Below are 57,671 nucleotides of genomic sequence, written 5' to 3'. Positions count from 1 at the left end.
CGCGCTCGTGGCAAAACGCCAGCCGTTCGCGGAAAAACGTGAGTACTTCCTCGACCACATTTTCATAACGGGGTCCACGCTGCATGATTTCCGGTGAACCCTGCATATGCATGAGTACCACGGGCAGGTCCTGCGCCGCGGCCACGCGCGGCATATCCGCATCATCCCGCATGGCGCTGATATCGTTGATCACGTCAGCACCCGCTTCGAGAGCGGCCTCGGCGACAGCGGCTTTTCTTGTATCCACCGAAATCGGCACGGAACTGTGGCTGCGTACTGCCTCCACGACGGGCAGGACGCGGGCAAGTTCCTCATCCAGCGGCACCTCGCGGGCTCCGGGACGCGTGGACTCCCCGCCGATATCCACAATATCGGCGCCCTCCTCAACCATACGCAGCGCATGCTCCACTGCGGCGGTGCCGGCATGTTGTCCCCCGTCTGAAAAAGAATCCGGCGTCACATTGAGAATTCCCATCACATGACAGCGCAGCGAGAGATCAAGCGTGGTCTCGCGCAGGCGGAGTGCAGTGGGATAATCCGGGACAGGAGACATGGAGTGAACCGGGAAGATGGGGAAATGGCTTCTCAGGAGCGCAGCCGGTAATAATACTGCATCATACGATGGAAGCGAGAAATATGCAACGAAAACGGCAGGGAGGCGACGGGAAACCGGGGATGAAAAAAAGCTCCTCCCTCCGCGAACCGCGAAGGGAGGAGCAACAGGGTGAAACGCAGGGACGCTTATTTCGAGAGCGTCATGCGCTTGGTCTGCACGAAGTCACCGGCGGTCATGCGATAGACGTATGTTCCGGACGTGAGATCCGAAGCATCGAAGTCCACCGTGTACTGTCCGGCAGGCTTGACCTCGTCGACAAGAACGGCAACTTCAGCACCGAGATTGTTGAACACCGCGACGCGCACATGGCTCTCTTCCGCGACGTTGTAGACAATCGAAGTACTGGGGTTGAAGGGATTCGGATAGTTCTGCTCGAGGCCGAACTCGCCCGGGATCACCTTGTTGTCCTTGCTGAAGACGAGATAGGAATGCGCGAGGGCGATATTGCCGTCGACATTCTTGTCGCTCAGGTTCATCACCGTGACCGCGTTGGCGGCAGGATCGGAAACCGAGGCCGTGCCCATGATGGGATCTTCCCACATGCCCATGGCGACCGGCTGACGGACACCGTGGAGCTGATTCGGATCCACGATCATGGAAGCTTCCTGCGGTGCATACGGGAAGGTGATGTCTGCAGTCCAGCCCGTGTTCGTGTACTCAACCTGCCAGTAACGGCGGATATAGAGCAGACGAGCCAGGTTCTGCGGCAGCTGATTCGGGAAGGCCCGGATCGTGAGGGAGTTGATGGTGCCGCCCGTCACGTTGACCGTGGCAATTTCGCCGCCGTTGCCGTCGACGAACTTGTAGGGACTTCCACCCGGCGTCAATCCGCTGATCGTGGCTTCGATCATCTTCGGACCGCTCTTCGTGCCTGCCGTCGTCACGCGCAGGATCACAGGAACCTCGAACACTTCGTTCGTGGCGGTGAGTCCGTTTGCGGGGGGCGGGAAGTCGTCGTTGAAGAGCACGCCGTAGAAGCGCAGCATACCGTTGTGCACACCCGGTGCGAGACCGGAAGGATCAATGGTCATGGTGAAGGTCTGGAACTGACGCGGACGCGGCGGGGTGAAGTTGTAGCCCTGCAGGGTCGGGTCGGCCGGAGCCTTCGTGATCGTGATCCAGGGATCGGAGCTCTCAACATCCCAGAGGAAGTCGCCGTTCGTACCGAAGATATCGGTCGTCGTACTGACTTCGTAGGTCTTGTTGATCTTGCCCGGCTGCTTGTAAATCGCCGTCACCGTGATGGGAATCTGCGAATCGTCGATGAAGGTCGAGATGTCGGAACCCGGGAAACCGTAACCGATTTTCGGCGGCGGCGAGGGATTCTCATCCAGCTTGATCCAGTCAATGGCGACTTCGCCACCGGTGAGATGAACACCGATGAAGTAGTTGCCCGTGGTGGGTGGCGTATTGAAATACGGAGGGAAACCGCCGGTGAGAGCGGCAAACGATGTCGCTGCTCCGACGTTGACATTCGAGAACGTGGCAAACACGGTCATCGTGGACGGATCCTGCGTCGTGCCCCATGCGAGTTCGAAGGAGGCGTTGTTCGCCATCAGCACCGAACCCTGCACACGGTAACTGGAAGCCTGCTCGAGTACGGCCGACGGCGGGAAGATCCAGTCATTCGTGCCGCCTGCGTGATACAGGGCGACGGGACCAAACATGTTCGTGGTTTCCCATGCGTTGCCACCGTCAAGGTCGCTGGTTGCCCAGCCCATGTCCTCAACGTAACTGGGACCGATGTACGGGGGCATCCAGACTTCAAAGTCCTCTGCGCCCATGACCTTGTCATCAAAGACCATCTGCGATGCAGCCATCATGCCGTCGGTGCTGTTGTCGCCATCCTCGGGATGGAAGACGCGCACGAAGACGTTCGGACTCGGACCTGCTGCCATGGTGTTGATTCCCTGCTTGAACTCGATCGCGGCGAGGGAATCGACCCACATCAGGTTGAAGCCTTCGGCGACACCATCAGTGGAATCCTGAGGCATCGAACCGACTTTGTACACCGCCTTGACATACGGCGCTTTGGTGCCGTCGATGTCACGAATGGTGGCGAGCACCTTGTTCTCGTCCGGTGCCTGACGCCGTGCCCAGTAGCCATCGGCATAGCCGAGCACAGCCGCATAGGTTTCGAGATCGAACGTACACGCTCCAATCCCGACAAACTTGTAACTCGAAGATGGTGTCGCACCCTTGAGACCGTCCGCGTAAATTTCATTGCCGTTCTTGTCGTAGAACTTGAATGAACACTCTTCCGGCCAGCTCTGCGAGTTGTAGAATTGCACATGAATGGAATCGCCATTCTCGACATTGAACGTATAATTGACAGGACCTGCGCCCGAGGCGATGGTGATGCCGGCATGCTTCTTGACACCATTGATATAGATGTCGATGGAGTTTCCGTTCCAGCCGTCACCGAAATCGTCCCACATCGTAACCTTGTACTGGCAGCCCGGAGGCGGCGAGCAGTCTGCGGCGGTCACGGTGTAATTCGCCAGGGAAGGACCCGAAGCACCGGTGCTTGCTGTGTACACGCCCTGGTTATTCGAGTTGAGAATGGTGTAATAATTCTCCGACGGCCAGATACCAATGGTATAGGTTGTCGTGATCACATCACCAATGGAGACGGGGAAAGTGAAATGCGCGGGACCTGAGCCCGACGAGAGAGTGATATCGTTCAAGACAACAGTGTTGTTGACGAGGACATCAAGAGAGGCAACATCCCAGCCATCACCGTACGTGTCGTACAGGTCGATGGAAAAGGTACAGGTCTGAGACTGTACCGGAACTGCGAAGAACAGCAGCACCGCTGTCAGCGCCACGGCTTTCGTCAGCCAGGATAGGGCCTTACGGTAGACATTGGACATAAACTACCTCCAATTAGATGGTGAAAAATCACTTAGCAAATGCGTGCAGAATATTCGAAAGGAAATGCGTGCCCGTGATCATGCGAGGGAAAAACATACGACGGACGGAGCAGGTCGTCATATTATCCATTGGTTTCGTTTGGAAGGAGGACAATTTCCGTTATCTGGACTGCGATAAGGGTGGTCTTTCTTGAACATAGTAACAACGGGTTCAAAAGTCAATTGATATGAATGGAAGCGCTTTTTTCGTATTCTGCGTCATACGACACACATTTGCTGCAATCCTGACCAGAGATCGAGGATATCCCATGCGCACCCCCTCCATTCCTTCCCTGCCAATCCTGCTGCTGCTCTTCTTTTTCCTGCCCCGGAGCACGGCCCTTGCCCAGTGCGATTCCGTGACCGCGGTGAAAAAGAGTCCCACCGGATGTACCAACTGGTTCGTACAGAACCGCAACGTGGATCGCAAGACCATTACCCGCATTCGCTTTGAACTCCTGACTTCGGGAATGAGCTGGGCAGGCACGGCACTGGTGGACAGCTGGACCGTCGCACTGCCAGCCCCCAATATCCTGGAACTTGACGCGGGAAGTGGAGGACTCCGAACAGGCGTGGATATGTATGTCAACCTGGTATGCCTCTCCCGCGTCTGCGCAAATGACAGGGATTATCAGGTCAAGTGGACGACCTTCGACGGTGCCACGCAGATTTGCAGCGGAACGGAAACACTTGCGTGCCAGGCTATGGAACGCGAAGACTCCCTTGCGGCGACCCTCCACCCCGTCGACTGGCGCTGCCACCGGCTTACGCTGCACAATTTCAACAGCCTCAATCTGGCCATTGATGAACTCTCTCTTACATCCCTGACACCAGGGGCCAACCCGAATATCACCCCTCCCGCGGGATGGGCAGTGCAGTCCAACGCCGGTACGACGACGCTCACCGCCGATCCGGACCCACTGAACCCAAACGACAGTCTTCCGGGAATCCAGCTCTGTTTCACACAGACTCCACCCAATACAGACACCGTCAGCCTGCTGTGGAGTACAGGCAACAACGGCATTGGACTGTCTTCCGACACTCTGCGCATCCGCCTCGGCAGGCAGCCTCGCTGCGACTCCATGGTGTTGACATTCGACCCGAATAAAACGAATCCCGCCTGCAAGGCGCTGACGTTCTTCAATCTGCATGAGCCGCAGTCAGACGTCACATCCATCCTCGTGCAGGTGGTCAGCGATGGCGCAGTGTTCTCCACTGGTGCCTCCGGACCATGGAACCTCACACAGGAAACCGCCAAGTTCCTGCGTTTCGTTGCACCGGGAACGGGCATTGGCAATGGGGACTCGGTCGGGACGTTCACGTTCTGTGTTACCAACGCCAGCGGCGTTGACAGCGTGCTCTTCCGTGTAACGAGTGAGACGGCAGGAAAGCAGATCTGTTCGGTGGAACAACGCGCGTTCGTTCCGTCCATTGACGGACTCTGTGATCTCTTCCTCGCACGACGCACGGGGGGACAAAACTACGTTCTCGGATTTTTCAATCGCCGCCTGCCCGCCCTTCCCGTGAACGGATTCTCGCTGGAAATCCTCAACAGCAGTCCGACACTCTCGACAGTCTCTCCCCCCTCGGGATGGACCCTGCAGAACAGCACATCAGCTTCGGCCGCGTTCCGGGGTACCACGGTCTTCCCGGGTGGGACGGCCGACGGCTTTGAAGTGGCCTTCGATGGTGCGCAGCAGGACACGGTGCTTCTCCAGGTCTGTACGAGTTTTGACGGGAATGAAGCCTGCTGCGATACCCTGGTCCTTCCAATCACCAGCGGGGAGAGCCGCTGCGACTCGCTGCTGCTGACGGAAGCCCCCGTCCCCGGAAGCTGCCAGTGGAAAGCAGGGTTTGTAAATCTGCACCTCCCTGCATCGCTGACGACACAGTTCAGGCTGCAGGCACTGACACCTTCCACCCGATTCAATGCGCAGAACGTGCCTGCCGGCTGGGTCGTAAGCTCCGACGGCAGCAGCGGTGTACTCACCGTGCAGCGGGATACGGCGACGACGGAAGGACTCGCGTTCGACCTCACAGTGGAATCCTCCTCTGAAACCGTGCTGTTTGAATGGTGCACCGAAGACGCGAGCGGTCCCATCTGCTGCGGCTTCGACAGTCTTTTTTGTGCAGCAGAAGAAAAATGTGGCGAAATGAACGTTCAGGAAGGATCTCACGCGCTGCAGCGGCGGCTGTCTTTCCACAACATTATTTCACCTGAAGCCGTGGTCGAGCAACTGCGCATTTCAGTGCTGACCGCGGGAACAGGATTCGACGCTGTAAACATTCCCAAAAGCTGGACGATGGATATCAGCGCGACAAAGGATACTGTCATCATTACGCCCGACGCGCCTATCCTGACGGACAACATTTCGGCATCCTTCGATCTCACGTTGTCCGAAGCTCCCGGCTGCGACAGTATTCGCTGGCAATGGGAAGCGATGGCTGGCGACGCCATGCTCTGCGGCTCCATGCTGCCGGCTCTTCCCTGTCCGAGTGCTGCCTGCGATACGGTTACGTTCTCCACGGATGCCGCACGTCCCTGCTGCTTCGATATTCGCGTGCAGAACAGCGGAAGCGGGGAGATCGACGGCTTCACACTGTCTGTGCTTACTCCTGGTGCCTCGGCTTTCGCGAGTACCATCGTTTCTCCCGATGATTGGACGCTGAGCGGAGATACGACGTACATGCAGTGGAGTACGACAGGAAGTCCGATCCTTGAAGCCGGCTCGCTCGACGGATTCACCGTGTGTTTCAACAACGGCTGGATTGGAAATGAGGATTTCCTTGTACTCTGGCAGACGCTCACGGGACGCACCGTGCGATGCTCCGACACACTGACCATCGCCTGCGATCGCACGCTCACCGTCGAACATCTCGATGCCGCCATTCCGGCGCAGGCCACGCTTCAGCAGAATTATCCGAATCCGTTTGCGGACGGTACGAGCATCGTTTTCGCCCTTCCTCATCAGCAGAGGGTGACGCTGCAGGTCTACGATACGCATGGACGACGCGTGGCTTCCCTCTGCAGCGGCAGCTATGCGGCAGGCAGCTACCGCGTCCACTTCGATGCCGGGACGCTCCCTGCTGGCATGTACCTCGTCCGCCTCACCGCCGGAAACGTTGTGCGCACACAGCGCATGAGCCTCATTCGCTGACGGGCTTCGGCCAATTAACTACTGTGCAGCCTGAGAATATGCAGTTTCTGCATATTCTCAGGCTGTTTTTTATGCACCTTTCGCATATTTCCGCTGAATTCAAGCAATCAGGCTCATTGCGCGAGTCCACTCGACTTCATCGAGTGAACGCGGGAGCTCCGATTTCATCGGAGCGCTGGAGCCACCCCGATTCCATCGGGGCGGCGCGTGACATCCTCCAGGTTTTCTCAATTTCGATTGCTTGATATTTCCATCGTTCGATTTTTCTATCCTTCCATTCAACGCAAAACGGGCAGCGCCAGTATATGGCACTGCCCGCTTGCCTGCTCCGCCAGGGGCGGATGCGTCGGGGTTTATTTGCTGAGCGTCATCATGCGGGTTTGCGTGAAGTCGCCTGCAGTCATGCGATACAGGTACGTGCCGCTCGGAAGGTCGACGGCATCGAACTGTGCTTCATAGCGTCCGGCGGCCTGCGTGCGATCAACCAGCACGGCCACTTCGGCACCGAGACTGTTGTAGACGGCGATGCGCACGTGACTTTGCTCGGGGACGTTATACACGATGGATGTTGACGGGTTGAAGGGGTTCGGATAGTTCTGCGCGAGGCCGAACTGTGTCGGAACTTCCTCGGAGCCGCGACCGAAAATCATGTACGGATGCGCAAGCGCGATATTTCCGCCGATGTTCATGTCATTGAGGTTCATCACGGTCACCGAACTGTTCAGCACGTCAGAGTACGAGGTTGTACCCATGATCGGGTCTTCCCATGCACCCAGCGGAACTGCCTGGCGCACGCCGCGAAGCTGACCCGGATCAAAGATCATCGAGGCTTCGGTTGCGGCGTACGGGAAGTCGATATCCGCGGTCCAGCCCGTACCCGTATGCGTGATCTGCCAGTAGCGTTTCACATACAGCATGCGCGCGAGGTTCTGCGGCAGCTGATTCGGGTAGCAGGTGATTGTCATCTTGTCGATCTGTCCCGCCGTCACACGCACGGTTGCGATCGGTGTGCCCGAGTTCGGATCGATGAAGGTGTAGGGACTGCCCGGGACGGTCATCGGACCGAAGGTGGCTGTCGCCGAAGCGGGACCACCCTTGCCGCCGGTGCTGACGATGTTCAGTTCAACAGGGACGACGAGCGGTTCGTTCGTGGCAAGCAGGCCGCTGTTGGGGGGCGGGAAGTCGTCGTTGAACAGGATGCCGTAGAAGGTCAGGTACCCGATGTGCTTGCCCGGCGCGAGTCCTGCGGGATTGATTGTCATCGTGAAGGTCTGGAACTGACGGGGACGCGGGGGCGTGAAGTTGTAGCCCTGCAGCGTCGGGTCAGGAGTTTCCTTGGTGATCGAGATCCAGGAATCTGCGGATTCGACATCCCAGAGGAAGTCGCCGTTCTGTCCGTAAATGTTGATCGTGTTCGCGACCTGGAAAGTCCTGTTCACGGGATTCGGACTCTTGTAATTGACTGTCACCACGATGGGCGGGGTCGTCGTGTTGATCAAACTGGAAACGGGATCTCCCGGTGCTCCGTAGCCGATTTTCGGCGGCGGCGAGGGATTGTCGTCCAGCTTGATGTTATCCATCGACCACTCTGCATTGATCGTGCTGGTCACGATATGGATACCGATGTAGTACATTCCCGCTCCACCGATCGGCGTATTGAAATACGGTTCGCCTGCTTCACCGGAGGCGATCCAGAGCTGCTTCGCAGTGTAGTTCCCTATGCCGATGTTCGAGAAAGTCGCGAACGTGGTCATGGAAGAAGCGCTCGGGGACATACCGTACGCGATCTCCACGGAGACGGGCGTCGCGGCGTTGTTCGCAAAGTCAAAGCCAACGCGATAGCTCGATGCTTCGAGCAGGGTGGCCGCGGGAGTAAAGATCCATTCGTCGACGGTGCTTGCACCGCTGTTCATGACAATGGCTTCGCCCTGGATTTCAGGAGTCGTTCCGCCATTGACATCGTAAACAGTCCAGGGCATGTCGAGGTAACCATCTGCGTACGTGAAGTTCGCATTGTCCTCGAAATTCTGGAAGTTCTCGAATCCATGGACCTTGTAGTTGAAGACTTCATGGGTATCGGAACCCTGGTCGTTCACTGGACGCTGCTCGGTCGAAAGGAATGCACGCGCATACAGCGTTGCACTGGGCACGGGGGCGAGTCCAGTCAGCTCGTACTTGAACTCGACGACAGCCTTTCCATTGGCATCCCAGGTGGGATTGAAGGATTCGACGAGCATCGCATCACCGATTCCGTTCATCGGGGCATCGGAGATACCGATGTCGAAGCTGCCCGGATCGGCGATCAGACCGGCGTTCTCGACAAGCACCTTGATCTTGTGCGTTGCGGGGTCCTCGAGACGGGCCCACTTGTCCGTCGCATAATCGACGAGCACCTTGCGTACGGCGATGTCATACTCCGCCGGCGGCTCGGGATATTCATCCGCACCGATACAAGGTGTACTGACATGACGGGGTTCGCCATCGTAGTCGGTGGTAACCGTCGGCCACGGCGTTCCTGCGAGATAACCCACATTACTGCGGCTGTGCAGATCGTTCTGCGCGACGAAGTAGGGATTTCCTTCCACCGTATTCTGATGCTGCGCAGGCACTGCGGACTGCAGGGCGGAGAGGGACGTATAATAGGTACCATCCCAGCGCCACTGCTCAGTTCCGGTTCCTTCATGGTAGAAGGCGTTGTAGTCGAACAGAGCCTGGCTCTCGTAATAATAGTTATAGATGGCATAGAAGGTGCCATCACCCTGATACGAGATATAGTTGTTGGCAACCTTGACGTCGTAATTGCTCGACTGCCCGTATTCATACAGTCCATAACAGGTACTGCTGTTGTTGATCAGGTTCATCGAGTTATACACGATATCGGCGTATGCCGCATAGCTGACATAGAGTCCGTACATGGTCGATGTTCCAACGCCGACACCCATGTTGTTGTAGACCATACCGCGATTGGCAGTGCTATTGTACGCATTGTTGATGCGGTAGACGCGCAGGGGATTGTAATGCGCCTCGGCATAGTTGTTGGCGACAATGGGACCATCGTTCGGATAGTACACGTAGATACCATATCCGCTTGACGTCGTGTACGTTCCGCTCGAGCGCTGGACCACCGTGTTATCAATCACACGCACACCCACGGAATAGTACAGGTACATACCGTAGTAATAGAAATCCTGCACGGTATTGCCAATAAACTGATTCCCGATGCACTGTGTCAGGTTGGTCGAAGATCCTGAACCGTTCCAGCGGATGCCGTAGTACCCGCTGTTGATGGTGTTGTCCTTGATCAGGTTGTAATCACCCCAGTCGCCATATGCGCTGTAGCTGCTCGTGCTGCTTGCGCAGATACCGACGTGATACGAATTCGTTGTCGTGGAGGGTAGGTTGATCACGCAGTCGGTGATCTCATTGTAATCCGCTTCCGCCGTAAAGAGGAAACCGTATCCGTAGGAGGAGTTCGTCGAATTGACGGTCAGGTTGCGGAAACGAATGTAGTCTGCACCGTTGAGCGTCACGACAGCGTCATACTGTCCGGCACTGTAGGTGATGATCCGCGATGCTGCATTGCCCGTACCGCCATCGAAGGTGATCGTGCTTGTCGCACTTGCACCAAGAATCTCCGGGACGGAAATCTGCTCGTTGTACGTTGCTGCGGCCACCTCGAAGGTGATGTTTCCACCCGCACCGTAGACCTGCAGATCCGCGATGGCGGCGCCAAAGCTCGTGTAATTGCGGGAGCCGCTGCCAGCGGGATTGATGGTGTAGATGCCGTTCATCGGGGCGATGATGCGGCGGTTGCCGGCGGGATTCGTCACGGTCGGCGTATAGGCCGAACCGCCGACGGTGACCGACGTGCATTGTCCGTCGACGTAGTTGTTTGTCGGTGCGGAAGCTGCGATGTCGTAGGCCAGCCAGAAATAATTCGTGCCGGGACCTTCCAGCGTCTGGCTGCCTGAGATCGTGAAGCTGCCGCTGGGATTGTTGTACGTACCGAACAGCGTCGTCGCATCGAAGGTGTTCGTGCGCCCGGTGTAGTAAATCTTTGCGGCGCTGATGTCCGCAGCTGTCGTCGATCCGGCGGTGCTCAGCGTGAAGGATGTCGCGTTGATCGGAGTGAGCGATCCGTTGACATCCACTTCGATGCCGATAATTTCCTGATCCGCGAATCCGGCCGGAGCATCGTCGGTATTGTTCTGCGTGCAGGTGGAGGAAGCGTAACTCATGTTCGACAGCACGAATTCGTCCGCACCGATGCAGGGCGTGGTCAGCGAACGCGTGTCCCCGTCGAAATCGTCCGTATAACCGGATACCGGCGTAGCGTTCAGGTATGCGGTCATGGACGTACTGTGGAGATCGGTGTTCGAGAAGTAGTTCGGATCACCGATGGTGGAATGCTGATTGTATGCAGGCCATGCAGACTTTGCGGCGGCGAGGGAGACGTACGAAGTGCCATCCCAGCGGAAATAATCCGTTCCACTGCCAACGCGGTAGAACACGTTGTAGTCACACACGGAGAATGATTCGTAGTAGTAGTTGTAGAACCAGTAAAGCGTGCCCGTTCCCTCGTAGCTGGCCATGTTGTTCTGCCAGCGCACATCGTAATTTGAACTTTCCCCGTACTGATACATCATGTATCCGGTATTGGAACCGGTGCCGTCGCCACCTGCGAGCAGGCGGGCACTGTTGTACATCACGTCGGTGTAACGCGGGTAGCTGCAATAGATGCCGTACAGCGTACTCGTCTCACCGTCCGCGATCGCCATGTTGTTGTACACGCGCGCGCGGTTTGCTGTCGAGGCGTAATAGTAGTTCGGACGGTACATGTACAGTCCGCAGGTGTTCGCGCGACCGTAGTTGTAGGCGATTTCCGGACCATTGTTGGGATAGTAGATATAGTATGCGTAGCCGGAGGAACTGGCACCAGCGTCACGCTGCACACTGCTGTTGTTCTTGACCACCAGGCTGCCGCCTGCGTAGTAGATGCGGATGCCGTAATAATAGTATTCCGTGACGGTGTTCCCGATGAACTGGTTTCCCTGCACGGTGCTGTAGTCCGAGGATCCGGATCCGTACCAGTAAATACCGGCGTATCCACCGGAAATCTGGTTGTCCTTGATCAGGTTGTAACTGCCGTGATCACCCGAAGATCCTGTCGAGGAGGTTGTGCTCGCGCGGATACCGACATGCTGACTGTTCGAGGAAGTCAGCGGCGTCTGGATGATACAGTCCGTAATCTCGTTGTGGTCCGCCGAGTTGGTGAACAGCACACAGGTCCCGTACGAGGCGCCCGTGGAGATAATGGAAATGTTCCTGATGCGGATATAGTCCGCCCCGTTCAGGGTAATGAGGTTCGTGTAGGAGGAGGAGGCACTGTAGGTCAGCACACGGCTGGCCGCGTTGCCCGTTCCACCGTCGAAGGTAATCGTATTGGTCGCACTCGCCCCGGAAATCGAGGGAATGGTGATCGTCTCGTTGAACGTACCCGCGAGTACATTGAAGGTCACCGGACCGGACACACCCGAGCCGGTCAGCGCACTGACCGCAGCGGAGAATGAAGAATAGTTTCCACTCGGACCGATGGTATAACTGCCACTCAGCTGCGCGCTGCTAACCGATGTTAATAGGAGAAAAACGAGGACAAAGAGTGAAGCGAGCTTGAGCCTGCCCCCCTGCCCTGACTGGCAGTCCGGGGAGGAATCGCTTCCTGTTGGATGGAACAGTGGTGAGTGTTTTTGCATGGAGTACCTCGTGGTTGTGTATAGGTAATGAACCCGGTGTTATCGTGACTTGCGCGACTGTGTATCACTGACTGGCGCGCGTGCATGGTTTTGTATATCACAAAGGGACCACAATTCCCTGGAAAGGGTTCTATATGTGGGAAGAGTATCTGGGGAGGGAACACCTCATTCAGAGAGACTACTACGGTGAGTGAATAAAGTTCACTCTCTTGGAGGCTAAATGCAAGAGCTTTTTGTGTTTTTTTTCACGCGATTCTTTTTTTCCCACCTCAGCCCTCAATATAAGTGAGGGGCGGTGCCGTTGGCACCGCCCCTCTGTCGTGTCCAGGATAGCGTAGTACAGGTGAACGCCTTACTTGGACAATGTCATACTCCGCGTCTGCGTGAAGTCACCGGCCGTCATCCGGTAGATGTAGGTGCCACTCGAGAGCTTCGAGGCATCGAACGATGCTTCGTAGCGTCCCGCTGCGACCGTTTCATCGACCAGAACCGCCACTTCCATACCAAGGCTGTTGTACACGGCAATGCGCACGTGACTTGCCTCGGGCACGTTGTAGGCGATGGAGGTGGAGGGATTGAACGGGTTCGGGTAGTTCTGCAGGAGACCGAAGCTCTGCGGCACCGTGCCGTCACCCGAACGCTCGAACATGAAGTATGGATGCGCGAGCGCGATGTTGCCGATGATGTTGTTTTCGTCGAGACCCATCACCGTCACCTCGTTGTGCAGAGGATCGGAGGACGAGGTCGTGCCGGCAATCGGCATTTCCCAGGCGCCCATGGTCTGCTCCTGGCGTACGCCGCGCAGCTGGTTGCGATCGAAAATCATCGAGGCTTCATGATCCGCATACGGGAAGGTGAAGTCAGCCATCCAGCCGCTGCCTGCCGCTTCGAAGACCCAGTAGCGCTTCACATACAGCATGCGCGCAAGGTTCTGCGGGAGCTGATTCGGATAGCAGTGAATGGTCAGGGCGTCGATCTGACCCGCGGTCACGCTCAGCGTACCGACGGGGTCGTTGGTCTGATTGTCGACGAACTTGTAGGGACTGCCGGCCACGGTGAAGGGACCGGGAAGGGTCGCGGTGAAACTGGACTTGCCCGAACCCTGTCCGCTGCCATCGACGATGCGCAGTTCGACGGGAACGACCAACGGCTGATTCGTCGCCACCAGGCCCTTGTTGGGCGGCGGGAAGTCTTCATTGAACAGGATCGCGTAGAACGTGATCGAGCCCATGTGCACGCCCGGAGCGAGTCCCGAAGGATCCACCGTCAGCGTGAAGGTCTGGAACTGACGCGGACGCGGCGGCGTGAAGTTGTAGCCCATCAGCGTCGGATCCGGCGACTCCTTCGTGATGCTGATCCACTTGTCGGCAGTTTCCACATCCCAGAGCATGTCGCCGTTTTCGCCATAAATATTCGTCGTCGTGGCAACCTGGAAGGTCTTGTTGATCTTGCCCGGCTGCTTGTACGTCGCGGTCACGACGATGGGATCACTGTCATCATTGACGAAATCCTCGATCGGCGAACCCGGCAGCGCGTACCCGATTTTGGGCGGCGGCGAGGGATTGTCGTCGAGTTTGATGTTGTCCATCGACCACTCGTAGCCGCTGGCCGCGGTCACGACATGAATACCGATGTACGTCATGCCACCACCGTTGGCCGGCGTGTTGAAGTACGGGTCTCCAGCCTCACCGGCGGCGAGCCAGAGGTCCTTCGCCGTGAAGGTGCCGTTGCCGACGTTCGAGAACGTGGCGAACGTGGTCATGCTGCCCGGATTCGGTGCGCTGCCGTAGGCGACTTCAATGCTGACAGGCACGTTTTGCATGTTGTCGAACACGAAGCCGATACGGTAACTGGCGGCGGGGTTCAGTTCGGCGGCGGGAGTGATGATCCACTCGTCTGCTTCATTCGATCCGCCATTCATGTAGATGGCTGCACTGCCGCCCACACCGACACCGGCTGCGGTCATCGGCATGTCGCCGCCATTGTTGTCGATGATGGTCCAGTCCAGATCGAGCACGCCGTTCATGTACGAGAAGTATGGCACGTCGAAGTCGTTGAAATCTTCAAAGCCGTGGACTTTCTCGATAAACACTTCCTGCGTCGTCATGCCTTCATCGTTGATGGACACCTGATCGTTGCCCCAGAAGGCGTGGCCGTAGAGGGTGAAGGACGGACTCGGAGCCAGGCCTGTGAGTTCCTGGCTGAACTCGACCACACCGAGACTGCCCATCCAGTTCGGATTGAAGGACTCGGAGAAGTCCGCATCTCCGATGTTGTTCATCGGCATGGTGCCGTAGCCCACGTCGATGGTTGTCGGATTGTCCTTGAGTCCGACGTTCTCAACGAGCATGGTGACCGGATGCGAAGCCATTCCTTCAATGCGCGCCCATTTGTTGGATGCATAGTTGAGGATCACCTTCTGCACGGCGATGTCGTACTCCGGCGGAGGTGCGGGATATTCGTCCGCACCAATGCACGGCGTCAGCGGATCACGTGCCTCACCGTCATAGTCAGTGGTAATGCCCGGGAACGGTGTTCCCGCCTGATACCCGACATGGGAGTAAGAGTGCAGATCCGTGTCACTATAGTAATAGGGCTCACCCACGACACTGTTGTTGTGGTGATTCGGCCATGCGGAGTTCATCGCGTTGAAGCTGGAGTACGTCGTACCGTCCCAGCGCCAGTATTCGGTACCGCTGCCGTCATGCCAGAACGCGTTGTAGTCGAACTGTGCCTGGCTCTCATAATAGTAATTGTAAATCATGTACACCGTACCGTTGCCGGTGTAGGAGATGAAGTTGTTGACGATGTGTACATCGTAGCTGGTTGAGGACTGCCCGTACTCGTAGAGTGCGTAGCAGGTTCCTGTCGTATTTTTGAGATTCACCGAGTTGTACGCGATATCCGCATACTCGGCATAGCTGACATACAGACCGTACAGCGTGGATGTACCGATACCGACGAGCATGTTGTTGTACACTTTACCGCGGTTGGCGGTGCTTGTCGTACTGTTGTTGATGCGATACACACGCATGGGATTGTAATGCGCCTCGGCATAGTTATTGGCAACGATTGGACCGTTGCAGGGATAATAGACGTAGATGCCATAACCGCTGGAGGTGGTATGCGTACCACTGTCACGCTGCTTGACATAATTGTCCGTAACAACGATTTCGGTCGAGTAGTACAGGTACATTCCGTAGTAATAGAAATCCTGCACGGTGTTGCCGATGAACTTGTTGTTCCGGCTGTACGTGGTGGAACTGGAATTATATCCGTTCCAGCGAATCCCGTAGTACCCGCTGTTGATGGTATTGTCCTTGATCAGGTTGTAATCACCCCAGTCGCCGTAGGAGCTGTAGCTGCTCGTCGACGTTGCGCAGATACCGATGTGATACGAACTCGTCGTATTCGAGGGCAGATTGATCACGCAGTCGCTGATCTCGTTATGATCGGCGGAACTGGTGAAGCGGAAGCCATATCCGTTGGATGAATTCGTGGAGTTCACGGTCAGGTTGCGGAACTGGACATAATCAACACCGTCCATTTCGACGACCGCCCTGTACTGACCAACGCTGGCGGTGATGATGCGGGATGCGGCATTTCCTGTGCCACCGTCAAAAGTGATGGTGTTCACCGAGCTTGCACCTGCAATCGGGGAAAGGATCAGCTGCTCATTGTACGTCGCTGCAGCGACGGAGAAATGCACGGGCCCCTGCACACCAAGAAGATCCAGAGCCGCGATGGCATCACCGAAGGACGGGAAGTTCGTGTTTCCACTGCCGGAAGGATTGATGGTGTAGTTTCCAGACAGCGGCGCCATGAACATGCGGGATCCTGCAGGCGCCGTCACACTCGGGGTGTATGTCGTCGAATTAATCTGGAAATTCACGCATTCCGCGTCGATGTAATTTCCGGTCGGCGCGGATGCGCTTGCATCATACACCAGCCAGAAATAATTATCGCCTCCGGAAGCGGAAATGTTCCCGCTGAACGAGAAGGTCGACGGTGCTGCCGGAGGTGCGGAGACCGTACTGCCAACCTGATTGGAGGCAGAAAAGTTGGGGTCGTTCCCGGTGTAAAAGAGTTTGGCATTGACAATATCGCCGACATTCGTCGTACCGTTTGTATTGAAGGTGAACTGGTATGGCGTGGGACTTGCACAGTCACCGCTCATTGTCACCTTCAGACGCAGCATCTCCAGGTTGGTGGCGCCAGGGGAGGCAGGGCCAAGATTTGGCTGCTCCGATGTGGACGAGGTGTAACTGAGATTTGAGCCCTGATACACCTGGATGTAATCCACTGCCATGTCGCTCGTGAAGCTCTGGTCATCGGTTCCCTTGAAGCGAATGCTGACACTGCTGTTGTTGGCATAGCCTGTCAGACAGATCACGGCCTGCATGTAGGGAGAAGTCTGGGAGGCCTGCTGGTTGCCGGTCCTCGACCAGACTGTCGTCCAGCCACTTCCACCATTCACCTGCACCTCGAGCGTTCCCATATACTGCCCGTACATGTGATACCAGAAAGAAAAGACAGGGAGTGACAGCGAGCTGAAGTTGAAATTGGCCGTCAGATAATCATAGGCTCCGTTGCCTGAAGAACTTGTTTCCGTGTAATAATAGTAGTTTCCGTTATGTCCGGTCGTCGGACCGGTGTTCGAAGAAGATGTTCCACCGCTGTCACGCGTCCACATGCTGTATGTGCCGCCACCGGTGGACCATACTCCCGAACCGCTCTCAAAGCTCTCCGTGTAAGGGAAGCTGCTCACCTGAGCCTGGCTCGCCGTCGGAAGGCCGATAAGCAGTGCCGTAAGCAGCATCATTGGGAGGAAAGCCAGTGCTTTCCTCTTCCAGATGCTGGAAGGAGTAAAGGTAGTCATACGTTCACCTGTATTTACTGAAAAGGAAACAGGAATGAGGTCTTCTTATCCTGCATGTCCACACGACATGAAAACAGACCGATAATTGTTGTTTTCCGCTGAAAATCAGCTCCTGGTCACGAATGAATTCGGGACATGGAATTGTGTCGCTGAATTGGCCTGTTTAAGTTGGAAGATAGGGAGCAGATTCCCCATCCGCAAGAAAATAGTGCTTTTTTTTCACTGTGCGTGAATTTCACTTATCAGAAGATTGTGAACTCCCTGCTGCGCTCACATTTCAAGCACATGAGTGTATAAAGCATAAATATGCGTATTCGCTTACGACATCAGCGTGGATGTGTGAATAATGGCAACAGCCATAAACAGGCCGGCAGGTGAAGTGAGGCCTAGAGCTGAGAAAGGAGGGATTCAGCCTGGCGTGCTTCCATGGAGGAAGGAGCGTTGGTGATACATGCCTCGAGGTATTGCCTGGCTTTCTCCCTGTTTTGCAACTGCATCTGCAGGCGTGCGGCGACGAGATACCAGGAGGGATACTGTGTCGGTTCGCGTTTGAGAGCCCGGGCATAGAGTCTGTCAGCTTCGCCGGTGAGATCGTACCGGGCGGCATACCCGCCCGCGGTCATGAGCAGGAAAGCATCGTCTGTATCCTCGCTGACGGCGCTGTCAAGAATCTGGCGGATTTCTTCCTGTGACAGCGATTGCTGCAGGGGCAGAAGGAGCTGTTTTTCAGGCCAGGAAGCGAAACGGGACTCAAATGAAGGACGGACCGCTCGTACGAGGTCCTGATGTCCGGTCTGCCAGGCAGAGAGCAGAGCTCGCATGCTGAATTCCCGGAAAAAGCGCCTGTCCACCGTGGCATGTTCCCGCTGGGATTCTGCCTTCGCATCGCCAAGCAGCGTTTCGAGCAGCCAGCGCATTTCCTGCTGCTGCTTCCCCGCATCACGCAGCTGAAGCGCGGCGCTCAGGTATTCAGCATAGCTGACATCTCGGCGATACCCGGTCTCAATCAGTTTTCGCATCGCATGGAAGTACGGCTGCTGCTCCCCTCCTGATTTGTAGAACTTGCGCAGGTTTTCCCAGGCCGTAAAGCTGTTCATCGGGAGCACCACGCCTTCATCCATCTCGGCAAGCTGCGCGAAGCGCCGGGCGGAGGCATCGTCGTTGACGTTGACCGCAGTCCACAGCACGAGCTGGGAGAGCATTGCGGCTGCCAGCATGGGAAGCAGAGCCGGGAGCTGCAGTGCGCCGTGGGAATGCAGGGATTTCAGAAGCACAGTCGCGAGCAGGAAGCATCCGAGAACAGCCAGTGCAGCGACATCCCAGTCCCTCGCCAATCCGAGGAAGGTGTTGCCGAACAGGAGCAGGGTGAGTCCACCCGAGGCAGCCGTGAGTCCGAGAAGAACGGACGGCAGTGTCAGGATGCGTCTCCGCATGGCGAGGACGAACAGCACAGGAAGTACCGCGAGCACGGGACCAAGGGTGAGGAAAAGGACATTGATGATATCGATCCAGCGCGCGCCTGCTGTGAAAACGTAGCGTTGCCAGCCGGTGGAAAATCCCTCAACCATGCGTTCGTACGGAGAAAAGGCGACCAGGTATGCGCTGTCGCTGTTTCCGGGGAGAAGAAACACGGCAAGCAGAGCTGCCAGGGGTGGGAGGATAATCAGGATCATCGCTGCTCTGCGCAGGGGGAAGCTACCGGACTCCCCTCTCACCTTCCAGTGCAGGAGGAGCAGGTACGAGGGCAGCCATACAATGCTTGAGGCACCGAAGAGGATGGCCAGCAGCAGAAACATGCCCGGGAACCAGACAGGAACGTCCCCACGCAGGCATTCCCAGGCGCTCACGAGGTAGGCAATACTCAAGCCATACACGATCGCGTAGAGTTCGATGTACCCGAGGAATACGAGGCTGCCCGCGGGAGCGAGAAACAGCAGCGCCGTCATGAGAACGGTCTTCCCCTGCTCCCGGCGCATGGCGAGCAGCAGCGACCCTGTCGCGATCACCGCACCGGCTACACCGGCGAGGATGAAGGGCAGCCGAATATCTTCTGGCTGCAGTCGAACAGCCAGCGTGTCGAGCAGCAGTCCCGTCAGCCAGGCGCTCGGTTTGATCATGCTGTTCGCATAATCCGGCAGTGTCATGCTGCGCAGCAGCTCGGCGGGATACCAGGTTCCGTCACCGAGAAATGCATATCCCACATTGATTTCATAAGCCAGCCATCCCGCGAACAGCGTTAATCCCGCAGCCAGAAGCAGACGGATCGCTGGAGTCCCCTTCCCTCGCTCTTTCGCTTCATCCGCATGCGCGGAGGACGATGAGGCTCCAACAAAACGAGCGGAGATGGATGGCAGGGCGAAGAGCAGCGGCAGCCAGGCGACGAGTGCCATCCACGTCCCATCGTACATACTGTAAAAATCGATTCCCCAGAGCCGCTGTCCGCCTGTGTCAATCATCCCCGCGATGCCGCGAACGACAACGAACGCTGCCAGCGCGTACAGGACCATCCGGCTCTCACGGGAAAGGATCGGCCTGGTGACTTTTTTCGGCTGCGACGGTTTTTTTGCCATGTGAGACCTGTGCGCTGTCGTGGACGGAAGAGTGCAGTTACCGGAGGGAAAACTATCCGGCGGCGTTTTGCAATATAGATGATGTCGGCAGGTGAGACAATGACAGCCGGAATGGCAGGCACGCGCCGGCGCTCACGTTCGGCAGCGGAGGAATCCGGCAGCAGACGTGTATGGCGGCGACACTTCAGGGAGTGATGATCAGCGGGACAATGGTGTGGGAAGTCCCCGCAGCAGCGATGATGGAATAGTATCCCGCTTCCAGTTTCGGCAGACGTAACCGCTGCAGGTCTGACGTGCCGTCAAGCACGGTCTGCCAGCGCAGTCGTCCAAGGACGTCAGTCACATGGATGGTGACAGGCCTCTGCTCCGTCCCGCTGATGCGAAGCGAGAGTGCTGTTCCGGTAGACAGGGGCTGTGGAAATAGCTGAAGTGCGAAGGCATCAGCGGCTGCGACGGAGGACGCGCTCGTTACACGGGTGAAAGTATCTTCGATCAGATCCCACAATTCCGGCCTGTCTCCGTCATACCCGAGCGCCCATATCCCCGCGCCGGCAAGATTTCTGGAGAGAAGCAGGTCATACTTGTCACCGAGGCTCTGCACATCGTCGTACCACAGTTGTCTCCAGTTTGCGGTCTCATACGCGAACCAGGGGTTTTGATACGTGCTGCTCCACTGCCGCTGCTGAACGCCGGACATCAGCTGCACGCGCGCATAGGTGCGTGAAACGCCGCGCGCCGTCGTGGCTGCACCCTCGGCATTGCTGACCACGGCCCAGTCGTACCCGTAATAAGGCACCCCCAGAAGGAACTGTTCAGGCGGCACACCTTTCGTCAAGTACTCATCCACCGAACGCGTCACGTTGAGATTGCTGCCCAGCAGCGGGGCGACCGGACCGGCGTTGTTCGAGCCCGACCAGAAATAGTCATATCCCATGAGGAAGAACTGATCCACGTACTCCCGCAGCGCAGCGACATCCCAGCTGTCATTCCAATCCACCGCCGGAATCGCGGCACTGATCTCGGCGTCCGGCAGTTCAGCCGCCAGCGCGGCATCCAGCTGCATGAAGAACGCCGTAAGATTGTCGCGCTGATCGGAGGGAACGGATTCGAAATCAATGCTGACACCGGCCGCGTTGCGGATGCGCAGCATCGCAAGGATCTGCTTCACCAGCGTATCCACCGCTTCGGCAGATGAGAGCAGACTGCGGTTCCCCCCGGCTCCGAAATTCGTGACCGCGAGCTGCACGCGCACGCCGGCAGCCTGGGCCCGGTCGACTACCGGAGCGAATTCCCACCCGTGGGTGTCGGTCATCATGCCGGAGGAGGGATCGAATTCCGCCGCAAAATATGCGAGATGCGACAGGAGGGAAAAATCGTACTGCAGCGTCACCGAATCTGCGATCCAGTACGGATGATAGCCAAATACGGTATGCGTCAATTCCCTTGCAGCCGTGCGACGCAACGGTACGGTAGTTCCCCCTGCAACCACCGGCTGTGGCCGGGTGCGCATCTGCCGTTCATGGACCGAGTGGCCGACGGGCACCTGTGCGCGAGCGCTCGCGGCGCAAAGCGTCATGAGCACGGCTGCGATCATCAGGAACGCGATACGCCGGGAAAAGCCGAAGTGACGGTCAGCAGCGGGCAGCTGCGACATGGGGAGCTGGTGAAACATGGTGATCAGCCGTTGTCCTCACCCACAAGGGCGCTGAGCTGATCAGGGGTCAGTATGCCGCGCTCGGTGATAAATTCCGTGACGTAGTCGACGGGCGTCCATTCGAAGTACTGATTCCAGACTTCGAAGTTATCACCTTCCTCCCTGGTGATGATTTCCTCGGCGGGACGATCTTCCACGACGATGCGGTCTTTGAGCTGCGGGGAGAATTTCAATGAATCGCAGAGTACGTACAGCGGGATGCCCATTTCCTTGCAGCAGATGGCCAGCGGGAAGGTCCCCGTTTTGTTGAGGAGGTAGCCGTCCGCACTGATGCTGTCTGCCCCCACCACGGCACAATCCACCATTTCCATCGCTTGGCACATGGCGGCATCCACCATCAGCGTCGCCTGCACCCCGCGTTGCTGCAGGTCGCGAATTGTCCGGTGTCCTTCCATCATGGGACGCGCCTCGAGCACAACTGCTTTGCGAAGGCGATGCACTTCATGGAGGTGATAGAATGCCGACATCACCGTGGAGCTGCGAGAAATGGTAACGATACTGCGCGTTTCGGTGAATTTTTCGGTGAACAGTTCGGCGATGGTATCCCCGGATTCGGTGAGGATTTTTTCCAGCGACAGCAGGTAGGAAATGGCATCCACGTTTTCCTCGCCATCCCGCAGTTTGGGCAGAAAATCCGACTTCAGGATCTGCAGCACTGCGTGCAGCGACGGCATGCTTTTTTGCGAGTGCTCGAGCAGCGCAAAGCCCTCGCCCAGGTCATCGAGATGGTACCCGATGGCGCAGTTTTCGCAGAGCGCGAGGAGCTTGTGAATCAGCTCCGTCGCTCCCGAAGTGTTGTCGCTGGCAATTTGCTGAAAATGTTTTATCAAGGGAAAAAGGGCCTCGTGTGCCAGAAAAAATAGGGTTGTTCAGCGCAAGAAGCAAGGATTCCATGGGACCTTGCGGACCACAGTTGTCCCTCCCGGTTCGGGCGAAAACACGACTCCCTCTCCGGTCGACGGAGAGGGAGTCTATGTACCGTAACGATGAAGGATCAGTTGCTGCCCTTCTCCATCATTTTCTGACGCGACATCTGCTCGAGCTCTTCCTCAAAGAAGAACTTCTCTTCGCCAAACGCCGGTTTGAGATGATGCAGCCAGCTGGCCTGGTCGTCATATTTTGCAAAGAACGGCTTGCCGACCCATTCAGGGTTCCTGCCCTGCAGGAAGCGGAGGGCGAGCACCTTCTCGCCATGCACCTGCGAGATGCCGGTGATTTCAACCTTGCCGGGAGTGGCAGACATCGAGGGACCCCGTACCGTGCGTGCCAGTCCATTTACATGACGGAACGCCTCGCGGAAAATTTTGACCGCTTTGACTAGCGGAATCTTGAAATACTGCTCTGCGCCGGTGTCGCGTTCGACGAACATGTAATACGGGATGATGCCGAGGCGCACCTGTTCACGCCACATCAGCTCCCATACGCCAGCGGAATCGTTGATATGCGTCAACAGGGGGGACTGGCTGCGAATGACCGCGCCGGTAGACTGAATCCGCCTGATCGCTTCGCGCGCGAGGGCAGTTTCGAGCTCCCTGTGATGGTTGTAATGCGCCATAACCGCGACCGAACGTCCGGACTCCACAATGCGCTCAAACATGCGCAGCAGATCGTCGGAGTCCGCGTCTGTCACGAAGCGCTGTGGCCAATAGGCAACCGACTTCGTACCGAAACGGATTGTCTGCAGGTTCTCGAGCGCGGGATCCAGCAGTGGCTCCACATACTGCTCGAGCTTGTGCGTCTTCATGACCATCGGATCACCACCCGTGATAAGGATGTTGGTGACTTCCGGATGGCGCGCGACATATTCCTTGAGTTGACTCGCTTCCTTGGCTGCGAATCGCAGGTCGCTCATGCCGACAAACTGCGCCCAGCGGAAGCAAAACGTGCAATAGGAGTGACAGGTCTGTCCGGCAGCGGGGAAAAACAGCACCGTCTCACGGTACTTGTGCTGCAAACCGGGCAGCGGCTCTCCGTCAAGCGTCGGGACATTCAATGTGGTCTGTCCCGCCGGATGCGGATTCAGCTCCAGTCGAATACGATTGGCCTCTTCCTTGATCTCGTTACGCGGTGCGTCCGCGGAGATCAGCTTTGCCATGCGATTGAAATGATCCTCCGACAGCATTCCCTTCTGGGGAAAGGTCAGCTGGAAAATGGGATCGTCGGGGATGTCAGACCAGTCGATGAGCTGGTTGGCGACGTAAGAATTGACTTTGAACGGGAGTACGCTCGACACAACTTTCATGTCGAACAGAAGATCGGAGGGGAGTTCGTTGACCTGGGTGATATTCTCGAAGTTACGTTCCGTAAAATACGTGAACGGCTCCACGTCCCTCTGTGCACCAGAGTACACATGGGGTCTTGCCCTGCCAGGTGGTGATAACGGTTTCATGTCCATGATATTTCCTCCTGTGGTTTGGAGACAGCTATGTTATAAAAGAACTTGCTTCGTTGTCCTTAGTAGGATGCTTCCCTGCGCTGTATGTCAGATAATGAAGCGTAGTATATAAAAAATAGGAGAAATATGATGCGACGCAAGGGGATAAGGTGAGAATCGGATGAGGGGAAATTTGCTCGCCATACCCGGGTCGCGATGTTCATCCGAACCTGTAGTGTCGCGGGAGTCTCCGCCTTCGGCGGAGCCGCTGGAGCCTCATCCCGCTTCGCGTGACTTCGGCGCGGGAATATTGCCGCCCTTGAGCCAAATTCAGGGTTTTCGCCTGCCCTCCGGGCGGTCGAGGTGTTTCTCCCGCCTGACGGCGGTCGAGGCGTTTCTCCCGCCTGACGGCGGTCGAGGATTTTCGTCCGCCTTACGGCGGCCGAGGTGTCGCGCTCGGCCTGCGGCCGAGGCGTAGTTGCCCCTCCGCTCCGCTTCGGGGCGGTCAGAGCGTTTTAGGGCATGTTAAAAATATTTTTTAGGGTATGTTAAAATCGATTTGAGGGACTCAATCCGGTAGCGAAGCGAGCAAATACTGGCCCGCAGGACCAAAATACGGCCCCGGAGGGGCCAAGAACGCGCGAGCGGAGTGAGCGCAAGAACGCAACGCAAAAAAAACGCAGGCACTCTGCCAAAACAGAATGCCTGCGCATACATAAACAAATTATCGCCTGACGCGAGGCGTCAGCGTTGCAACTACCCTTCCAGCACCGAGGCTTTGAAGTAATCGCGGTTCATGAGGGCGATGGAGGCGACGCTGATGCCCTTGGGACACACAGCTTCACATTCGTACTGGTTGGTGCAGCCGCCGAAGCCTTCCTTGTCCATCTGCGCGACCATGTTGAGGACGCGGCGCTGACGCTCGGGCTGTCCCTGCGGGAGGTGTGCAAACTGCGACACCTTCGCGGCGACGAAGAGCATGGCCGAAGCGTTTTTACAGGATGCGACGCAGGCGCCGCAGCCGATGCAGGCGGCGTTGTCCATCGCCAGGTCAGATTCCTTTTTGCTGATGGGGATGGCGTTGGCATCAGGGACACCGCCGGTGCGAGCCGAGACGAATCCACCTGCCTGCATGATGCGGTCGAAGGCGGAGCGGTCGGTCACCAGGTCGCGGATCACGGGGAATGCACGGGCACGGAAGGGTTCGATATAAATCTCGTCGCCATCCTTGAAATGCCGCATGTGCAGCTGGCAGATGGTGGTTTCCTTCTCGGGTCCGTGAGGGATTCCGTTGATGGTCAGCGAACAGGCGCCGCAGATTCCTTCGCGGCAGTCATGATCGAAGGCGACGGGTTCTTCGCCGTTGAGGATCAGTTTCTCGTTGAGCACGTCGAGCATTTCGAGAAAGGACATGTCGGTACTGATGTCGTCGACTTCGTAGGACACCATTTTCCCTTTTTCGCGGGCATTCTTCTGCCGCCAGATATGCAATTTGAGTTTCATTACTTATAACTCCTTGTCTGAAGCTCCACATTCTCGAACTCGAGCGGCTCACGGTGAAGCACCGGATCGTTGCCGACGCCCTTGAATTCCCACGCGGCGACATAGGCGTAGTCGTCGTCGTTGCGTTTGGCCTCGCCTTCCTCGGTCTGGTATTCCTCGCGGAAGTGACCACCGCAGCTTTCGTTGCGGTTGAGGGCATCGTGGCACATCAGTTCGGAGAATTCGAGGAAATCCGCCACGCGGCCGGCGCGCTCGAGGGCGCTGTTGAGGTTTTCACCATCGCCGACGACCTTGGCATTCTCCCAGAACTCCTGACGCAGTTCGGGAATGAGTTCCAGCGCCTTCTTGAGGCCCTGTTCGTTGCGAGCCATGCCGCAGTAATCCCACATGATCTTGCCGAGTTCGCGGTGAATGGAAACCACGGTGCGCTTTCCATCGAGGGACAGCAGGCTATCGATGCGCCCGCGCACTTCCTCTTCTGCACGCTTGAACTCGGGATGATCGGGGGTGACTTTCTCGGTTTTCGCCGTGGCGAAGTAGTTGCCGATGGTGTAGGGAATGACGAAGTAGCCGTCCGCGAGTCCCTGCATCAGGGCGCTTGCACCGAGACGGTTGGCGCCGTGATCGGAGAAGTTGGCCTCGCCGAGCACATGCAGTCCGGGAATGGTACTCTGGAGGTTGTAATCGACCCAGAGTCCGCCCATGGTGTAATGCGCGGCGGGATAGATGCGCATGGGCACGGTGTACGGGTCCTCACCGGTAATGCGCTCATACATCTGGAAAAGGTTGCCGTAGCGCGCTTCAATGGTGGATTTGCCGAGGCGGTTGATGGCGTCCTTGAAATCGAGGTAGACTCCATAGCCGGTGGAGCCGACGCCGCGTCCGTCATCACAGGCTTCCTTGGCACTGCGCGAGCTGATGTCACGTGGTGAAAGATTGCCGAAGCTCGGGTATTTCCGCTCGAGATAGTAATCGCGCTCGTCTTCGGGAATATCGTTGGCGGAACGGGTTTCGCCGTGTTTTTTCGGTACCCAGATGCGTCCGTCATTGCGCAGCGATTCCGACATCAGCGTGAGTTTGGACTGATGGTCTCCGGAAACGGGGATGCAGGTCGGGTGGATCTGCGTGTATGCCGGATTGGCGAAAGCCGCGCCTTTCTTGTACGCACGGTACGCCGCGGTGACATTGCAGGCGATGGCGTTGGTCGAAAGGAAAAACACGTTACTGTACCCGCCGGTAGCAAGGATGACAGCGTCGGCAGCGAAACTGGAGACCTTGCCGGTGACCATGTCACGAACGACCACGCCGCGTGCATGTCCGTCCACCAATACCACATCCATCATCTCATGACGGGTGTGGAGATCGACGGTGCCGAGTCCCACCTGCCGCATCAGCGCCGAGTATGCGCCCAGCAGCAGCTGCTGTCCTGTCTGTCCCCTGGCATAGAACGTACGCGACACCTGTGCGCCGCCGAAGCTGCGGTTGTCGAGGTAGCCGCCGTATTCACGTGCGAAGGGCACGCCCTGCGCCACGCACTGGTCGATAATATTGTTGCTCACCTGCGCCAGGCGGTAGACGTTGGCCTCGCGCGAGCGGTAGTCGCCACCCTTGATGGTGTCATAGAACAGGCGGTACACACTGTCGCCGTCATTGGGATAGTTCTTCGCGGCGTTGATGCCGCCCTGTGCGGCGATACTGTGGGCGCGGCGGGCGCTGTCGTTGTAGCACAGCGCGGTGACCTTGTAGCCCAGTTCAGCCATCGTGGCTGCTGCCGAGGCACCGGCGAGCCCGGTACCCACGACGATCACACTGTATTTTCTCTTGTTCGCGGGATTGACCAGCTTCATGTTGAAGCGGTGATTATCCCATTTTTCTGCCAGCGGTCCTGAGGGAATTTTCGGGTCGAGATTCATAATACTATCACTCCTTCAGGCAGTGTGATCCAGCCTGCCAGCACACCGACGGGAATCATGATGAACCCGGCCACGATGATGGTGGACAGGGTGACACTCAACCCGTGAATTAAAGGATTGTACTTCTCGTGATTGATGCCGAGGGTCTGGAACATGCTCTCAATGGCATGGAACAGATGGAAACCCAGCAGAATCATTGCGCTGATATACACGATGGAGATGAGCACGTTGTTGTAGCCGATCACCACCATCGAGTATACGTCATGACGTCCCGCAGCATCGAAGAGTCCGCCATAGGCAGGATTGGTCGCCTTGACCGTGAAATGCAGCAGGTGATAAACAATGAAGAGGAACAGCATTACCCCGGACCAGATCATGGTGCGCGACGTGAGCGTCGCACGCACGTAGTTCTTGACCGCGTAGGGCTCGGGACGCGCCGAGAGATTCAGCGCCTTGAGCCGGATGGAGGTAATGACATGGAGGACCAGGAAGAGAAGCAAACCGCCGCGGATCAACCACAGCAGGGCACCCATGCCCTGCAGCGTTTCCGCGTAATGGTTCATCGTATCCTGGCCGAGGTACATCTGGAGATTCCCGATCATGTGGCCCAGGATGAACAGAACCATGAAAAGTCCCGTCACGGCCACGACGACCTTGCTCAAGATTGTAGATTGGAGAAAGCGTACCAGTGCAGCCATAGTACCTTAGGTGAATTTGATTGATGTGATGAGGCGCATGCTGGAGTTATCATGCGCTATGGAAATGAGAATGATTCCCGTATTCAAGGAGCTTCCGGTAGGTGTTAGCGGACCAGTAGGATCAATAAAAAGTAGCAACTTCCACCGTGGATATCAACACAATGCAGAGGTGAATTACATCCTTTTTTCCGGAGCTATCGCATTGCATATCCCCCATCCCGCGAATTCAAATCACATGTAAACACAAGACTGTGGCCGCACCGCGAGTGGCGGGGTGACATCGCGGGAAATCAGGCGAACACGTGCAGCCGCAACCGGATTACACTTCCCCTGCCTGCTGGCGGAAGGCGGCGTAGCCGTCGCTGCGAAGCTGACGCACCTGATCGCGAATCTGCTCTTCGTCAATGCCGATGGCTTCGAGGGTACGGGCGAATATTTCGATGGCGGTTTCAAATTCTTCGGGGATGACTTCATCGGCGCCGAGGACGGCGAGCTTCAGCACTTCCGAAATGAAACGCGTGCGGGCGATGATGTGCGCGCTGCTGTTGAGTGCGCGCACCCGCTCGGTGATGCGCCCTGTGGCCGCGGGATCGGAAATGGCGATGACGACGACCTTTGCCGTTGCGGCGCCGGCATGCAGCAGCACGGCGTCCTGCGTGGCATCCCCGAAGCCGATGGGCACCCCGGCCATGCGTTCGTTGCGCACGGTGTCGGGATTCATTTCGAGAATGGACACGGGAATATCCATGTCCTTCACCGCCGTGAACAGGTTGCGTCCGTTGAGTCCATACCCGATAATGAGTAGTCCCGCCTCCGGGTCCCTCCTCTCCCCTTCCCCATCCTTCGCCGAAGCACCAGCCATGTCTGCGAGACGCGGAGCGATTGCCATCATCACGGGCGTCGCGGCCATGGTGAGCACACTGACGGCGAGAAAGAGCTGGTACTCGGCTCCCGCCAGCAAGCCATATTCCACCCCGACGCGGGAGAGGATGAAAGAGAACTCTCCGATCTGTCCGAGTCCCACCCCGGTAAGCACGGCGGTCCTTCGCGGGAAACGCAGCAGCAGCATGGCGCCTGTGGCGATCAGGCTTTTCCCCACGAGCATGGCGACGGTGAGCAGCAGCACGGCGACGGGCTGCTCGATGATGGCGAGGGGATCGAGCAGCATGCCGATGGAGACGAAGAAGAAACTGGTAAACAGGTCGCGGAAGGGCATGACATTGCCCATGGCGTGGTGACTGTACTCGGAGTCCGCCACGATCATGCCCGCGAGAAACGCACCGAGGGCGAGTGAGAGTCCGATGCTTGCCGTAAGCCAGGCGACGAGGAAACAGAGCGCGACCACAGCGAGAAGGAACAGCTCCTTGTCCCGCGTCGCGGCGACCTGATGCAGTGCCCGGGGAATGAGATAGCGCTGAGCGATGAGGACTACGAGCACGGCCCCGGCACTCTTGGCGAGGAGAATGAGGATTTCCATACCCGCACTCCCTTCCGCGGCGCCTGCAAGCAGCGGCGTGAACAGCATCATGGGAACGATGATGATATCCTGGAAAATCAGGATACCGAGCGTTGCCCGGCCATGGGGACTCTCCATCTGCGCTGCGTTCTGCAGCTGTTTGAGAACGATGGCGGTACTGCTGAGCGCGACGAGGAAACCCGCGAACACTCCGGCCTCGATCGGGAGTCCCAAGAGCGCGAATACGCCCAGTGTGCCGGCGATGCTGAGTCCCACCTGCAATCCCCCGCCACCAAGGACGGATTTCTTCATCCGCATCAGATCGCGGATGGATATCTCGAGTCCGATGGTGAACATCAGCAGAATCACTCCCACCTCGGCAAGCACTTCCACCTGCTCCACCGCGTTGACCGCACCGAACCCGTGGGGACCCGCGATGACACCGGTCATCAGGAAACCGATAATGGGAGGGATTTTCAAACGGTGAAATACATACAGCACCGCGACGCTGAGCGCGACGATGATGACGATATCACCGAGAATGGGAAAGTGCATGATACGGCAGCTTTACATGTTTACGTGTTTTGCCAAAAATAGCTGTCCAGCGATACAATCGAAACTCCTTCGGGACGAAAAAAGCAGCCAGCTCGGCTGAAAACAGCACCCGGGGTGAAAAAGCAGGCACCCCGCCTCTCATGTGAGTGACGGGGTGCCGAAAAAACGTCAGCGAAGGCTGAACAGTTTCCGTGGATTAACGGATGAGTTGCAGCATGCGGCTGACCGCAGCGTCTCCGGCAGCAAGGCGGTAGATGTACATGCCCGTGGGGAGTCCGCTGAGATCGATGGTCAGCAGATGGCGTCCCGCCTCCTGCGTACCGCTCGAAAGCGTGCGCACCTGCTGTCCCAGCGTGTTGTACAGCGTGAGGCTCACACCACTGCGGCGCGTCAGGTCGTAGCGAATCTGCGTGAGGGCGCCGTTGCTGAGGGAGACCGGGTTGGGCCAGTTCTGTGCCAGTTCGAGGCGCAGCTGATGGGCGGGACCATCGGCGCTCGAGGCGATGTAGCCTTCGCCGAAGATCTCGAGGGTGTCGGGACTGCCCACTGCGTTGTGCCTGATCACCAGCTGTCCTTCCATGGGTGCGGCCGCCGCTGGTGTGTATTCAAGCATCAGTTCGTAATCGCTGCCGGGAGTGATGGTGAAAGGCGCAGCGTTCTTGAGCACCACTTCCGTCGTGCCGATGATTTCCGTGGAAGTGACTTCCAGGTCGCCACGGCCTGTATTTGCAATGCCCAGCGGCCTTTCGGACGGTGTTCCCACGGCAACCCAGCTGAAGCCCACGCTCGGAAGCGCATACTCGCGCACCGGCATATCCTTGATCTTGAACTGTTCGGAAGTGCCGAAAACGGATCCATCGTCGGCGCTGCTGATACGAAGGTAGCAGCGGTCAGAATTCTCCGTGGGAACGTTCCAGATGTAGCTGCCGGCATTGGCGTCCGCGCTGCCGGTGATTTCCGTCCAGTTCGCCGCGCCGTCGACCGACAGTTCAATCTTCACGGAATTCAGGCAGTACTGTTTCCACCTGATTTCAAATTGTGAACCGGCCGGAATCTCCATATTCCTCTTGGCGGGATCGAGTACGGTGACCGCAGTCGTCGGTACCATGAGGAAGCGAGTCATCGTCGTACTCTGTCCGCACGAGCTGTTGACGTTGCACCAGTATGCGCCGTAATCGTCCTGCGTCACATTCTGGATGATGAGCACGCTGCTGTCGTTCTCGAGTGTGCGGTTGACACCGGTCGGACTCCGGAAGTACCATTTGTAGGTGAGATTGGAACCTTCGGCGACGACTTCGAAGCGTCCACTGCCACCGAGACAGGCCGTGTCGTGTACGAGATCCTGGACGATAACCGCCGTGGTGAAGACTTTGAGCAGGGCGGGTTCGGACTCAATCGTTCCGCAATCGCCCGTGATGGCACAGGTATACGTCGACAGGTTGTCGGCCTCCTGCAGGTTTTGGAGCTGCAGTTCGTTGCCGGTTTCCCCGTCGATATTTTCACCGTTCTTCTTCCACTGGTAGCTCAGCTCTCCGGCACCGGTGGCGTGCACGTAGAACCATGCGCCTTCCCCGATGCAGACATTGCGCCAGAACACCTGGTCCGTGATGACCGTCCCTTCCTTCACGGTGAAGCTGGCTTCCATCTGATCCGACAGGTCCGGATTCTTGTTGTCGATGATGCGGATGCGATAGGTATCGCCCACCGGGAAGTCGGAGGGGATCACCCAGTCCCACGAACGCACGATGCGGGAGAGGTCATCGATCAGTATCGTTTCCCAGGTCGCACCGTTATCCGTCGAAAGCAGTATCGAGAAATCGTTGTTGCCCTGCGCGCTCCAGGTAATGGTGAGCGGCATGCCGGCACAGATTTCCTCGCCGCCGCTGGGCGTGAGCAATTCGAGGGCACGAACGGTGCTGGTAACATTCATGCAGAGCGCACGCTCCGCGTTCCCACGTACCAGTGCACCGACACGATCCCTGAACACCTTGTGCACATTCTTGTTTCCGAAGCGCATGTGGCAGTAACTCATCAGCTCACCGCCGCCCTGAATCAGGTGGATGTCACTGCTGCTGAAACAGGGAGGATTATTGCGAATCGGCTCCGCAGTGTAGCAGCTGTCGATGGGGGGATTCCAGACGCAGGCATGCGTGTGGGGGGAACCGAAGTTATGTCCCAGCTCATGCGCCCAGACACCCGCATGTCCTTCAATATTTCCATTGTTGCCGCTGAGCTTGATGAAGGCGTAGCCGTGCGTTCGGCTGCAGAGCTGATTCACCCAGGCGAGTCCCTGCGTGACGCCATTCGCAGAAATCGGTTTGCGGGAAATGAGCGATGCCAGCGTACGATCGACATTATCCATGTTGTCGCGCCAGTACTCGGTAAAGGTGTTGAGCGCCGCCTTGTCGCTGGCGGGACTGTACGGATCTTCCGTTTCCCATGTGCGCATGTAGGAAATCTCGAACGTCACGGCAACATCGCGTTCGTAAATGGCGATGACGCCGGTAAAGAGCGAGGACACGTAATTCTCGGATTCTGAGACGCCGCCGTAATGCTGGAAGGCTTCGTAGTCGATATCGATGGCGAGACGGGCAACCAGCGTATCCATCCCCGCCTTCATCATCTGCGCATCCGCTCCATTGGGCATGCCGCGAAGATAGTCTTCGATAAAGAGATCATCTTCCACACCGCAGTCGAAGGATTTCATCTCCGGTGTTGCTTCATACACGGTGAGCAAGCGCTCGTCTCCGGATTGCGGGGCGTTGTTCAGTCGGGTGGTGAAACTGTACTCGACTCCGTCACGAAGAACGCTGCCCGTCATGGCAGTGCCTTCGACGGCCATCCAGACAAAGGAGCCTTCTTCGCCGCGCACGCTGCCGCGGTAAGCGCGGATATCCGGAAGCGCACGACGCAGTTCACCCTGCGCCGTCTGCGTAACGACGATGGCGTCGTCACTGAAGAGCTTCATGGCACGCAGTTCCAGGTTCGCCGTCGTGCCGTCAGGCATGGGGAAATCCGCAAGCAGCATATTCCCGGAAGCACGCAGACGCGGGAACGATGCGAGGGGCACCGCGACGGTCAACGCCTGCGGAGACGCGATGGGTACGGCTTTGCGTAACCCATCGGGGGTTATGGAGTGAAACAGCTCGGACGCATTCACCGTGGTGAACGCGTCATCCGCATGTGACTGCGCGGAAAGCTGTACAGGTGCGAGGATAGTGGCAAGGCAGAACAGCGCTGCGGTCATGACACGCAGGGTCTGCCGGGACATCGAAACAAACATCATCGACCGTACCTCATTCTTCATGTTCATGGGGGAAAGAAACAGCAGGGAGCTGTTTCTGGTCATCAGAAAAAAATACAGAATAATCTGAAAACGGGGAAGGGAAATCGCGAGTCAATCGCGTGAAACGAGCAGCGCCCGCGTCGGAGCGCCGTCACTGCCACTGATCAGCAACGGAGCGGCAATGAGAGAATAGCGACCGGGACGCACATGGCCGAGGCGCAGTCCCTCCATGATCAGGATGTTATTCCGCAGCAGCCGCTTGTGTACCGGAAAATCGGCATCGTCGTAGCTTTCGATGGAGAGCGCGTCGATTCCTACAAGATTGATTTTCCTGCTTACCAGGTAGCGTGCCGCGTCCCGTGTGAGAGCGGAAAAGTCGTCCGGCGCCGCGTCAGCGGGACGCCTGGCGTTAGCCCTGAGGAGTACCGCATCGCCGGTACGGATGCCCTGGCGTTCGAGTTGATCACGCTCGATGGGACCGGGTGAGGGACAGTCAATGACGACGGCGGGCGAAAGCCAGCGCCGCGCAGGAATTTGATCGATGGTTTTTCCACTGGCCAGGAAATGTGCAGGGGCGTCGACATGCGTACCGGAATGTGCGCTCATCTCGATGGTCGACAGATTGTACCCGCTGCCGTCCTCGCTGATCGCTGCCTTCAGGGTGCGCGAAAACACCGGATCGCCGGGATAGGATGGCGTCTGTTCGTCGAGGGGGATGCTGATATCAATAATACGCGACGTGGGCATGTTCTCTCCACTCAGGTTAACGCATCAAACCGTCGACGAGCTTACGCAGCCGGCCCGAAATGCCACTGTCAAAGCCCACAACGATATTCTGTACGATATTTTTCGTATCCACGAAGTACGTGATTGGAATGCTGTCGACACCCAGCATATAAAGCGTGCTGCCCTGGTTGAACAGCAGTTCAAACGGCATCCGTTTCTCCTGATACGCCTTAAGGGCCTTCTCTTCATCCTGGTCGACGCTCACCACAACGACATCCACAGCGTCAGCGGGATACGGGGCGAGTGCCGCGCGCAGGGCCTCGAGCATGCTGCCGGATTTATCCGAGGTCGAAGCCCAGAACAGCATGATGAGGGGACGACCATTATTGCGCGGGAACGCGGATTTTCCTCCCGTGCCATTATTGAGATTGAATGCCGGCAGTTCCGCACCCTGCAACTCCTTCCTGCGATCGACATGATATTTTGCGCGTTCGGCGGCGGTTTCCTGTTTGCTCTGGCGATCCGCCATCGCAAACACCTGCGGCCACATCTTTGAACCTTCGATGCGCTTACGGTACTCGAGTCCCTTCCGCTGATCCTGCAGCACATAGTACCAGACTTCCGCCGCCATGTTGAGGAACTCGGGATTCGTGCCGTACTGTTCTTCGAGTCCATCAATGCGCGCCGCGATGCGTTCCTGCGTGCGCGGACTCCCTTTCGCCTGTTCCATCAGCAGCATGAAATATTGTTGATAGGCGGGGAAATTTTCGGGATAGCTGGTCACCTCCCGTTCCGCTTCCCTGATCTGAACGCCGATTTTTTCCCGGGCCAGTTCAAGAAACGAAAGGTTGTAGAAACGCGCGTTCTTGACCGGCTCGCCATCCGCACCGAGGACGTAGCGCACCCAGGTCTTCTGGTTATTCCCGTCGACATGTTCGCCATCGGTGACGACATAGGACAGCAGCGCAGCCGTCGCAGGAATAGGAATCTTCGCCGTCCAGCTCTCCCCTTCCTTCTTCATCGGGGCATAGTGGGTGCGTGACGTATCGGGATCGAGCACGTTTTGCCACAGTGCCAGACGGGTACCGTAGCGCACGTTCCAGTAATCGAACACGTACACCAGCGTAACCGCACTGGCTGAAGCAAACGGGGAGGATGCCGGCGGATTGTAGACGACAGTAAAATCACTCCCGGCCACGGGACCCGGCTGTGCGTTCAGTACCAGGGGAAACAGGAGAAGGACAAATACAAGAAGGCTTCGCATGCGCATGATAACTCAGGTCGTTGGATGAAAGAACATGTCCGGAGACATACTCCCTTCTACGCAGCCTGGGGGCGATCAGTTCGCGTCAGGCTGCTGCGGGATAATCTTGGTCTTGAAAATGTTGCCGCCGATGAGGCCGCCCAGTGCACCGAATCCAACAAAAACGATGAGGGAAAACACAAGTCCGATAAGGAAAAGCATGAACGGCGTAGCCGCGAGCTGCATGACGACCTCGCGGACCTGTTCGACGGCCGCGGGATCCGTCGCCTGCATTTCGGCCTGTGAAAATGCTTTCTCGAACTCATCCTGCAGCTGATACGCAAAATCGCCCGAGGCGGCACCCATCATGATGAACTGCAGCATCGTGGTCAGCGGGGCCGCGATCAGTCCCGATAACGTCCCGACGATCACTCCGTCGCCGACGTTGAACGGCATATCCATCGGGAAACTTTTCTTGTAGAACCAGACGCCCAGGACGGCCGCACCCATGATGCCGGCGCAGCAGGCGCAGTTGATGAAATTCAGTCCGGGGACAATGGCCGTCACGGCCATGGCACCGCCCCCGATGAGAACGGGAACGAGCTTACTCGGTTTGGCAGTAGCGAAATCATTCATTCGGCAACCTCTTTATGGTCTGCAGTGTGGTGACGTTTCCTGGCAGTCCAGAATTCCATCCAGGCGGGAAGGACAAAAATCGCGAGTCCCGCACCGGCGACGCTCCCCGAGATTGCGCGTGAAATGCCGCTGTTGTTCCACAGTCCAAGCACATCGAGCACATAGTCGAGCAGCATCGGAAGTATAAATATAGCAAGCCGCGACAAGGGAAGGGAAACAAAAAACGGGAAGCGCCGGAGAAAGGGAAATGCCAGCAGCACGAGCGTAAACGCGACATAGATGGCGGAGCAGCGGTGACACACCGACAGCGGCCAGCTGAACACCGCAAAGGAACGTTCGACCTGCTGATGACATACCGGGGCATAAAACAGCCTGGAAATCAGTGCTCCAGCGTCATTTCCCGAGGCATGCAACGCCGGTGCCACAAAAATCCCCAGCGTCCACAGCAGCGCGGCAGCGAGCAGCACTGCATAGGCCGTGCGGGACCAGCGGGAGATTTCACTTGTCGCGGGAGGAGAGGAAATCTTCCCAGCCCTGGTGTTCGTAGATGCGTTCATGAATGTATTCGAGAACGAGCAGGAAGCGTTCTTTCTGGACATAGCCGGAGAGAATGGTGATGGTCTCGCCTTTCTCGTTGAGAAAAATCGTCGCGGGATATCCCGTTACACCGTACGCACGGGCAATTTCCCGTTCGGTGGCTTTTTTCCCCTGCACGTTATGCGTGGTGGCGGATTCCGCATCCAGCTTGGCAGCGACATAATATTCCGCCAGGTATTTCTGCACATCAGAATCGCCGTACACATCGCGGTCCATCTTCTTGCACCAGCCGCACCAGTCGGTGTAGACGTCGACAAGCACCGTCTTGTTTTCCTTCCCGGCGCGCGCGACGGCATCACCGTAACCGAGCCAGTCCACGTCATCGGCCGCAAGGTTGCTGCCTGCCGTGGGCCACAGCAATGCGGCGACCGCGATAGTCGCGAGTCCAACAGCGATGAGGGTAAAACGCATCCTCATTCTCCTTTCCTGCCTGTAAACGGCAGCATGGGGAAGTGATCGGAACGGAGCGCCGGCAGAGGATTTCCGTCAGAATCCTTTCCATCCGGTGCGATATGCTGCAGACGGTCGAGCGCGTCATTGGCACTGCCATCGTCGTTTCGCAGCAGATGTGCCTGGGCGAGGAAAAAATACGCCTCGGGCAGGCGGTCTCCCAGCTCCACCGCTTTCCCGGCTGCCAGGACGCATTCGTCATATTTCCCCGCTTCGAGATTGATTTCAGCAAAATCCACCCAGGCGGTGGCATTCTGCGGCTCGATGCGCAGCACATTGCTGAAACTTGTGATGGCGTCTTCGAAGCGGCCGAGCTCAAACTCGACATCCGCCTTCGCGTACCAGACGTCCAGCGCATCGGGTGAAAGCCGCACGGCCATTGTATAGTCGAGCAGTGCGTTTTCGAAATCATTGAGCGACTCGAAGGCGCTGCCGCGTCCGTAAATGGAATCGGCGTTATGCGGTGCCAGTGTGATCGCACGCGTATATGCCTGCACGGCTTCGCTGTAGCGCTCCGACTCCTCGAGCGCGTTGCCAAGGTTATGCCATGCGTGCATGTCGTTGGGCTCGAGTTCGATAGTCTTCCTGAAGCACGAGATGGCTTCGGGAAACCAGCGCAGGTTCGCGCAGGTGTTGCCGCGGTTGTACCAGGCAGAAGCGAATTCCTCCTCGATCGCCAGCGCATAGTCGTAGGAATCGAGCGCACGTCGCCAGGCACCCATGCGGTTGAGAATAATTCCCCGGTTGTACCAGGCATTGGCGTTGAAGGGAGCGAGATCGATCGCGCGATCATAACAGCGCAGTGAGTCTTTCAGCTGATCGGAAAAATCGTAGCAATATCCCAGCTCGTACCAGGCGTCCTTATGCTCCGGATCCCGCCCGACCAGCTGCATGAACACCTCGATGGCGTCATGGTACGCACCGGAATGCTCGAGCGCGAGTCCCTTGCTGAACAGCGCCTCGTCATTCTCAGGGTCCATCGCCAGCGCGGTGTCGAAACACAGCATGGCGGCTTCAATATCGCCGAGATTATCGAGCGTGATCCCCTTGTTGATGAGCAGCTCGAGATCCGCGGGATTGAGTCCTTCAGCCTGCTCAAACGCCTCGAGTGCCTGCTCGTAACGCCCCAGATTGTTTAAAACCATACCCTTACGCTCCCACGCCTCAGCACTGTAGGGGGTGCGTTCGGTCAGAATTTCGAGAAATTTCAGCGCATCGTCGAAATTCTGTTTTTCCAGGTGGTATCCGGCGATTTCTTCTATCGTATCGACGCTGAGCGAGCCCTGTCTTGCAGCATCGAGCAGGTCCGAGGTATCCATATCGGAAAAACGCCCGTGTTTGCCGCCCTCGGGATCATCCCAGTCGTCTTGAAAATCATCGTAATCGTAAATACTCATTTCTATCCAGTCGTCAACAAAAATTCACGTCAAATCTGAAAAAAACTTATCCCAATACTGGGGAAAAAGCAAGAGCATTGCTTCTCACCTCCCGCGCACCTAGTTTTGTATACTATGGTGGAAGCTGACGAACAATATGCCGTCATTCTTGTCACGACGGGATCCGAAACGCAGGCTGAGCGTATCGCCCGCGTTCTCGTTGAGGAAAAGCTTGCCGCCTGCTGCAATATCGTCCCCGGCATCCGCTCCATTTATCGCTGGAAGGATGCCGTGGAGGAGGACGATGAACAGCTTCTCGTCATCAAGACGAAGCGTGCGCGTTTTGCAGAAATCGAACAGCGCGTGCGTACCATGCACGAGTATGACGTCCCGGAAATCATCATGCTCCCGGTGACGGAGGGATCCGCTCCCTATCTCGCATGGATTGATCAATCACTTAACGGGCATGCATGACGGGAACGCCCGCCCGGAGACCCTGAACACACGTATATGTCAAAAATTATTGCCGTAGCAAATCAGAAAGGCGGCGTCGGGAAAACCACGACCTCGGTCAATCTCGCCGCAAGCCTTGCCGTTGCCGAATTCAAGACCCTGCTCATCGACATCGATCCCCAGGCGAACGCCTCGAGCGGTGTCGGCATCGATGTCAACGAGGCTCCGGTCAGCATCTATGAAGTGCTGATCGACCGCACACCCGCCTCGAGCGGAGTGCAGTCCACCCTGCTGCCGTTTCTCGATATCATTCCCTCGCACATCAACCTCGTCGGTGCGGAAATCGAGCTGATCGACCAGCAGCAGCGCGAGCATGTGCTCAAGCACATGCTGGCGGAAGTGCGTGAGAAATACGAATACGTCGTCATCGACTGTCCCCCGTCGCTGGGACTGCTGACGTTGAACTCTCTCACTGCGGCGGATTCCGTACTCATTCCGGTGCAGTGTGAATACTATGCGCTTGAAGGACTCGGTAAGCTGCTCAACACCATCAACATCGTGCGTCAGCATCTGAATGCCGGGCTCGATATCGAGGGCGTGCTGTTGACCATGTTCGATACGCGCCTGCGCCTCTCAAAGCAGGTTGCCGAGGAAGTGCGCAACTATTTCGGGGAGAAGGTCTTCGATACCATCATCAGCCGGAACGTGCGCCTGAGCGAGGCACCGAGCTTCGGTAAACCGGTCATCCTGTATGATGCACTTTCCGTCGGAACGCAGAACTATATCGATCTGGCACAGGAAATCGCCCACGGGAAAGAAGCCCTGCGCGCACAGAAAGACGGCACGGCCGCAAATGACACAGGCGCCGAAAGCCATTCCAAGCAGATGCAGGATGGCGAGGATGATTCGACTCCACCCCAGCACGATAACGGATAGAGGACGCCTTGGGTAAATCGAAAAACGTACTTGGCAAGGGACTCGGCGCCCTGATCCCGTCCAACCGTCCCGCGGTTGAGGAACCCGTCAGTGTGGAACCCAGCGCGGAGACGAAAGATGACGGCGTCTCCACCGAGGTACTTGCGCATATCGAAGTCGCACTCATCGAGCCCAACCCCTATCAGCCCCGTATCGAATTCGAAGCCCAGGCAATTCGCGAACTCGCGCAGTCCATCAAGCAGAACGGCCTCGTCCAGCCCGTCACCGTGCGCCGCTGGGAAGGGAAATTCCAGCTCATCAGTGGTGAGCGCCGCGTGCGTGCCTGCCGGGAAGCCGGCATTGAGCATATCCCCGCCTATATCCGCCAGGTAGAGACCGCGGAAGAAATGATCGAACTGGCGCTGATCGAGAACATCCAGCGCAAAACGCTCAATCCCGTCGAGATCGCCACTTCCTACCAGCAGCTGGTCGAGGAATACGGCCATTCGGCGGAGGACATCGGGCAGCGTGTGGGTAAGGACCGCAGCACCATCCTGAATTTCATTCGCCTCCTGAAGCTCCCGAGGAAAGTGCTGTCCAGCCTGCAGAAAAATGAGATCAGCATGGGACACGCGCGCGCGCTGATCAATCTGCCGGATGAAACCGCGCAACTGCGCATGTGGCAGCGCATCGTCCGTGACAACCTCTCGGTACGCAAGGTCGAAGAACTGGTAAACAGCATATACCGCAAACCCACTCCGCCCACGCCACAGCCAAAGCGCAAGTCCGGCGCCAAAACCACCCCCCACCTCGAAGAACTCAGCCACAAACTGCGACCCATCTACGGCACCCGTGTCAATATCACCGTCGGCAAGGATGGCAAAGGCAGCATCGCTTTCGAATTCTACAACGAAGACGACCTCGAGCGCATCCTCGAGCTGCTCCTGAAGTAAGCTCGTTCCCGATTTCATCGGGGATTCGCGTTCTGTAATCACTTGATATTGAGAACGCCCCGGAGGGGCAAGGACTTCGCGACTGCGAAAAAAACACGAATCCCCTTCTCGCTGCAGCGGGAAGGGGATTCGTAATAACTGCGCGCAAGCGCGTCAGCGCGAGTGCGCTTACTTGACCAGCGTCATGCTGCTTGTCTTGACGACGTCGCCGGAGACCATGGTCAGGTAGTAGGTACCGGAGGTGAGTTCGGAAGCGTCGAAGCCGATGTTGTGCGTGCCGGCTTCGTAGGTTTCGTCCGTAACGGTACCGATGTTGCGGCCGAGGGCGTCGTGGAGGGTGAGCACCACGTGCGCGCGCTGCGGCACGTCAAAGGAAATCGTGGTTGTCGGATTGAAGGGGTTCGGATAGTTCTGGTGCAGTGCAAAGCTGCCCGGTGCCGGACTCTCTTCAACATCCAGGGTGATACCCTGCATGAGGGGCTCCTGGTACGCCTGATAGACCTGTCCTGGTCCCGTGCTGTTGATCTTGTGCACGAAGATGGAGATCCAGGCCTTGTCGGATTTCACATGCGGGGAAGTAAAGGAGAATTCCTGGGTGTATTCGGACTGCGTGGCGAATTCGCTGGTGGTACCCATGCGATAGCCGTAGATGTCCGGATAGATGCCCATCACGACATCGGTGTGGATGTACGGACTGATGGTGATCACACCATTGGAGGTCCACTTCTTCTGCGCATAATCGAAGTCGTCTTCGGTCACCACGGCGCTGATACGGATGTCTCCGGTCATGCCCTGATGGAAGAACGTCTTCGCCGTGAAGGAATAGGTCTTCGTCGTCTCGTCATAATCCTTGTCGCTAAGCGTCAGGTTGACGGGCGAGCGCATATTGTTAAGCAGGAAGGCAACGCTGTTGCCCCAGTCGCCGCGGCTGATGGGGATGCCGCTTTCACCTTCCCACTGGACGCGATTGATCGACGCAGTGGGGAAACCGGAAACACCGATGAAGGAGTTCATGTCATCCCATTCCGTGATTTCCATGGGATCGCTGTCGTGCCATGCCATGCGCACCATGCGGTCACCGTAGCGCTGTGCAACGGCGTTCAGGGAATCGGCACCAAAGGGACAGTACTGGCACCAGGTACCGGTGTACTGCTCGACGAGCACGGTCAGATCTTCGTCAACATCCGCTTCCTGCACGTTGATCGTCACGGTGTAGGTCACGGTTTCACTCTGCGGGTCGTTGGTGGTCAGCGTCACAACACCGGTGTACTCGCCTTCGGCGAGACTGGTCGGATCGATTTCGAGGCTGATCTTCGTCTGCATGCCGGGCTCCACGAGTCCGGAAGTTGCGGCGTCAAGCGTGAGCCAGGATGCGGAAGCTTCAACTTCGCCTTCCCACTGCAGGGGCGCGCCGCCCACATTGCCGAGGGGGAAGGTGAGGCCGTAGGTGTTCGCTTTCTTGACCCAGAGTGATTTTTCCGTCTCATTCATGATGAGGATCGGGGTCGATTCGGCGTTGGCATCGAATACCTCAACAGCGTCGGTGTATTCGGTTGCTGACTGGCCGCCGACAACATAGAACTTGCCGCTGCCGTCATACAGCATGCGGGAGGCATAGAGCGTACCCGTGATCTTCATCGCTTCGTTGGCCCAGGTTTCGGTCGAGGGGTCGAAGGAATAGGTCTGATTCGGGACGACGCCCTGGGTCTGGCTGATCTGGGTGAATCCACCGGTCAGATACATTTTCGTACCGTCGGTGCCCATGGACTGACGCATGATGCCGCCGGCAGCAAAGTCGGTGAGCTTCGTCCAGGAAACATCGGTGTCGGTAATTTCGCCCTTGTACACATTTGCGTAGTAAATACCCTGGCTGTTCTCGACGCGATAGCCACCGACGAAGTAGATCACATCGTTGATGCACACGGCCTGGAAGGAGCGCAGAGACTGCGGAAGCATGCTGTTGGAAAGCTCCCAGCTGTCGGTCGCGGGGTCGTAAATCTGAATCACGCCGGTCTGCAGCGCGAAACTTGTCGTGCCACCACCGAGTACCCAGATCTTTCCGTCACGGACGAAAGAACCACCTGCGTAAACAGGCAGGGGCATGGAGGATTTTTCGGTAAACTGATCAGTTGCGGGGTCATACTCGAGCACGGCGCCATGCGTGGTGAAAGGCTGTGCGGTGCTGTAGCCACCGATCACATAGATTTTGTCACCAACGGTGTGCGACATCGCGAGGAGGCGCGGTTCCGGAAGGGAAGCGATCTGCTCCCAGCTCCCGGCGGTCAGATCCATCTTGTAACACAGGGTTACGGGACCGTCCGTAGCGTTCAGGCCCGAGAAATTATATAAAGCACCGTCGTAAAATGCAGCGGTGTTGTATCCAAGTCCTTTGGGCATCGGAGTGAGCGGAGCCCACTGCCCGGCGATATCCGCCGGTGCCGCTTTCAGCATGGAGGCGCTGGCCTTGGTGATGAACGGACCACTGCTGTCTTCGTTCCCGCCCTTGGCAAACGCCATGGTACAGAGAGCGACCATGAGCACAAATGACAGAGTCACAGTTTTCTTCATACGAGATCTCCTGATGATGAGCTGTGGAATGTAGGAAGCAAGAATTTCCTGTTGGAGGGGTTTTCAGGTCGAGGTGAAAAACTTTTCAACACCAAAACATAGTATTTATGAGCTTTACTTTCAAGACCCTTATAGGATCCCGAAATATCAAATCCAGCTCGTTTCGGCGACTCCCCTACTCTTCTATATATGGAAGCAAATCTTCGCGCTTCGGGAGATGAACGATCCAGTCATGGGCGACCAGGGCTCGCACCGCGGATTTCCCCCTTTTCACCGGAATATCAAAGCGATGGCAGAAATGCCAGATATCGGTTGGCGTACGTACAATTTCAAACATGAGCGCTTCTTCCACGGCGAGATCCTTTCCCTGTCCCGCCTTCTGAAGAATGTCTTCCAGCGCAGCACTCCCTTCTTTCTTGATGTGCTTCGCAGTAAAGAAGTAATTGTCGTGTTCTTCGAGCTCGCAGATCAGAAAGCCCGGTCCCCCGTTCCGAAAATCCTGCAGGAAAGAGAGTGATACGAGCAGCTGCTCGTCACCCTCCCAGAGATCATCGTACACCCCCGGATCCGCTTCCTTCAGCCATTGCATGAAGTTTCGTTCCTGCGGCGGCAGTGTCATGAGCACCGTGGCACCAAACTCGGTCTGCAGCGCCTGCATATCCTTTGTGGACATCGCGTTGATTTCTTCGTCACTGAGCGTCAGTACGCCACCCTGCTGCTCACGCAGTTCCTCCTGAATTTCTGTTGCCGATCTCATCGCGCTCCTCGTCGTTCGTTGCAGTCTCCGCGGGATTGTATTCCCGCGGTATTCGTACGGTGAAACAGGTTCCTGTTTCCTCCATACTCGTAAACATAATACTTCCGCCGAGAAATCGCTCAATCAGGAGGCGCGCACTGTATGTGCCGATGCCACGGCCCGGACCCTTGGTGGAAAACGAACGCTCGAACATGTGAAGCCGCACGGTCTCCGACATCACTGTCTCGTTGTGCACCAGGAAACACAATGTGTCCTCATCCTCACGTTCACAGGTTATGGTGACCGTCTGTCCCCGCTGCGAGGCCTCAAAGGCATTCTTGACCAGGTTCCCCACCGCACGCGCGAGCAGGGTCGGGTCTGTCGTGAATTCCACTCCCGCTGCCTTGTTGATGGTTTTGAAATGCCTGTCCTGTGCCAGGTGATGAAAGCGGTACAGCGCGTGGACGTGTGAAACCATATCATCCGTCGTCGTGCGGCGTGGCACAACACGCAATTCCTCCCCTTCAGCGGCCAGGAGGTCGCGCTGCGTTTCGATTTCATTGATCAGCTGTCCCGATACCCCCTGCAGATCTTCGAGAAGCTCATCCCTTTCCTCGCTCGGCACAATGCGGAGCAGATCGGTCAGATTCTGCAGCCCGCTTGCTGTATTGAGCAGATCATGAAAGAAAATGCGCTCCAGCACCCGTCGACGCTTTTCATCACTGATATCCACAAGGGAGAGTATCGTCAGTTCCTCGCCGTTGACATCGATAGGTACCCCGAGCACGCGAAAGTCCAGCGCGCCGCCTCCGAGGTGGTCCTCGACGGAGATCCGGCATTCCTGCACGCTTCTGGTCCCTTTTCCTGCCTCGAGCATGGCCAGTACCGCACCGCACATACGACAGTGTTTTCCCGTACCACAGCCTGAAGGAGTATCCTTTTCATAGGAACATCCTATGGCCTGTCCCACACGCAAACCGAGCAGCAAATCGTAGTCACCGCTGGGCATGGCGGCGGCGAACGCGTTGTTGTGCAGGACGATCTGCCTCGTGTCATTGAGGATGACCGCGGGCGTCGGAAAAGCTTCAAGCAGATGAGAAAGGTGAGGAAGCGCCATCAGGCGTTCGCGCTGCATTTCAAGCTCTGATTCCGACTTCGTCTGTGGAGATGCAAAATGCGTTTCGGTTGAGGACATCGGATTCCCGGGCAATTATGGATACTGGCAACATAATCCCACCTGTCCGATAAATCAACAATAAAAAAAGGACCACGGAAAATCCGCAGTCCTTCAAATTCCAGGCGTAGATGCGATCAGTGCAGGAGGAGCAACGGAGTGCTAACCTGCTGGGTTGCAGAGGAGAGCACCGCGACATAACTGCCGGCTGGCAACAATCTTCCCGCGCCGTCCCTGCCATCCCATGCAGTCATGTAGCTGCCAGGGGGACACTGCTGCTCAAGCAGTGTGCACACCTGTCGTCCCTGCATGTCATACACGGCGAGGCGCAGTGAGCCCGCAATCATGTCGCGAACCCGGAATGCAACGACCGCTCCTTCCGCTGCGCGGAATGGTGTTGGATACGCTGCATCTATGGAAAAGACCTCCGGCTGTGTGGCGGGATGAGATTCGACGGAGGTGAGTCCGGTCATGAGTGACGGACCCGGCAGATGGCGCGCACCGCTCGCATCGGCGAGCCAGTTGTTCGTCCACTCCGGTCGGGCAAAGCCATCTTTCTCCAGCATGTCCTTCCAGCGCTCGTCCGTCAGCCTGTCGAAATTCGTGGTCACATGTTCATGGAAACTCAGCATGGGCGCCATGTAGGCAATCTGTCCGCCGGCAGGATCCGGTGCGATGATGACGCCGAGATTAATGCGTCCGGTTCCCACATGATACACCCAGCCGACCGGGGCTCCGGCGGCATCGGTGGGTGCCGTGTGCACATCCGCGACGACATAGTCCTCGACCACAGCTTCGACAGGATAAAACAGCCGTGCGTACCAGCCGTCGAAGTCGAGTCCGCAGATATACTGGTCATAGAGCATGCGTCGGATGAACATTTCCTCCCTGGCGCTGAGAGGCTCGTTCCGCAGTTCCCGTTCGGCAATGGTGCCGAGGGTATCCATACTTTTCGCCATCTGCGTGAAGAACGCGGCGATATGCGGCATGCGATCTTCGTATATCCCGCCGGCCCGATGCGCGAAGCCACTCAGACGCTCGTAGAATTCGGGGAACGGTTCGACATAGCCCTCGGGGTAGGAACAGGAGATGCCACCGGTGTACGACTGCTTGGCATACAGAAGGTTGTCATGCCGCAGCTGCGCCCATGAAGCGAGCTGGGTATTCATTTTCTGCTGCCACCAGGCAGCAGTCTGCATGAACTCCGGCAATCCTTCCGTTTCGTCCGGGATATTCAGGGCGCGGATCCCTTGCAGCCAGCTGTTGTAAAGCGAAGCCGACCAGAAGTCCTCATCATACGAATCGATGAGATATCGCAGCGCGGCCAGATTCGCCGCGTAAGGATAGCGGGAGAAATCGTCCTGCAGGAACTGCGCCGCGGCATCGTTTCCAAGCGCGAACAGCGCATCCATGGAAGAAGGCAGCATGCGCCGCACTTTTTCGCCTTTATGGATAATCTTGTCATAGACCACGTTACTGAAGACGTAGGAATCGATGATGAAGCGCTGTCCCAGCATCAGGAAGGCCGAGGGTGGTTTCAGCTGTTCAGGATTCGTGGGATCGGAATACAGTATCTGGGAATTGATGCGCTGTTCGGCGAAGCTCGTGTTTTTGAGCGCCTCCTGGAAACGCGTCACTTCCTTCATGTCCAGGAGCTGCGTGGGCGCGGTGATGCCGAGATCCGCCGCAAGCATATCCAGGTGCGAGGCGCGCACGTTGTCACTTTCGCCGACAAGCAGTTCAAGCAACGCATCGATCTCCTGCAGCACATCGCGCTTTCCTTCAATATTCAACGCCTCGGAGATGAGATAGGCATCGATAATCTGCCGCTGAATGTCCTCGTCCGTCTGCTGCGGCATATCATGCTGCACCGGTTTTGTGAGCATCAGCTCGGTGCGTCCGATCCAGATCATCGCCCGGAAATACCGGCCGAGTTCTTCAGAATCCGTGTAGTGTCCGCGTACCGTGAACTGGCTGAAATCATAGAGCCGGGGCGTGGAACTGAACAGCGCAATACCCGTGGGCTGTTCAGCATCGATTTTCATGAGAATATCATTGACGACCGGCACGGAGGACGTAAAATAACAGCGGGTTTCTTCGGTGAGCAGCTTCCAGGCGACGGCGGTATAAACATCCACATCGCGAAGCATATCCCGCATGCCCGTCGTGCTGCCGTAGCGCGCGTCGAGCTCCTCCATGGAAGCGTACATCCCTGTAAGAAGCTCTTTCAAGGCGGGAATGATCCAGGAGCGCTCTGTTTCCTTGAGGATGTTGTCATACGACATGTGCACCGCATGGAGAATGGCGTCTGTTGTCACCGCCACGGGAAGATCATTGTGCCAGATCTCGCTGTAGGCATCCTGGAAGGTTTCCGCCGTGAGACGTTCAGTGACCATAAACCCGTTTTCGGCGAGCAGATCCGTTTCGTCCTGTGTCAACGCGTATTTGATGGTGATGCTGTCGAGCCATGCTGCCTGCAGCGCAGGAGCACTGACATTCTTTTTCAGCAGAGGGGCGGGATATTCACTGAGCAGCGCACTGCCCTCCATATCCTGATGCTGCGCAAGAAACGTCCGGTACGAATCGATATCAAACTGTGACTGCGCTCCGGCCTGCATACCACAAACCATGCAGAACAGGAAGAAAGCCACAGCAACCTGTCGCATTTTTCGCATGGGAAACTCCATTGGTGAAGAACAGTGAAATCTATGCAATTGTCTGACTATATGCTAGACACGCGAGTATGCAGAAGGTTACGGGGTTGCTCTGCTTCCACCTTCGCTTTCGCTCCGCTCAAGCTTCGGCGGACAGGGGCGCGGAGCGGAGCCGAAACAGCTGCTCCGGGCACCGGGGCAAAGACCTCGTTCCGCAGCGCGGAACGAAATGCCGCGCGAAGCGACGCGGAGCGTCTGCTTCGCGCTCTTGCGGTATCGCGGAGATTTCAGTAGTTTTTTCCGATCTGGGACCTGATCCCGCCCCCACCGCCAAGCAATTCAGTTCAGGAGAGTGTATGGAACAACCGACCACACGACAATTGCCAAAGAATGCATACACACCGCTGGAGGCGGGTGAGAAGTATGTGCCCGTGGTGCCGACAACGGTTACGCCGCGGGAAATTACGCCGTACTCAGTAGGCTGGGGACTCTTTTTCTCGGTGCTGTTTTCTGCTGCCGCGGCGTACCTGGGACTGAAAATCGGCCAGGTGTTTGAAGCCGCCATTCCGATTGCGATTATCGCTGTCGGTATTTCCACTGCAACAAAGCGCAAAAACGCGCTGTCGGAAAATGTGATCATCCAATCCATCGGTGCTGCAAGTGGTGTCGTGGTTGCGGGTGCCATTTTCACCATTCCCGCACTGTACATTCTCGAACTCCCCGCGAATTTCTGGCATGTCTTCCTTGCCTCCATGTTCGGCGGCTTCCTGGGGATTGTGTACCTGATTCCTTTCCGCCGGTATTTCGTCAAGGATATGCACGGACAGCTTCCCTTCCCCGAAGCGACCGCAACGACAGAAGTGCTGGTCGCGGGCGAGAGCGGCGGCAATCAGGCGAAGACACTGCTGCTCGCATCCGCGGTCGGTGGATTCTATGACTTCATGGTTACGACCTTCGGCTTCTGGAAAGAAACATTCTCCACCAGGGTTCTGCCCGGACTCGATTATGTCGCGGAACATATGCGCATTGAATTCCGCATGAACATCCTCGCGGCGGTGACGGGACTCGGATATATCATCGGCCTCAAGTACGCCGCCATTATCGCAGCGGGCTCTTTCCTGTCATGGTTCGTCCTCGTGCCTCTTATCGCGTATGTCGGACAAGCCCTCACCGTCCCGATCGGCACGGGTGTCACCCAGCTGATCAGTGATATGGACGCCTACACGATTTACTTCCATTACGTCCGTCATCTCGGCATCGGCGGAATCGCCATGGCCGGAATCATCGGCATCGTCAAGAGCAGCAAAATTATCGGCGGTGCTTTCAAACTTGCCGCCTCCGAGATCTTCGGAAAGAAACATGGATCCGACGCGGAATCCGCTGAGCGCACCGACACCGACATTCCCATGGGGACCATAGTTTCCCTCATCGTCGTCGTGCTTCTCAGCGTTTTCGTCTTTTTCTGGCAGGGCGTGACCGGAAACTTCGGTCAGGCGCTGACCGGGTTGCTCATCGTTGCCATTATCGCTTTCCTCTTCACCACCGTGGCCGCACGCGCCATCGCCATCGTCGGATCGAACCCCGTTTCCGGCATGACACTGATGACGCTCATCGTCTCGTCGTTCATCCTGGTGCAGGTCGGACTCACGGGTCCCACCGGAATGGTCTCCGCTCTCATCATTGGCGGCGTGGTCTGTACGGCGCTCTCCATGGCGGGCGGCTTCATCACGGATTTGAAAATTGGCTACTGGCTGGGTAATACGCCCAAACATCAGGAGCGATGGAAATTCCTCGGCACACTGCTCGCAGCGGCCTCGGTGGGTGGTGTGATCATCCTTCTCAATGCGACGTACGGATTTACTGGCGAAAACGCACTGCCCGCACCGCAGGCGAATGCCATGGCGGCCGTCATCAAACCGCTCATGTCCAATCAGCCCGCACCCTGGGTTCTCTATATTGCCGGCGCCCTCTTTGCGCTGACACTGGAATCCATTCACATCCCGCCGCTTGCTTTCGCACTTGGCATGTACCTGCCGCTCGAGCTGAATACCCCGGTTCTTGCCGGCGGTATCATCGCGCATTTTGTCTCCACGCGCTCGAAGGACGAAAAGCTGAACAATGCGCGCCGCGAACGTGGCACGCTGATCGCGTCAGGACTCATTGCCGGCGGCGCCATCATGGGCGTGGTCAGTGCAGGCCTCAAATTCTTCGGTATCAACTACCACGAATTCGGCTGGGTCTGGGCGGAGAGCGATGGTGCGGAATTCCTCGCCATCGGCGCCTTTGCAGCCATCGCGGCCTACCTGTACTGGGACAGCATGCGCGCCAAGGTCAAGGAGGATTAATTGCAGATATCAGATGGCAGATGACAGATGGCAGATTATACGAAACGCCCCTCCGAGGAGGGGCGTTTCGCTTCCATGAGGTAATCAGGATGGTGCTATTTGTTCAACGCCATCTTGATATTCTTGGTGTAGCTCATGCCCGACTCGACGCCGGTCATGGTCACGGTCGCGATATAGGTGCCGCTTGCGAGCTGTGCACCGTCGAACTGCACTTCATGCAGACCCTGTTCGATCTTGCCGTCGACCAGCTCCGCCACCTGGCGTCCCAGCGCATCAGTGACCACAAGGCGCACATGCGATTGCTCGGGAACGGCGAAACGAATCATTGTCGTCGGATTGAAGGGGTTCGGGTAATTCTGGTCCATTGAGAAGCCGGCAGCAACCGGGGCTCCGGATTTCGGCGTCCCTGGATAGGTCGGCGTCGTCTGCGCCCAGTTCAGCTTCATGGCGATGTAATCCATGTTGTTGACAACGCCATTACCGTCAGTATCCATGTAGCATCCTTCGGGTGTGAACCATGGCGCTGCGGCCTGTGGCTCCCACTCGAGGTAGGTGAAGGGATTGGTTTCCGCATCAGCCTGATAGCGGGCAGGACCGTTCAGCCAGCTCGTGCGAAGGTTGGCATTGTAGATATAAAGGTTCAATGCTCGACGGTCAGCATAGTTTACGATGCCGTCATTGTTCACATCTCCCGGCCACACCACGCAGGGCTGCTGTCCCTCACCTACGACCAGCAACGCACTTGGATACGGCATGTAATCCCGATACGCGTCGCAGCTGTTCTTCGTCCAGAAGTTCACCTCGATCTTGTAAGTGCCCGGCTGGAGTGATGAAGGGAGCGTGATGTACTGTACACCGTCCAGCGTCATCCCGTACTGTTTCTGTGCGTTTACCGTCGTGGTATACGCGAGCTGATCTCCTGGCACGGTATAGAAGCTCACCGTCATGGTAATCGTTGCGTCGAATTCCGGGAAGGCGACGGAGTAGTGAAGTCCGATGCTGCCCGGTGCCTGCGCGAATGCTGCTGGGAAACCTGATGCGTCGACGAAATCATAATTCACCGTACCAGGGGTGATATAGCATGCTTCATCAGCACCGATGTAGGGCTGCACGCGTGCTTCATGATCGATGTCTTCTGTCACCGCAGACAGCAGAGTGCCAAAGAGGTCGGAGTCGTCGTCTGACGGCGCCGCGAGGTGCAGGTCACCGGAAATCAGATCCGTGAAAGTGATGGTTTTTGATATCGAGTTTGCATCCATTCCTGAGGCAGCCTGCAGCGACGCGAAGTCGGGCTGATCACCCGACCAGTACGCGAACGTACTGCCATTCGTGTACAGCACATTGTAATCAGACTCCGTAATCGCACCCGGATCATTGACGTACCATGTGCGTCCCGCACCGGTGTTGTACATGATGTTATTCAGATAAGTGCTGTTCGACCCGTTGTAGGTGTAAACGGCATACGCGGTCGCGTAGCTGCTGTTGACATGAATGGTATTGTGCGCGAAAAACATATCGTAGTCGTTGTAAGGACGAACACCGTACGTGGTCGATGTGGTATTCAAGACGCTGACCATGTTGTTCACGAAACGCGAACTGCCAGTCTGGTAGTATCCGTCATAGTAGATGTACAGTCCATAGCCGTACGTACCACCCTCCGAGATGAAGGTATTCCGCTCGATGGAGGTGTTGTATCCGTAGTAGAACTGCGCGAGGTATTTACTCGAGTACGAGGAGTTGATATGCACGTAGTTATCAACGAACGTGACTTCCCCGCAATAATATCCGCGATACGCTGTGTAATACTGATCCGTGAATTCACAGCCACGGACTACCAGTCCGTCCTCCGTTGACGTCGTGCCACTGCCGTACAGGTACATTCCATACGACCCACCACGAATGGCGCAGTCATCGAATGTGTGGCGATGGTTGAGGGAACCGGAGGGAGAGTACACGACAGCGACGTTGGTGGATGTCGTTCCAACGACAGGTGCAAGAAGATCGCAGCCCTCGAATGTGTTGTCGGTTGACGTCCCCTGGATGACGAGGGCCTGCGCATAACTCCCGCCCTGCGCACGGACGGTCATGTTCCTGAACGTCACGAAGCTCGCCCCATTCAGATCGATGATACCGTTGTCGGCGGTCCCGGTGCTGGTATATGTCAATTCTACATCAGCGCGGTTTCCGGACTCGGACTCGAAAATCACTGTATTGACAGCGGAGCTTCCCGCAATATCCCCCATCGTAAATCGTTCGTTATAGGTGCCGGTCCGAACCCTGAAGACGACGGGTCCGCACAGGCCGTAATTGTTCAGTGCATCGACAGCGGATGAGAAATCCGGGTAGTCCGGCGAAGCGCCCCCGATAGTGAAGGTGCCAGAGAGCGCGGCCTCCCGTGTTACCGTGCAGGTATCGTTATTGTTCACCGTATCGGCAACCCCGTTTGGCATACTCGTCCATGCCTGAATGGTATACGGCACACCGGACTGGAAGGGATGACTGCCGAGGGTGACCGAGGTCTTACGGGTTGCTGAGTTCAGTGTATCGAGCAGACCCGTCCAGTTGTACGGCGTCTGCGGAACGCCATTGAGCGTCCAGTTAATCGTGGCCGAGGTTATCTGGTTGATTCCCAGATTCTGCAGCGTTACATCCACATTGTGCGTCCCGGCACAGAAATTGAGCGGCGAATCGATGCTGGTGATTCCTGCGTCATTCGGCGCGGTCGCGCCCTCATCGTAGTACACGATGCCCGCGTACTGACGTGGACAGAAGCTGAAATTGAAAGCGGTCGTGCCCAGTGCGGGATCGCCGGTGCCGGTGCCCGCGCAGTGATTTCCACAGTCGATCGTCATGTAAGAATCCGAGTAGCTCGACTGTGTTATACTCGACTGGTACTTCACCGAAATCGTATGATGAGAAATGATGAATCCCCATTTCTCATTCGCCTGGATAAGAAAATCGAGATTGATGGGGATTTCGGTGGGAGTGGAGGTCTGTGTCACCGTAACCGTATTGCGGCCGAGATGAATCCATCCCGAATTCACCTGCGCGAATCCGTTTGGACGCGCCCAGATATCCACAGTGGTCGTTCCCGTACCCGCAAAGAGATTCCAGAACCGATACAGACGCACCGCCTGATGTGCAGTAATGTCGAATGAAATAAACGAATCGGAGGAAGTAGATGTACTACCCGTGGGCGATGTTGCGAGCGAATATGCGCCCTGAGCCAATCCCGTGGCCGTGCCGGAGCACAGCAAAATCAGCCCCATCGCCAATGATAAAATGGTGGTACGCGTCCCATGAGACGCCCCCGTACAGACTTGCATGTCATACCTCATAGATATTGGATGGAACAACAGTATATCAACGAGCGCCGAAGCCTCGCTTCTATCCAACCTTGACAGATAATCCTGCGGTATGTGATACTCACTATCAGCCCGCCCTCTTCCGGCCCCCGTCAGACAGTTGCTTTGTGGCTCATGAGAGCAAATGTCACGGTGCCGAACATAAGACACAGTAAGGGATAAAAAGTTACGATGGTGATGAAATAAATTTTCGGCGACGGAACGAGGGGGGATACAGATCGCAGATTACAGATTGCAGATTATACGAAACGCCCCTCCGAGGAGGGGCGTTTCGCTTCCATGAGGTAATCAGGATGGTGCTATTTGTTCAACGCCATCTTGATATTCTTGGTGTAGCTCATGCCCGACTCGACGCCGGTCATGGTCACGGTCGCGATATAGGTGCCGCTTGCGAGCTGTGCACCGTCGAACTGCACTTCATGCAGACCCTGTTCGATCTTGCCGTCGACCAGCTCCGCCACCTGGCGTCCCAGCGCATCAGTGACCACAAGGCGCACATGCGATTGCTCGGGAACGGCGAAGCGAATCATCGTCGTCGGATTGAATGGATTCGGGTAGTTCTGATCCATTGAGAAGCCGGCAGCTACAGCGGTGACCGCTTTCGGCGTGCCCGTATAGTATGGGGTGGTCTGCACCCAGTTCAGCTTCATGGCGATGTAGTCGAGGTTGTTGACCACACCATTGCCATCGGTATCCATGTAACATCCTTCGGGAGTGTACCACGGGGCCGCGGCCTGCGGTTTCCACTCGAGGTACGTGAAGGGATTGGTTTCGGAATCCGCCTGGTAGCGGGCGGGACCACTGAGCCATGTAGTACGCAGGTTCGCATTGTAAATGTACATGTTCAGTCCTCGACGGTCGGTGTAATTGACGATGCCGTCATTGTTCACATCACCCGGCCAGACGACGCAGGGCTGCTGTCCCTCACCTACGACCAGCAACGCGCTTGGATACGGCATGTAATTGCGGTACGCGTCACAGCTGTTCTTCGTCCAGAAGTTCACCTCGATCTTGTAGGTGCCGGGCTGCAGGGAGGAAGGCAGTGTGATGTACTGCACGCCATCCAGTGTGACGCCGTACTGTTTCTGCGCGTTCAAGGTCGCGGTATAGACGAGCTGATCTCCAGGCACGGTGTAGAAGCGGACCGACATGGTGATCGTGGCGTCAAACTCAGGGAAGGCAACGGAATAATGCAATCCGATGCTTCCGGGCGCTTCCGCGTAGGCCGCTGGATAGCCATTGGCGTCAACGAAATCGTAGTTCACCGATCCGGGCGTGATATAGCAGGCTTCATCTGCACCCTTGTACGGCTGCACGCGGGCTTCATGATCAATATCATCGGTCACCGAGGGAAGAAGCAGGCCGAACATGTCGGTATCATCGTCTGAAGGACTCGCCAGATGCAGGTCGCCGTTATACACATCCTTGAAGGTTACGGATTTGGTGATGGAATGAGCATCCATGCCGGTGTAGGCCTGCAAGGCTGCAAGGTCTGCACGTGCCCCACCCCAGTAGGCCAGACTGCTGCCATTCGAGTACCACAGGTTGTAATCGGAGGCGGATACATATCCCGTTCCCACTTCATACCAGCAATAGCCGGCACCAGCGTGGTAGAGGATGTTGTTGTAGATCTCACTTCCGTCTGCATACGGTGCATAGACCAGGTAGCTGCTGGCGTACGGCGTGTTCGTATAGAACGTGTTGTGGGCGAACAGGGTATTGCTCATCCTATAGGCATACATACCGTAGTAGACCTGGGGACAGTCGAGCAGCGTCACCATGTTGTTGACAAAGCGGGAGCTGCCACTCTGGTAGTAATTCTCGTAGTAGAAATACACACCGTAGCAATATGTACCGCCGTACGAGATGATGGTGTTGCGCTCGATCTGCGAGTTGTACCCGTAATAGAACGCGACCGGGTAGTGGTATGTGTAGGTATTGTTCGCTTCCTGGATGACAGTATTGTCGAGGAATTTGGTCTGTCCCAGGTAATACGCGTAGACGGGACGATAATACTGTCCGGTGAAGCGGCAGTTTTGAATAAGAGTGTTGTCCTCGGTTGCAGTCGAACCGCTTCCATAGATGTACATACCGTAGCTGCCGTTGACAATGTTGCAGTTGATGAAGCTGTTGTTGTTGTCAATCGAGCCGCTGGGAGAATAGATGACCGTGTTATTCGTGGAGGTCGTCAGAACCGGCATACTGATAAAATCGATATTCTCGAATGTACAGTTGTCCGATCCGCCCAGATAATAGAACACGATGGCGTAGGAAGGATTGGTGGCGGTAAAGGTCATGTTTCGGAAGATCAGCCAGTCCGTACTGTTGATATACAAGGTGGGATTGCCGGTCTGCGAGTAGAAGTTCACCGTTACATCTGCACGGTTTCCGGTTTCGGACTGGAAGGTCACCGTGTTGACCGAAGATGTCCCGGTTACCGTCCCTCGTCCCCCACCAATCGCAACCTGTTCATTGTAGGTCCCTGGTCGCACGTTGAATACGACGGGACCGCACAGACCGTTGTCATGCAGCACCGTAAGTGCCGCATCGAAATCCGCGAAGTCCGGATTACTGCCTCCGATGGTAAATGTACCCGAGAGCGCCGATTGCCGTGTGACTATTGTTGTATCGTTGTTGTTGACCGTATCTGCAACCCCGTTGGGCATGCTCGTCCATGCTTCTATAGTATAGGGTATGCCCGGCAGAAAGTTCATGGACGCCAGTGTGACGGACGTTTTACGTGATGCAGCATTGAGCGTATCGAGCAAACCCGTCCAGCTGTACGGAGACTGCGGCACGCCGTTGAGCTTCCAGTTGATGGTCGCGGAGGTGATCTGGTTGATACCGAAGTTCTGCATGCTCACGCTCACGTCATGGACACCAGCGCAGAAGTTCAGTGGTGAATCGATGGAGGAAATCCCTGCGTCGTTCGGAGCGGTTGCGCCTTCATCATAATACACGATACCGCTGATCTGACGAGGACAAAGGCTGAATGAAAAACTGGTGGTTCCTGTGGTCGGATCGCCTGTGCCTGTACCCGCGCAATGGCTGCCACAGTCAATGGTCATGTACGAATCCGTGAAGCTCGACTGTGTGATGCTCGAGTTGTACTTGACCGAAATCGTGTGATTTGAAATAATAAAGCCCCACTTCTCATTCGGCTGAATGAGGAAATCGAGATTGATGGGAATCTCGGTGGGAGTGGATGTTTGTGTCACTGTCACCGTTGTACGGCCGAGGTGAATCCAACCCGTGTTCTGGTTGACGTAGCCATTGGGATGTGCCCAGATATCGACCAGCGTCGATCCCGTTCCAGAAAAAAGATTCCAGAAGCGGTACAGACGGACTGCCTGATGCGCTGTGATATCAAAGGAAATGAAGGAGTTCGACGATGTCGATGTGTTCCCTGTGGGAACTGTTGCTAATGAATACGCTCCCTGTGCATGGATCGCGCTCGGCGTCCCAAGTGCGAGAAGCACGATGGCAACCAGGGCAGCGACAAAGCTCCGCCTGGCTGCGGATCGGGTAACATGTCTCATGGATGTACCTCATGAACCTGTGAATTGAATGGATGTGACCGCAACAACTGGCTGCAGCACCAGGACACTGTCCAAACTGCAGGAATGCCTCGGACATTTTTTTACACTATTGCTGGCAAATATCCACAGTTCAATCCCCCCTGTCAATGGCCTAATTTTCACAGATGTGCCGAATACGCACAGCCCCATACATCGCCGAAATTGGCGGCAGAATCATGGGATTATGCATAGTCTGCATAATGCGGATAGATTTCAGATTTCAGATTTCAGATCGCAGATGGCAGATCACAGATTACAGATTACAGATTACAAACCTTCCAGGAGCGGGGATTGCTTCCCATGAAGTGTACCCGGACTTCTGCCATATATGGGGAAGCAATCCCTGGTCGGCAGGGTGAGCTGGGATTGGCTGAGTATGGAAAAATGAAATAATTGAAAAATGGAAACATGCGCGTCTAAGCCATGCTTTCATTTTCCATCGTTTCATATTTCCATCTTTATATAGCGAAACGCCCCTCAATGAGGGGCGTTTCGCTTCCATGAGGCAACCAGGA

The 57,671-nt window shown here is 56.7% G+C and carries 30 protein-coding genes (1 of these 30 running past the window's edge); 5 read left to right on the top strand and 25 right to left on the bottom strand.

The genetic code is table 11. From position 1 onward, the window contains the following. Both folP and KQI65_11420 read right to left on the bottom strand, forming a co-directional pair. Positions 1-553: the 5' portion of a dihydropteroate synthase gene (gene folP / locus KQI65_11425; protein MCB2205352.1), read on the bottom strand. 317 nt of this gene lie to the left of the window's left edge; only the first 553 of its 870 coding nucleotides appear in the window; its start codon is at positions 551-553; the stop codon falls past the left edge of the window. A gap of 188 nt (positions 554-741) precedes the next feature. Next, positions 742-3,489 carry a T9SS type A sorting domain-containing protein gene (locus KQI65_11420; protein ID MCB2205351.1) on the bottom strand — a complete coding sequence of 916 codons (2,748 nt, stop codon included), beginning with the start codon at positions 3,487-3,489 and terminating at the stop codon, positions 742-744. Positions 3,490-3,797: 308 nt separating this feature from the next. On the opposite strand from KQI65_11420, the gene KQI65_11415 reads away from it, so the two are divergent. Next, on the top strand, positions 3,798-6,686 hold the full coding sequence (locus tag KQI65_11415) for a T9SS type A sorting domain-containing protein (GenBank protein ID MCB2205350.1): 2,889 nt from the start codon (positions 3,798-3,800) through the stop codon (positions 6,684-6,686). Positions 6,687-7,039: 353 nt separating this feature from the next. Here the strand turns inward: KQI65_11415 and KQI65_11410 are convergent, their stop codons facing one another. The 17 genes from KQI65_11410 to KQI65_11330 form a co-directional block, all read right to left on the bottom strand. Beyond that, the gene (locus KQI65_11410; GenBank protein MCB2205349.1) at positions 7,040-12,439 is read right to left on the bottom strand and encodes a T9SS type A sorting domain-containing protein; all 5,400 of its coding nucleotides are present in this window, start codon (positions 12,437-12,439) and stop codon (positions 7,040-7,042) included. Positions 12,440-12,791: 352 nt separating this feature from the next. Further along, positions 12,792-17,318: a T9SS type A sorting domain-containing protein gene (locus tag KQI65_11405; protein ID MCB2205348.1), complete on the bottom strand. Its 4,527-nt coding sequence runs from the start codon at positions 17,316-17,318 to the stop codon at positions 12,792-12,794. Between the two features lie 386 nt (positions 17,319-17,704). Then, positions 17,705-19,888 carry a hypothetical protein gene (locus KQI65_11400; protein ID MCB2205347.1) on the bottom strand — a complete coding sequence of 728 codons (2,184 nt, stop codon included), beginning with the start codon at positions 19,886-19,888 and terminating at the stop codon, positions 17,705-17,707. A 184-nt stretch (positions 19,889-20,072) separates the two neighbouring features. After that, positions 20,073-21,560: a hypothetical protein gene (locus KQI65_11395; GenBank protein ID MCB2205346.1), complete on the bottom strand. Its 1,488-nt coding sequence runs from the start codon at positions 21,558-21,560 to the stop codon at positions 20,073-20,075. 5 nt (positions 21,561-21,565) lie between these two features. Continuing rightward, on the bottom strand, positions 21,566-22,432 hold the full coding sequence (locus KQI65_11390; GenBank protein ID MCB2205345.1) for a translation initiation factor eIF-2B: 867 nt from the start codon (positions 22,430-22,432) through the stop codon (positions 21,566-21,568). A gap of 164 nt (positions 22,433-22,596) precedes the next feature. Beyond that, positions 22,597-23,952 carry a lysine 2,3-aminomutase gene (locus KQI65_11385; protein MCB2205344.1) on the bottom strand — a complete coding sequence of 452 codons (1,356 nt, stop codon included), beginning with the start codon at positions 23,950-23,952 and terminating at the stop codon, positions 22,597-22,599. A 780-nt stretch (positions 23,953-24,732) separates the two neighbouring features. Then, the gene (locus KQI65_11380; protein MCB2205343.1) at positions 24,733-25,479 is read right to left on the bottom strand and encodes a succinate dehydrogenase/fumarate reductase iron-sulfur subunit; all 747 of its coding nucleotides are present in this window, start codon (positions 25,477-25,479) and stop codon (positions 24,733-24,735) included. After that, the gene (locus KQI65_11375; protein ID MCB2205342.1) at positions 25,479-27,392 is read right to left on the bottom strand and encodes a fumarate reductase/succinate dehydrogenase flavoprotein subunit; all 1,914 of its coding nucleotides are present in this window, start codon (positions 27,390-27,392) and stop codon (positions 25,479-25,481) included. The genes KQI65_11380 and KQI65_11375 overlap by 1 nt, the downstream gene beginning before the upstream one ends. Next, positions 27,389-28,090: a succinate dehydrogenase cytochrome b subunit gene (locus KQI65_11370; GenBank protein ID MCB2205341.1), complete on the bottom strand. Its 702-nt coding sequence runs from the start codon at positions 28,088-28,090 to the stop codon at positions 27,389-27,391. The genes KQI65_11375 and KQI65_11370 overlap by 4 nt, the downstream gene beginning before the upstream one ends. A 319-nt stretch (positions 28,091-28,409) precedes the next feature. After that, positions 28,410-30,101, bottom strand: coding sequence for a cation:proton antiporter (locus KQI65_11365; GenBank protein ID MCB2205340.1), 1,692 nt, complete (start codon positions 30,099-30,101; stop codon positions 28,410-28,412). Between the two features lie 196 nt (positions 30,102-30,297). Continuing rightward, complete coding sequence (locus KQI65_11360) at positions 30,298-33,450, bottom strand: T9SS type A sorting domain-containing protein (protein ID MCB2205339.1); 3,153 nt, start codon at positions 33,448-33,450, stop codon at positions 30,298-30,300. Positions 33,451-33,498: 48 nt separating this feature from the next. Continuing rightward, on the bottom strand, positions 33,499-34,134 hold the full coding sequence (locus tag KQI65_11355) for a cyclase family protein (GenBank protein ID MCB2205338.1): 636 nt from the start codon (positions 34,132-34,134) through the stop codon (positions 33,499-33,501). 16 nt (positions 34,135-34,150) lie between these two features. Then, complete coding sequence (locus tag KQI65_11350; protein ID MCB2205337.1) at positions 34,151-35,377, bottom strand: redoxin domain-containing protein; 1,227 nt, start codon at positions 35,375-35,377, stop codon at positions 34,151-34,153. Between the two features lie 75 nt (positions 35,378-35,452). Next, positions 35,453-35,992: a hypothetical protein gene (locus KQI65_11345; protein MCB2205336.1), complete on the bottom strand. Its 540-nt coding sequence runs from the start codon at positions 35,990-35,992 to the stop codon at positions 35,453-35,455. Next, on the bottom strand, positions 35,989-36,549 hold the full coding sequence (locus KQI65_11340) for a DUF2085 domain-containing protein (protein ID MCB2205335.1): 561 nt from the start codon (positions 36,547-36,549) through the stop codon (positions 35,989-35,991). The genes KQI65_11345 and KQI65_11340 overlap by 4 nt, the downstream gene beginning before the upstream one ends. After that, positions 36,491-37,000 carry a thioredoxin fold domain-containing protein gene (locus KQI65_11335; GenBank protein ID MCB2205334.1) on the bottom strand — a complete coding sequence of 170 codons (510 nt, stop codon included), beginning with the start codon at positions 36,998-37,000 and terminating at the stop codon, positions 36,491-36,493. The genes KQI65_11340 and KQI65_11335 overlap by 59 nt, the downstream gene beginning before the upstream one ends. 2 nt (positions 37,001-37,002) lie before the next feature. Further along, entirely contained in the window at positions 37,003-38,436 is a 1,434-nt protein-coding gene (locus KQI65_11330; protein MCB2205333.1) for a tetratricopeptide repeat protein, read from the bottom strand. Positions 38,437-38,550: 114 nt separating this feature from the next. Here KQI65_11330 and KQI65_11325 point away from each other — a divergent pair, with 114 nt between their 5' ends. From KQI65_11325 to KQI65_11315, 3 genes are read left to right on the top strand one after another with little or no spacing between them, the layout of a single operon-like run. Next, entirely contained in the window at positions 38,551-38,889 is a 339-nt protein-coding gene (locus KQI65_11325) for a divalent-cation tolerance protein CutA (GenBank protein ID MCB2205332.1), read from the top strand. A gap of 36 nt (positions 38,890-38,925) precedes the next feature. Next, entirely contained in the window at positions 38,926-39,804 is an 879-nt protein-coding gene (locus tag KQI65_11320; GenBank protein MCB2205331.1) for an AAA family ATPase, read from the top strand. 8 nt (positions 39,805-39,812) lie between these two features. Beyond that, entirely contained in the window at positions 39,813-40,736 is a 924-nt protein-coding gene (locus KQI65_11315; protein MCB2205330.1) for a ParB/RepB/Spo0J family partition protein, read from the top strand. 168 nt (positions 40,737-40,904) lie between these two features. Here the strand turns inward: KQI65_11315 and KQI65_11310 are convergent, their stop codons facing one another. From KQI65_11310 to KQI65_11295, 4 genes are all read right to left on the bottom strand, one after another. After that, positions 40,905-43,304, bottom strand: coding sequence for an Omp28-related outer membrane protein (locus KQI65_11310; protein MCB2205329.1), 2,400 nt, complete (start codon positions 43,302-43,304; stop codon positions 40,905-40,907). A 175-nt stretch (positions 43,305-43,479) separates the two neighbouring features. Beyond that, the gene (locus KQI65_11305) at positions 43,480-44,061 is read right to left on the bottom strand and encodes a hypothetical protein (protein MCB2205328.1); all 582 of its coding nucleotides are present in this window, start codon (positions 44,059-44,061) and stop codon (positions 43,480-43,482) included. After that, complete coding sequence (locus KQI65_11300; protein ID MCB2205327.1) at positions 44,024-45,235, bottom strand: HAMP domain-containing histidine kinase; 1,212 nt, start codon at positions 45,233-45,235, stop codon at positions 44,024-44,026. The genes KQI65_11305 and KQI65_11300 overlap by 38 nt, the downstream gene beginning before the upstream one ends. A gap of 116 nt (positions 45,236-45,351) precedes the next feature. Next, complete coding sequence (locus tag KQI65_11295) at positions 45,352-47,889, bottom strand: DUF3160 domain-containing protein (GenBank protein MCB2205326.1); 2,538 nt, start codon at positions 47,887-47,889, stop codon at positions 45,352-45,354. Between the two features lie 335 nt (positions 47,890-48,224). Between KQI65_11295 and KQI65_11290 the strand changes: the two genes are divergently transcribed. Beyond that, entirely contained in the window at positions 48,225-50,213 is a 1,989-nt protein-coding gene (locus KQI65_11290; GenBank protein ID MCB2205325.1) for an oligopeptide transporter, OPT family, read from the top strand. A 95-nt stretch (positions 50,214-50,308) separates the two neighbouring features. Here KQI65_11290 and KQI65_11285 read toward each other — a convergent pair whose 3' ends face one another. Then, positions 50,309-53,482 carry a hypothetical protein gene (locus KQI65_11285; protein ID MCB2205324.1) on the bottom strand — a complete coding sequence of 1,058 codons (3,174 nt, stop codon included), beginning with the start codon at positions 53,480-53,482 and terminating at the stop codon, positions 50,309-50,311. A gap of 395 nt (positions 53,483-53,877) precedes the next feature. Continuing rightward, on the bottom strand, positions 53,878-57,117 hold the full coding sequence (locus KQI65_11280; GenBank protein MCB2205323.1) for a hypothetical protein: 3,240 nt from the start codon (positions 57,115-57,117) through the stop codon (positions 53,878-53,880). Positions 57,118-57,671 lie beyond the last annotated feature (554 nt).

The sequence above is a fragment of the bacterium genome (assembly GCA_020444325.1).
GTDB lineage: Bacteria > Bacteroidota > Ignavibacteria > SZUA-365 > SZUA-365 > BM516.
The sequence above is the reverse complement of the archived record's forward strand: the minus strand, read 5'-3'. Positions and strand labels throughout refer to the sequence as shown.

Coding starts and splice junctions, on each gene's coding strand:
- KQI65_11420 (MCB2205351.1), bottom strand. CDS start 3,489: ATGTCCAATGTCTACCGTAAGGCCCTATCCTGGCTGACGAAAGCCGTG.
- KQI65_11285 (MCB2205324.1), bottom strand. CDS start 53,482: ATGGGGCTGATTTTGCTGTGCTCCGGCACGGCCACGGGATTGGCTCAG.
- KQI65_11335 (MCB2205334.1), bottom strand. CDS start 37,000: ATGCGTTTTACCCTCATCGCTGTTGGACTCGCGACTATCGCGGTCGCC.
- KQI65_11380 (MCB2205343.1), bottom strand. CDS start 25,479: ATGAAACTCAAATTGCATATCTGGCGGCAGAAGAATGCCCGCGAAAAA.
- KQI65_11415 (MCB2205350.1), top strand. CDS start 3,798: ATGCGCACCCCCTCCATTCCTTCCCTGCCAATCCTGCTGCTGCTCTTC.
- KQI65_11295 (MCB2205326.1), bottom strand. CDS start 47,889: ATGCGAAAAATGCGACAGGTTGCTGTGGCTTTCTTCCTGTTCTGCATG.
- KQI65_11345 (MCB2205336.1), bottom strand. CDS start 35,992: ATGAATGATTTCGCTACTGCCAAACCGAGTAAGCTCGTTCCCGTTCTC.
- KQI65_11410 (MCB2205349.1), bottom strand. CDS start 12,439: ATGCAAAAACACTCACCACTGTTCCATCCAACAGGAAGCGATTCCTCC.
- KQI65_11325 (MCB2205332.1), top strand. CDS start 38,551: ATGGTGGAAGCTGACGAACAATATGCCGTCATTCTTGTCACGACGGGA.
- KQI65_11350 (MCB2205337.1), bottom strand. CDS start 35,377: ATGCGAAGCCTTCTTGTATTTGTCCTTCTCCTGTTTCCCCTGGTACTG.
- KQI65_11305 (MCB2205328.1), bottom strand. CDS start 44,061: ATGAGATCGGCAACAGAAATTCAGGAGGAACTGCGTGAGCAGCAGGGT.
- KQI65_11375 (MCB2205342.1), bottom strand. CDS start 27,392: ATGAATCTCGACCCGAAAATTCCCTCAGGACCGCTGGCAGAAAAATGG.
- KQI65_11340 (MCB2205335.1), bottom strand. CDS start 36,549: ATGAACGCATCTACGAACACCAGGGCTGGGAAGATTTCCTCTCCTCCC.
- KQI65_11395 (MCB2205346.1), bottom strand. CDS start 21,560: ATGTTTCACCAGCTCCCCATGTCGCAGCTGCCCGCTGCTGACCGTCAC.
- KQI65_11370 (MCB2205341.1), bottom strand. CDS start 28,090: ATGGCTGCACTGGTACGCTTTCTCCAATCTACAATCTTGAGCAAGGTC.
- KQI65_11290 (MCB2205325.1), top strand. CDS start 48,225: ATGGAACAACCGACCACACGACAATTGCCAAAGAATGCATACACACCG.
- KQI65_11280 (MCB2205323.1), bottom strand. CDS start 57,117: ATGAGACATGTTACCCGATCCGCAGCCAGGCGGAGCTTTGTCGCTGCC.
- KQI65_11360 (MCB2205339.1), bottom strand. CDS start 33,450: ATGACCAGAAACAGCTCCCTGCTGTTTCTTTCCCCCATGAACATGAAG.
- KQI65_11405 (MCB2205348.1), bottom strand. CDS start 17,318: ATGACTACCTTTACTCCTTCCAGCATCTGGAAGAGGAAAGCACTGGCT.
- KQI65_11400 (MCB2205347.1), bottom strand. CDS start 19,888: ATGGCAAAAAAACCGTCGCAGCCGAAAAAAGTCACCAGGCCGATCCTT.
- KQI65_11355 (MCB2205338.1), bottom strand. CDS start 34,134: ATGCCCACGTCGCGTATTATTGATATCAGCATCCCCCTCGACGAACAG.
- KQI65_11330 (MCB2205333.1), bottom strand. CDS start 38,436: ATGAGTATTTACGATTACGATGATTTTCAAGACGACTGGGATGATCCC.
- KQI65_11320 (MCB2205331.1), top strand. CDS start 38,926: ATGTCAAAAATTATTGCCGTAGCAAATCAGAAAGGCGGCGTCGGGAAA.
- KQI65_11365 (MCB2205340.1), bottom strand. CDS start 30,101: ATGCACTTTCCCATTCTCGGTGATATCGTCATCATCGTCGCGCTCAGC.
- KQI65_11310 (MCB2205329.1), bottom strand. CDS start 43,304: ATGAAGAAAACTGTGACTCTGTCATTTGTGCTCATGGTCGCTCTCTGT.
- KQI65_11300 (MCB2205327.1), bottom strand. CDS start 45,235: ATGTCCTCAACCGAAACGCATTTTGCATCTCCACAGACGAAGTCGGAA.